General features: G+C 72.1%; 37 protein-coding genes and 11 pseudogenes (1 of these 48 running past the window's edge). 31 read left to right on the forward strand and 17 right to left on the reverse strand.

Annotated elements, in window-relative coordinates:
* From UK82_RS39755 to UK82_RS23550, 10 genes and pseudogenes are all read left to right on the forward strand, one after another.
* The coding region (locus tag UK82_RS39755; RefSeq protein WP_396230628.1) for a beta-ketoacyl synthase N-terminal-like domain-containing protein at positions 1-2215 on the forward strand (2215 nt) is incomplete at both ends.
* Position 2216: 1 nt separating this feature from the next.
* Positions 2217-2820: pseudogene (locus UK82_RS39760) on the forward strand (acyltransferase domain-containing protein); the annotation flags it as partial.
* A 1-nt stretch (position 2821) separates the two neighbouring features.
* Positions 2822-3185, forward strand: a pseudogene (locus tag UK82_RS39765) (acyltransferase domain-containing protein); the annotation flags it as partial.
* Between the two features lies 1 nt (position 3186).
* Positions 3187-5407: pseudogene (locus tag UK82_RS39770) on the forward strand (polyketide synthase dehydratase domain-containing protein); the annotation flags it as partial.
* Position 5408: 1 nt separating this feature from the next.
* A pseudogene (locus UK82_RS39775) lies at positions 5409-5530 on the forward strand (KR domain-containing protein); the annotation flags it as partial.
* A gap of 1 nt (position 5531) precedes the next feature.
* Positions 5532-5717 (forward strand): annotated as a pseudogene (locus UK82_RS39780) (ketoreductase domain-containing protein); the annotation flags it as partial.
* Positions 5718-5919: 202 nt separating this feature from the next.
* Entirely contained in the window at positions 5920-7227 is a 1308-nt protein-coding gene (locus UK82_RS39785) for a thioesterase domain-containing protein (RefSeq protein WP_255354347.1), read from the forward strand.
* A 319-nt stretch (positions 7228-7546) separates the two neighbouring features.
* Positions 7547-8323 (forward strand): SDR family NAD(P)-dependent oxidoreductase, encoded by a 777-nt coding sequence (locus UK82_RS23540; RefSeq protein WP_044888369.1) that lies wholly within the window; start codon positions 7547-7549, stop codon positions 8321-8323.
* A gap of 61 nt (positions 8324-8384) precedes the next feature.
* Positions 8385-8807 carry an ester cyclase gene (locus tag UK82_RS23545; protein WP_044888368.1) on the forward strand — a complete coding sequence of 141 codons (423 nt, stop codon included), beginning with the start codon at positions 8385-8387 and terminating at the stop codon, positions 8805-8807.
* A gap of 32 nt (positions 8808-8839) precedes the next feature.
* On the forward strand, positions 8840-9328 hold the full coding sequence (locus UK82_RS23550) for a nuclear transport factor 2 family protein (protein WP_044888367.1): 489 nt from the start codon (positions 8840-8842) through the stop codon (positions 9326-9328).
* Positions 9329-9406: 78 nt separating this feature from the next.
* On the opposite strand, the gene UK82_RS23555 is transcribed toward UK82_RS23550, so the two are convergent.
* Entirely contained in the window at positions 9407-10180 is a 774-nt protein-coding gene (locus UK82_RS23555) for a TetR/AcrR family transcriptional regulator (RefSeq protein ID WP_236706351.1), read from the reverse strand.
* 294 nt (positions 10181-10474) lie between these two features.
* Between UK82_RS23555 and UK82_RS23560 the strand changes: the two genes are divergently transcribed.
* The 8 genes and pseudogenes from UK82_RS23560 to UK82_RS23585 all read left to right on the forward strand — a co-directional run bounded on the left by UK82_RS23560 (position 10475) and on the right by UK82_RS23585 (position 21446).
* Positions 10475-11959, forward strand: coding sequence for an MFS transporter (locus UK82_RS23560; RefSeq protein WP_055409392.1), 1485 nt, complete (start codon positions 10475-10477; stop codon positions 11957-11959).
* A 275-nt stretch (positions 11960-12234) separates the two neighbouring features.
* Entirely contained in the window at positions 12235-12453 is a 219-nt protein-coding gene (locus tag UK82_RS43225) for a putative leader peptide (protein ID WP_370657190.1), read from the forward strand.
* Positions 12454-12810: 357 nt separating this feature from the next.
* The gene (locus UK82_RS23565; RefSeq protein ID WP_044888365.1) at positions 12811-14475 is read left to right on the forward strand and encodes an ABC transporter substrate-binding protein; all 1665 of its coding nucleotides are present in this window, start codon (positions 12811-12813) and stop codon (positions 14473-14475) included.
* A 2-nt stretch (positions 14476-14477) separates the two neighbouring features.
* A complete protein-coding gene (locus UK82_RS23570; RefSeq protein ID WP_052681566.1) occupies positions 14478-15566 on the forward strand; it encodes an ABC transporter permease in 1089 nt (362 codons plus the stop codon).
* The gene (locus tag UK82_RS23575; protein ID WP_044888364.1) at positions 15563-16429 is read left to right on the forward strand and encodes an ABC transporter permease; all 867 of its coding nucleotides are present in this window, start codon (positions 15563-15565) and stop codon (positions 16427-16429) included. The genes UK82_RS23570 and UK82_RS23575 overlap by 4 nt, the downstream gene beginning before the upstream one ends.
* Positions 16426-16737, forward strand: a pseudogene (locus UK82_RS39790) (hypothetical protein); the annotation flags it as partial. The gene UK82_RS23575 and the pseudogene UK82_RS39790, both read left to right, overlap by 4 nt.
* Position 16738: 1 nt before the next feature.
* Positions 16739-18483: pseudogene (locus UK82_RS23580) on the forward strand (dipeptide ABC transporter ATP-binding protein); the annotation flags it as partial.
* Positions 18480-21446: a LuxR family transcriptional regulator gene (locus tag UK82_RS23585; RefSeq protein WP_055409394.1), complete on the forward strand. Its 2967-nt coding sequence runs from the start codon at positions 18480-18482 to the stop codon at positions 21444-21446. The pseudogene UK82_RS23580 and the gene UK82_RS23585, both read left to right, overlap by 4 nt.
* 94 nt (positions 21447-21540) lie before the next feature.
* Here the strand turns inward: UK82_RS23585 and UK82_RS23590 are convergent.
* Positions 21541-22248: pseudogene (locus UK82_RS23590) on the reverse strand (BTAD domain-containing putative transcriptional regulator); the annotation flags it as partial.
* Positions 22249-22564: 316 nt separating this feature from the next.
* Positions 22565-23725: a lysylphosphatidylglycerol synthase transmembrane domain-containing protein gene (locus UK82_RS23595; RefSeq protein WP_236706352.1), complete on the reverse strand. Its 1161-nt coding sequence runs from the start codon at positions 23723-23725 to the stop codon at positions 22565-22567.
* 210 nt (positions 23726-23935) lie between these two features.
* Here UK82_RS23595 and UK82_RS23600 point away from each other — a divergent pair, with 210 nt between their 5' ends.
* Positions 23936-24526, forward strand: coding sequence for a TetR/AcrR family transcriptional regulator (locus UK82_RS23600; RefSeq protein ID WP_044888361.1), 591 nt, complete (start codon positions 23936-23938; stop codon positions 24524-24526).
* 85 nt (positions 24527-24611) lie between these two features.
* Here UK82_RS23600 and UK82_RS23605 read toward each other — a convergent pair.
* The 7 genes and pseudogenes from UK82_RS23605 to UK82_RS23625 all read right to left on the reverse strand — a co-directional run.
* Positions 24612-25811, reverse strand: a 1200-nt coding sequence (locus UK82_RS23605; protein WP_236706353.1) for an amidase, incomplete at its 5' end; no start/stop codon positions are given.
* 1 nt (position 25812) lies between these two features.
* Positions 25813-26030: pseudogene (locus UK82_RS39795) on the reverse strand (amidase); the annotation flags it as partial.
* Positions 26027-28906: an ABC transporter permease subunit gene (locus UK82_RS23610; RefSeq protein WP_055409400.1), complete on the reverse strand. Its 2880-nt coding sequence runs from the start codon at positions 28904-28906 to the stop codon at positions 26027-26029. The pseudogene UK82_RS39795 and the gene UK82_RS23610, both read right to left, overlap by 4 nt.
* A 16-nt stretch (positions 28907-28922) precedes the next feature.
* A partial coding sequence (locus tag UK82_RS23615; RefSeq protein ID WP_236706354.1) for an ABC transporter substrate-binding protein occupies positions 28923-29711 on the reverse strand: 789 nt, incomplete at its 5' end.
* 1 nt (position 29712) lies between these two features.
* Positions 29713-30161, reverse strand: a pseudogene (locus UK82_RS42090) (hypothetical protein); the annotation flags it as partial.
* A gap of 346 nt (positions 30162-30507) precedes the next feature.
* Complete coding sequence (locus UK82_RS23620) at positions 30508-31878, reverse strand: amidohydrolase family protein (RefSeq protein ID WP_055409402.1); 1371 nt, start codon at positions 31876-31878, stop codon at positions 30508-30510.
* 104 nt (positions 31879-31982) lie between these two features.
* Entirely contained in the window at positions 31983-32753 is a 771-nt protein-coding gene (locus UK82_RS23625) for an ABC transporter ATP-binding protein (protein ID WP_173667345.1), read from the reverse strand.
* A 228-nt stretch (positions 32754-32981) separates the two neighbouring features.
* On the opposite strand from UK82_RS23625, the gene UK82_RS23630 reads away from it, so the two are divergent.
* The gene (locus UK82_RS23630; RefSeq protein WP_055409406.1) at positions 32982-35060 is read left to right on the forward strand and encodes a tannase/feruloyl esterase family alpha/beta hydrolase; all 2079 of its coding nucleotides are present in this window, start codon (positions 32982-32984) and stop codon (positions 35058-35060) included.
* An 80-nt stretch (positions 35061-35140) separates the two neighbouring features.
* On the opposite strand, the gene UK82_RS23635 is transcribed toward UK82_RS23630, so the two are convergent.
* Both UK82_RS23635 and UK82_RS23640 read right to left on the reverse strand, forming a co-directional pair.
* Positions 35141-35971: an SDR family NAD(P)-dependent oxidoreductase gene (locus UK82_RS23635; RefSeq protein ID WP_044887191.1), complete on the reverse strand. Its 831-nt coding sequence runs from the start codon at positions 35969-35971 to the stop codon at positions 35141-35143.
* 92 nt (positions 35972-36063) lie between these two features.
* Entirely contained in the window at positions 36064-36840 is a 777-nt protein-coding gene (locus UK82_RS23640; protein ID WP_044887222.1) for an SDR family NAD(P)-dependent oxidoreductase, read from the reverse strand.
* A 449-nt stretch (positions 36841-37289) separates the two neighbouring features.
* On the opposite strand from UK82_RS23640, the gene UK82_RS23645 reads away from it, so the two are divergent.
* The 7 genes from UK82_RS23645 to UK82_RS23675 all read left to right on the forward strand — a co-directional run bounded on the left by UK82_RS23645 (position 37290) and on the right by UK82_RS23675 (position 46195).
* Complete coding sequence (locus UK82_RS23645; protein WP_044887192.1) at positions 37290-38888, forward strand: carboxylesterase/lipase family protein; 1599 nt, start codon at positions 37290-37292, stop codon at positions 38886-38888.
* A 42-nt stretch (positions 38889-38930) separates the two neighbouring features.
* Complete coding sequence (locus tag UK82_RS23650; RefSeq protein ID WP_052681350.1) at positions 38931-40550, forward strand: carboxylesterase/lipase family protein; 1620 nt, start codon at positions 38931-38933, stop codon at positions 40548-40550.
* Positions 40551-41211: 661 nt separating this feature from the next.
* Complete coding sequence (locus UK82_RS23655) at positions 41212-42204, forward strand: hypothetical protein (RefSeq protein ID WP_044887193.1); 993 nt, start codon at positions 41212-41214, stop codon at positions 42202-42204.
* Between the two features lie 73 nt (positions 42205-42277).
* Positions 42278-43999 (forward strand): AMP-binding protein, encoded by a 1722-nt coding sequence (locus UK82_RS23660; protein ID WP_044887194.1) that lies wholly within the window; start codon positions 42278-42280, stop codon positions 43997-43999.
* Complete coding sequence (locus UK82_RS23665; RefSeq protein ID WP_052681351.1) at positions 43996-44469, forward strand: nuclear transport factor 2 family protein; 474 nt, start codon at positions 43996-43998, stop codon at positions 44467-44469. The genes UK82_RS23660 and UK82_RS23665 overlap by 4 nt, the downstream gene beginning before the upstream one ends.
* A gap of 75 nt (positions 44470-44544) precedes the next feature.
* Complete coding sequence (locus UK82_RS23670; RefSeq protein ID WP_152989998.1) at positions 44545-45126, forward strand: hypothetical protein; 582 nt, start codon at positions 44545-44547, stop codon at positions 45124-45126.
* 547 nt (positions 45127-45673) lie between these two features.
* A complete protein-coding gene (locus UK82_RS23675) occupies positions 45674-46195 on the forward strand; it encodes a hypothetical protein (RefSeq protein WP_055409410.1) in 522 nt (173 codons plus the stop codon).
* Positions 46196-46327: 132 nt separating this feature from the next.
* Here the strand turns inward: UK82_RS23675 and UK82_RS23680 are convergent, their stop codons facing one another.
* Positions 46328-47836: an alpha/beta hydrolase domain-containing protein gene (locus UK82_RS23680; protein ID WP_083507329.1), complete on the reverse strand. Its 1509-nt coding sequence runs from the start codon at positions 47834-47836 to the stop codon at positions 46328-46330.
* 733 nt (positions 47837-48569) lie between these two features.
* Here UK82_RS23680 and UK82_RS23685 point away from each other — a divergent pair.
* Complete coding sequence (locus tag UK82_RS23685) at positions 48570-50186, forward strand: HNH endonuclease signature motif containing protein (protein WP_055409412.1); 1617 nt, start codon at positions 48570-48572, stop codon at positions 50184-50186.
* A 98-nt stretch (positions 50187-50284) separates the two neighbouring features.
* On the opposite strand, the gene UK82_RS23690 is transcribed toward UK82_RS23685, so the two are convergent.
* The 3 genes from UK82_RS23690 to UK82_RS23700 form a co-directional block, all read right to left on the reverse strand.
* Positions 50285-51151 (reverse strand): mycofactocin-coupled SDR family oxidoreductase, encoded by an 867-nt coding sequence (locus UK82_RS23690; protein ID WP_044887197.1) that lies wholly within the window; start codon positions 51149-51151, stop codon positions 50285-50287.
* A gap of 198 nt (positions 51152-51349) precedes the next feature.
* Positions 51350-52834: an aldehyde dehydrogenase family protein gene (locus tag UK82_RS23695; RefSeq protein ID WP_044887198.1), complete on the reverse strand. Its 1485-nt coding sequence runs from the start codon at positions 52832-52834 to the stop codon at positions 51350-51352.
* A 471-nt stretch (positions 52835-53305) separates the two neighbouring features.
* Positions 53306-53902: a TetR/AcrR family transcriptional regulator gene (locus tag UK82_RS23700; protein ID WP_055409414.1), complete on the reverse strand. Its 597-nt coding sequence runs from the start codon at positions 53900-53902 to the stop codon at positions 53306-53308.
* Positions 53903-55398: 1496 nt separating this feature from the next.
* On the opposite strand from UK82_RS23700, the gene UK82_RS41680 reads away from it, so the two are divergent.
* From UK82_RS41680 to UK82_RS23710, 3 genes and pseudogenes are all read left to right on the forward strand, one after another.
* Positions 55399-56126, forward strand: a 728-nt coding sequence (locus tag UK82_RS41680) for a cytochrome P450 (RefSeq protein WP_255354348.1), incomplete at its 3' end; no start/stop codon positions are given.
* 1 nt (position 56127) lies between these two features.
* A pseudogene (locus tag UK82_RS39810) lies at positions 56128-56355 on the forward strand (cytochrome P450); the annotation flags it as partial.
* 158 nt (positions 56356-56513) lie between these two features.
* A complete protein-coding gene (locus UK82_RS23710) occupies positions 56514-56735 on the forward strand; it encodes a ferredoxin (RefSeq protein WP_236706357.1) in 222 nt (73 codons plus the stop codon).
* A 115-nt stretch (positions 56736-56850) separates the two neighbouring features.
* On the opposite strand, the gene UK82_RS23715 is transcribed toward UK82_RS23710, so the two are convergent.
* Positions 56851-57671 carry the 3' portion of a helix-turn-helix domain-containing protein gene (locus UK82_RS23715; RefSeq protein WP_044887202.1) on the reverse strand. 280 nt of this gene lie beyond the right edge of the window, so only the last 821 of its 1101 coding nucleotides appear in the window; its start codon lies off the right edge, out of view; the stop codon is at positions 56851-56853.

Raw genomic sequence — 57671 nt, forward strand, 5'->3', positions numbered from 1 at the left:
AGCGGTCTGCGGTCGTTGGCGCCCGCCGACGGTCTCGCCCTGTTCGACGCCGCCGGCACCCTCCACCAGCCGCTGCTCGTCCCCGCCGCCCTCGACCTGGCCGCGATCCGCGCCCAGTCCGTCCAGCGCGGCGTGCCGCCGCTGCTGCGCGCCCTCGTCCCCCCGGTGCGGCGCGCCGCCGGTGTGGGCGTCGGAACGGCTGCCGCCGGCGGTTCGTCGCTCGCCCGCCGGCTCGCCGAGCTGGCGCCGGGCGACCGGCAGGCCGAGGCGCTCGCCGCGGTGCGCCGCGAGATCGCCGCGGTGCTCGGACACGCCAGCGCGGACGGCATCGCCGCCGACCGGGCGTTCAGCGCCCTCGGCCTGGACTCGCTGACCGCCGTCGAGCTGCGCAACCGGCTGAACACCGCCACCGGCCTGCGCCTGCCCGCCACCCTCACCTTCGATCATCCCACCCCGGACGCGCTGGCCGCCCATCTCGTGACGACCCTCGCGGCCGCCGACGACGCCCGCCCGGCCGGCACCGGTGCCGGCGCCGGCACCGCGCCCGCCGTGACGGACGAACCGATCGCCATCGTCGGGATGGCCTGCCGCCTGCCGGGCGGGGTCACCACACCGGAGGAGCTCTGGGAGCTGGTTGCCGAGGGCCGGGACGCGATCAGCGCCTTCCCGACGAACCGCGGCTGGGATCTGGAGCGGCTCTACGACCCCGATCCGGACGCGGCCGGCACGTCCTACGCCCGCCACGGTGGCTTCCTGCACGACGCCGCCGACTTCGACGCCGAGTTCTTCGGCATCTCCCCCCGCGAAGCCCTCGCCACCGACCCCCAGCAACGCCTCCTGCTCGAAACAAGCTGGGAAGCCATCGAACGCGCCGGCATCGACCCCACCACCCTGCGCGGCAGCACCACCGGCGTCTTCGCCGGCGTCATGTACCACGACTACGGCACCCGACTGCGCGAGGTACCGCCGGAGCTGGAGGGCTACCTCGGCACCGGGATCGCCGGCAGCGTGGCTTCGGGGCGGATCTCCTACACGTTCGGCTTCGAGGGACCGTCGGTCACCATCGACACCGCCTGCTCGTCGTCCCTGGTCGCCCTGCACCTCGCCGCCCAGGCGCTGCGCAGCGGCGAAGCCGACCTGGCGCTGGCCGGCGGCGTGGCCGTGATGGCGACGCCCACCGAGTTCATCGAGTTCTCCCGGCAGCGCGGCCTCGCCCGCGACGGGCGGTGCAAGGCCTTCGCCGCCGGCGCCGACGGCGTCGGCTGGGCCGAGGGCGCCACCATGCTCCTCGTCGAACGGCTCTCCGACGCCCAACGCCACGGCCATCCCGTGCTCGCCGTGGTCCGCGGCACCGCGGTCAACCAGGACGGCGCCTCCAACGGTCTGACCGCGCCGAACGGCCCGGCCCAGCAGCGGGTCATCCGCGCCGCCCTCGCCGCCGCCGGCCTCGCCCCGGCGGACGTCGACGCGGTCGAAGGCCACGGCACCGGCACGCCGCTCGGCGACCCCATCGAGGCCCAGGCCATCGTCGCCACCTACGGCCGCGAGCGGCCCGCCGACCGACCGCTGTGGCTCGGCAGCCTCAAGTCCAACATCGGCCACACCCAGGCCGCCGCCGGCGCCGCCGGCATCATCAAGACCGTCCTCGCGATCCGGCACGGCACCCTGCCCCGCACCCTGCACGTCGACGCCCCCAGCCCCCACGTCGACTGGACCGACGGGGACGTCGCGCTCCTCACCGAACCCACCCCCTGGCCCGACACCGACCGGCCGCGCCGCGCCGCCGTCTCCTCCTTCGGCATCAGCGGCACCAACGCCCACGTCATCATCGAACAGCCCCCCGCGGACGCGGACACCCTCGCCGCCGGTCCGGCCCAGGCCGACGCGGACCGGGCAGAGGCGGACCGGGCAGAGGCGGGCGGTCCCACGACCGGGCCAGGAGATCCGGGAGCCGATGGAGGCGCGGTCGAGGCGCTGCCGGTACTGGTGCCGTTGTCCGCGCGCAGCCCCGAGGCGCTACGCGACCAGGCCCGCCGCCTGGCCACCCACCTGCGCACCCGCGACACCCGCGACTCCGCCGACACCGTCGACATCCGCGACACCGGGCGGGTACCGCTTCCGGCGCTGGCCCGGGCGCTGGCGACGCGCACCGTGTTCCCACACCGCGCGATCACCCTCGCGACCAGCACCAAAAGCCTGCTCGCCAGCCTCGACCNCCTCGCCGACGGCCAACCCGACCCATCCGTCATCACCGGATTGGCCGGGACGGGCAAGCTCGCCTTCGCCTTCTCCGGCCAGGGCAGCCAGTACCCCCGCATGGGCCACGCGTTGTACACCACCCACCCCGTCTACCGCCAAGCCCTCCACGACGCCGCCGACGCCCTGGCTCCCCACCTCGACCAGCCCCTGCTCGACATCCTCCACGCCGACCCCGACAGCCCCCAGGCATCGACCATCCACCACACCGCCTGGACCCAACCCACCCTGTTCGCCCTCCAGACCGCCCTCTACCGCCTCATCACGTCTCACGGCATCACCCCCGACTACCTCATCGGCCACAGCCTCGGCGAAATCACCGCCGCCCACCTCGCCGGCATCCTCACCCTCGACGACGCCGCCCACCTCGTCACCACCCGCGCCCGCCTACTCGCCAGCCTCCCCCCCGGCGGCAGCATGCTCACCCTCCACACCGACGAACACACCACCCGCACCCTCATCGCCGACCAACCCACCCTCGACATCGCCGCCCTCAACAGCCCCACCAACACCGTCATCGCCGGCGACACCATCGCCCTCACCCACATCGCCGAACAAGCCACCNCCCAAGGCATCCGCAGCCGAACCCTCACCGTCAGCCACGCCTTCCACAGCCCCCTCACCGACCCCATCCTCGACACCTTCCACACCACCACCAGCACCATCACCTACCACCAGCCCTCGATCCCCCTCATCGCCGGCCTCACCGGCACCCTTCCCATCGACGGCGACCACACCACCCCCGACTACTGGACCCGCCACATCCGCCACACCGTCCGCTACGCCCACGGCATCACCACCCTGCTCGGCCAGGGCGTCACCACCTACCTCGAACTCGGACCCGACACCACCCTCACGGCACTGACCACCCAAACCCTCACCACCCTCGACAGCACCAGCGGCGACAGCACCAGCGACAGCAACGACCGNCCCCGCTTCACCGCCACCCCCACCCTCCACCGCACCAAGCCCCCCGCCACCACCCTCGCCACCGCCCTGGCCACCCTCCACACCGAAGGCCACACCCCCACACCCCCCACCACCACAAGCCCCACCACACCCACCACCGACCCCCAGAGCATCGGCAACACCGACGGCGCCACCGCCACCGGCGACCCCACCGGCGCCACGGGCACCAGTGACACCGTCGGCACCGGCAGCAACCCCGCTCACCTCGCGGCCACCCTCCCCACCTACCCCTTCCAGCGCCAGCGCTACTGGCTGCGGGAGGCGTCGACCGGTGGGCACAGCGTCGCCGGGCTTGGCCTCGCCAGCGCGGACCATCCGCTGCTCGGCGCGGCCATCGGACTGGCCGACCAGGACGGGGTGCTGTTCTCCGGCCGACTCTCGCTGGCGACCCATCCCTGGCTCGCCGACCACACGGTGCAGGGCAACGTGCTCGTGCCCGGCACCGCCTTCGTCGAGCTGGCGCTGCGGGCCGGCGACGATCTCGGTGCGGGAACGTTGGACGAGCTGCTCTTCGAGGCGCCGCTCATCCTGCCCGAGCGCGCCGCCGTCGCCATCCAGGTCACCGTCACCGCCCCCGACGACACCGGCCGCCGGCCCGTCGCCATCCACTCCCGGCCGCAGGACTCGCCCGACGCCGCGTGGACGCGGCACGCCAGCGGGGTCTTCGCCGCCGATGACGGCAGCGGCGCAGGCGGCGACGGCAACGACGGCGAAGGCGGCGGCGAGCCCGAAGCGCTGGCCGCGTGGCCGCCGCCGCGAGCGCTGGAGGTGCCCGTAGGAGACGTCTACCCCGCGCTGGCCGCGTCGGGGCTGGCCTACGGGCCGGCCTTCCAGGGCCTGCGCGCCGCCTGGCGCGCCGGCGACGACCTGTACGCCGAGGTCGCCCTCCCCGAGGCCGGGAGCGACCAGCACCAGGGCGCCGCCTTCGGGGTGCATCCCGCGCTGCTCGACGCGGCCGTGCACCTGTCGGTCTTCCACGGGCTCGCGGACGTGCCCGCGGGTCACAGCCGACTGCCGTTCGCCTGGAACGGCGTGCGCCTGCACGCCACCGGCGCGACCAGCCTGCGCGTCCACCTCGCCGTCCACGGCAGCGACGAGATCTCCCTGCACGCCACCGACCCCACCGGCGCCCCCGTCATCACCGTCGAGTCGCTGCTGGCCCGGGTGGTCTCCGCCGAGCAGCTCGCCGCGGCCCGACGCCGCCGTTCGGATTCGCTCTACGAGGTGACCTGGCCGCCCCTGCGGCTGGCCGCCACGGACCCACCGGCCACGACGGATTCAGCGGCCACCGGTTGGGCCGTCGTCGGCGCCGACGCCGGCGAGGCCGTGCCGGCCGAGCTCGGGGCGGGCGTCACCCGGACGGATCATCCCGACCTCGCGTCCCTCGGCGCGGCGATCGAGGCGGGCACCGCCGTTCCCGACCTCGTCGTCCTGCCCCTCGGCGCCGCGGACCTCGCGCGCCCCGCCGATGCCTCGGACATCGTGGACGTCCCCGCCGCGGCGCGGGCGGCCACGCAGCGGGCGTTGGAGCTGCTGCAGACCTACCTGTCCGACCGTCGGTTGGACACGACCCGGCTCGCGGTCCTCACCTCCGGCGCGGTCAGCGTCGCCGGGGAGGATGTCGACCTGACCACCGCGCCCCTGACCGGTCTGCTGCGCACCGCCCAGAGCGAGCAGCCCGACCGCATCCTGCTGATCGACCTCGACGGCGACCCCGACAGCCGCGCCGGCCTGCCCGCGGCCGTCGCCGCCGCACTGGCCAGCGGCGAGAACCAGCTCGCCCTGCGCCGGGGCACCGCCCACACCCCACGTCTCGTCCCGGCAGCCGCAGCCGCAGCGGCCGCCACGCCCGCCGTACCCGCTGCGGCGGACTCGGCCGACCCCGCCCAGCCGGCCGAGCCGGCCGACCAGGTGCATCCGGCGGGCTGGGATCTCGACCCCGACGGCACCGTCCTCATCACCGGCGGCCTCGGCACCCTCGCCCACCACCTCGCCCACCACCTCATCACCCACCACCACACCCGCCACCTCCACCTCACCAGCCGCACCGGCCCCGACCACCCCCACGCCCAGACAATCCGCACCGAACTCGAAAACCTCGGCGCCACCATCACCATCACCGCCACCGACACCACCAACCCCCACCAACTCCAACACCTCCTCGACACCCTCGACCCCCACCNCCCCCTCACCGCCGTCATCCACACCGCCGGCACCCTCGACGACACCACCCTCACCAACCTCACCGAAGACCGCCTCCACACCGTCCTCACCCCCAAAATCGACGGCGCCTGGCACCTCCACCNCCTCACCCGCCACCACCCCCTCAAAGCCTTCGTCCTCTACTCCTCCATCGCCGCCATCACCGGCAACCCCGGCCAAGCCAACTACGCCACCGCCAACACCTTCCTCGACGCCCTCGCCCACCACCGCCACGCCCACGGACTCCCCGCCACCAGCCTCGCCTGGGGACTCTGGAACGACACCAGCACNNTCACCGAGAACCTCACCGCCGCCGACCGGGCCCGCATCACGCAGAGCGGTCTGCGGTCGTTGGCGCCCGCCGACGGTCTCGCCCTGTTCGACGCCGCCGGCACCCTCCACCAGCCGCTGCTCGTCCCCGCCGCCCTCGATGTCGCCACGATCAGCCGGCGGGCGGCCACCGACGGGGTGCCCCCGCTGCTGCGCGGCCTCGTGCGCCCGGGCCGCCGGGGTGCCGCACAGGGTGCCGCGGCGTCGCGTGCGGACGCCGCTGCGCTGCGCGGCCGGCTGGCGGCGGCCCCCGACGAGCAGCGGGAGTCGATCCTGCTCGAGCACGTCCGTCAGGAGGTCGCGGCGGTGCTGGGCCACCGCGACGTCGGCACCGTCGAGGCCGAGCGGGACTTCGGCGAGCTGGGCCTGGACTCACTGACCGCCGTCGAGCTGCGCAACCGGCTGAACACCGCCACCGGCCTGCGCCTGCCCGCCACCCTCACCTTCGACCACCCGAGCGCGGCCGCGCTCGCCGCGTACCTCGCCGAGCAGCTCGCGAAAATCCTGGCCGCCGCGCCCGCCGGGGGCGGCGCGAGCACGGCGGCCGGCGGGCCGGCGGCGGGCCGGCCGACCGCCATCGGCCCCCAGGAGGGACCGCTGTCCGAGCTGTACCAGGCGCTGTGCGCCCGGGACAACTTCGCGGCCGCGGCCCAGCTCCTGGTCGTCGCCTCGGCCCTACGACCCGTCTTCGGCGCGGCCGACAGCGCGCGGCACGCCGTGCCGACGCTCCAGCTCGCCGAGGGGCCGAAGCTCACCGAGGGGCCGGAGCTCACCGAGGGGCCGGCGCGCCATCGGCTGATCTGCTTCCCGGCGATGAGCGCGATCTCCGGGCCGCACGAGTACGCCCGGCTCGGCACCCTGCTGCGCGGCGAACGGGACGTGTTCGTGCTGCCCTCGCCGGGCTACGACGAGAGCGACCACGTCCCGATCGACGAGCCCACCTACATCGAGATGCACGTGCGGGAGGTGACCAGGCTGGTCGGGGACGAGCCGTTCGTCCTCGTCGGCCGCTCGATGGGCGGGGTCGTCGCGCACGCGGTGGCGGCGGAGCTGGAGAACGCCGGAATCACCCCGTCCGGGCTGGTGCTCGTCGACAGCTACCCGCCCGAGAGCGCCACCCGCGAGGGGATGGCGGACTGGTGGCTGACCGCGATGATCACCGGGATGCTCGACCGGGTCGATCGGTACCAGATGGTCTGGAGCGACGCGAGCCTGACCACCATGGGCGCCTACGTACGGGTCTTCAACGGCTGGCAGGCGAAGCCGGTCGCCGCCCCGACGCTGCTCATCCGGGCGGCGGACCCGCTACGACGGACGATCATCGATCCGGCGGACCCGGACGGCTGGCAGGCGTACTGGACCACGCCGCACACGACGGTGGACGTGCCCGGCGAGCACTTCTCGATCCTCGAGGAGCACTCGCCGACGACGGTGGCGGCGATCCGCCAGTTCATCGACTCCCTCGCCTGACGGCGGACGGCCGGCGCGGCTACGTACTTCTACCTAGCCGCGCCGGACCATTCCCGGTTGGCTGTCCGTCGCCGTCCGGGCCAACCGTCCGGACCACGCAGTTCTTTGTTGTGCGGGACCGGAGAACAAGCAACCAGAAAGCAGCCCACCGCGTTTCCAAGCCCGGTAGGGTTGGGAAACATCAGCGACACACCGGCCGGCGCGAGCGTCGGCGGGAATAACACAGCCGATCAATCCGGGCCGGATGCTGCCCGATTACTACACGCATGTTGCGGGGCCGTTCGACGAACGACCGCGGGTGCGGGAGAGAAGAGTCGACATGGCCAGGGGAGCAGTCGTCGTCACCGGCGCCGCGGCCGGGATCGGCGAGGCAACCGTCGAGCTGTTCGCCGAACGCGGGTTCGGTGTCGTCGCCGTCGACGTGTCCGAGGAGGGCCTGGCCAAGCTCGGCACCCGCGAGGACGTGGTGACCCTCGTCGGTGACGTGGCGGACCCGGCGACGAACGACGCCATGGTCGCCCTGGCGGTCGAGCGCTTCGGCCGGCTCGACGCGGCGGTGCTCAACGCCGGTCTCGGGGGCGCGCCGCCGATCGAGGCGGCGGGCGCGGCCGAGAGCCTCGACACGATCTACGCCGTGAACGTCCGCGGGCTGGTGCTGGGGATCCGCGCGGCCGCGCCGGCGCTGCGGGCCACCGGGGGAGGGTCGATCGTCGTGACGTCGTCCGGCGCCGGGCTGCGGGGAGACCCCTACACCTGGGCCTACAACACCACGAAGGCCGCAGCGAACAACCTGGTGCGCTCCGCCGCGCTGGACTACGCCTTCGAGGGCATCCGGATCAACGCCGTCGCCCCCGGCCTCACCGAGACCCCCCGCACGGCCGGTCAGCGCGCCAACCCGGCCTTCGCCGCGGCGGTGACCCGGCGCGTCCCGCTGGGACGCTGGGCGCAGCCGGCGGAGCAGGCCGAGGTCATCTATTTCCTCGCGTCCCCGGCGGCGTCCTACATCACCGGCGCCGTCATACCGGTCGACGGCGGCCTGTCCGCCTCCAACGGAATTCTGCTGCCACCCACCTACCAGGGCGAGCCGCCGCAGTAATCCGTCTACGGACGAACAGATTTCAGATCATCTTGAAAGTCGAACTTGGAAAGGGATCGGCATGAGCATCGAGGCCAACAAGGAGATCGCGCGGCGGCTTTACGAGGAGGTGGTGAACTACGGCAAGGCGGAGCTGCTGGAGACGTTCGTCGCCGACGACGGGGACGACGCCACCCGCCAGCACGCCGGCTGGTCCATCGGCCGCGCCGGTTTCCGGGAGCATCTCGAGTGGCTGCGGTCAGCGGTCCCGGACGTGCGCACCACGGTGACCGATCTCGTCGCGGAGGACGACCGGGTGGTCGTGTACTGGCGGATCGAGGGCACCCATCAGGGCGAACTGTTCGGCGCGCCCGCGACCGGCAAGCCCATCGACGCCACCAGCATCAGCCTCATCACCTTCCGGGACGGCCAGATCGTCAACTACACCGTGCTGCCGGACCGGCTCACCATCCTGCGTCAGGTCGGCGCCATCGCCGCCGCCTGAGCGCGCCGGCCGCGACGGAGGGGACAACCGCGATGAGCGCGAAGCTGTCGGCCGCCGATCTCGCCGAGATCGGACAGACCCTGGCCCTGTTCTCGCACGTGTTCGACAACCGGCAGGCCGACGACCTCGGGCTGGTGTTCGCCGCGGACGTCGCGGTCGAGTTCCAGCGCAGCGGCAGGTCCCTGCGCGGGCTCGCCGAGGTGGCGGAGTTCCAGCGCGGGCTGCCACCCGACGCCGCCGACCATCAGACCGTGAGCACCGTGGTCCTGGCCGACCCGGACGGCACGGTGCGGGCGGTGAGCCGCTACCTCGCCGTGCTCGCCGACGGTTCGGTGACCAACGGCGAGTACCGGGACGTCCTGGTGCGGACCGACGGCGGGTGGCGAATCGCTGCCCGGCAGATCGTGCCCCGCTACCCCCTGGCCGCCAGCTCGCCGGACGCCCCACGGCCGGTCGTCCAGCAGCCGCTTCCCGAGCAGTGGCGGGCATCGGCCGACCGGCTGCCGAACCTCACGCCTTGACCGGGCCCGGCCCGGCCGGCCACCGGCCGGGCCGTCGGGCCGGGCAGGCCGTCGGGCCGGGCAGGCCGGTCAGGCCGGTCAGGCGGTCGGGGCGCCGCTCGGGGTGAGGTTGAGCAACTCGCACAGGTCGCGCAGCTCGTCACCGTACAGCCGGGCCGGGTCGTTCACCTGCGGCCGCAGGTGGCCGTACACCTCCAGCGCGACGAGGCCGTGCAGGCGGCCCCAGATCCGCAGGGACAGCGCGGCGGCGTCGGGCGGGAAGTCGGGGAACGAGGTGCGCGCCATCGCGGCGAAGTCGGGCCGAAAATCCGACCATGTGTACGAGCCGGCGGCGGCCGGGGCGGGCCGGGCCGGCCCGCCGGTGGTCACCTCGGCGGTGGCCTCGGCCGCGGCCCGGGTGGCCCCGATCCCGGGCCAGGCGGCGGCGACGATCCTGATCAGGACGCCGCAGGCCCGGTGCTCGGCCGCGAGTTCGGCGCCGTCGTCGCGCACCTTGTAGCCGGGGATCGGGTCGCCATAGACGAGCTGGAACTCCGGGGAGCGACCAATCGCCCACTCCCGGTAGGTCACCCCGACGGCCTCGAGCTGGCCGGCCGGGTCGTCGGGCCGGGAGCGGCGCGCGGCCTCCAGTGCCTGGGCGAGGGAGTCGTACACGTCGACGATCAGGGCGGTGATCAGATCGTCGCGGGTGTCGTAATAGCTGTACAGCGCGCCGGCGGTCATCCCCATCTCCCGCGCGATCGCCCGCAGCGACAGGCCCGCGGCGCCCTGCTCGGCCATGTGACGAAGCGCGATCTCCTTGATGTCCCGCACGGTCTCGACCCGCAGGCGCTCCCGCCGACTCAGTTTCACTCCGTCCACTCTTGACACCTTACAATGCCCAACTACTATACGGCGCTCAGAGATCGCGTCCCGTTCAGCAATCACTCGTGGAGCAGAAACAGAACGGTGTGTAGAATTTTTGACNCCCCGCCCCGATCGCGCCCACCGCCGAGGGCCGGGCGCGACCACCCCGGGGCCTGACCCGACACCCGGGGCCTGACCCGGCGCCCGGGGGCAGAACCCGACGCCCGGGGGCAGAACCCGACGCCCGGGGGCAGAACCCGACGTCCAGCGACAGAAAGAGCCACTCCAGTGGATGCATCCGTGTCCCGACCACGGCCAGGGCTCGGGCTGACGCTCGCACTCCTGGCGTTCGCCCAATTCATGATCGCTATTGACTACAACATCGTCTATGTCGCGCTGCCGGACATCGGCCGGGAGCTCGATTTCAGTTCCCAGTCCCTGCAGTGGGTCGTCAGCGCCTACGCGGTGACGTTCGGAGGGCTGCTGCTGCTGGGCGGCCGGGCGGCCGACCGGCTCGGGGCGCGGCGGGTGTTCCTCACCGCGGTGCTGCTCTACGGCCTGTCCTCGCTCGCCGGCGGCCTCGCGAGCGACCCGGGGCTGCTGATCGCCGCGCGGGCCGTGCAGGGGGTCGGCGGGGCGCTGCTGTTCCCGGCGATCCTCACGTTGATCAACACCACCTTCCAGCCGGGCGCCGAGCGCACCCGCGCGCTGGCCGCGTGGGGTGCCGCGGGTGGCGGTGGACTCGCCGCCGGCGCGCTGCTCGGCGGCGTCCTGACCAACTACCTCGGCTGGGAGTGGGTCTTCTTCGTCAACGTCCCGGTCGCGGCACTCATCGCCGCGGCGGCGCCGAGACTGCTGGCGGCGGACGGCACCCGGCCCGCGCGCACCGGGTTCGACCTTCCCGGTGGTCTGCTGGCCACCGCCGGGGTCGCCCTGGTGGTGTTCGGGTTGGTCAGCGGGCCGGACGCGGGCTGGTGGTCGGTGCGCGCGGCCGGCGCGATCGCGCTCGGCGTGGTGATCCTCGCCGGCTTCGCCGTCCTCGAGGGGCGGCTGCGCAACCCGCTGCTGCCGCCTCGGCTGCTGGGATACCGCAACCTGACCACGGCCGTGCTCGCCGTGTTCGTCTTCGCCGGCACGCTGGCCGGCGAGTACTTCCTGTTCACCACCTACCTGCAGAACGTCCTCGGCTACAGCCCGCTGAAGGCGGGGCTGGCCTTCCTCCCGCTGACGCTGATCTCCATGGCCGGCGCCGGCCCGCTGGCCACCACCAGCGTCGCCAAGCTGGGGTACGGCGCGACGATGGCCGTCGCGCTGCTGCTGTGCGGGATCGGCATCGGGCTGCTCGTCCCCGGCATGTCGGTGGGCGGCTCCTACCCGGCGCTGCTGCCCGGCATCGCGGTGTGGGGCATCGGTGGCGGCATCGCCTTCACGGTGTGCTTCTCCGCGGCCGGGCACGGGATCGCCGTCGAGGAGCAGGGCGTCGCCAACGCGGTGGCCTCCACCTCGCAACAGGTCGGCAGCGCGGTGGGGCTGGCGGCGATCGTGGCGGTGGCCAACTCCGGGCTCGACCTCGGCGCCGGCGGCGTCCCCACGCCGGACAGCGTGGTGGACGGGCTGCGGGTCGGCGGTCTGGTCTCCGCCGTCACCGCGGTAGTGATCAGCGTGGTCGTCGCCCTGCTCCTGCGCGACCGTCCGTCGGCGGCGGCCACCCAGGCGGCGCCGGAGGCATCCGGGGCGAGCGTGCCGGCGGTCGCCGGCGACGAGGACGTCCGGGCCTATTCCTGAACGGTTCGAGGACGGTTCGAGGACGGTTCGAGGAAGGCGGATTCGCCGGCACCGACCGGCGGTCGGGCTGGGCGGACAGTCATCCGTAACTATTCGGACCGGCGGCGGAACACCGACGGTCCTCGAACCCGGTCCTTGCGCCCGGGATCGAACCCACATAGCACGGACTGTGCGTCGGGTTGGACGTAACCACGACCGCAACCGAATCGCAGCCGATAACATCGGAAGTGGCATGAATCACAGTTTCCACCACAAAAGTGCCAGGTTTCTCTAAGATGAATTCCGTGGACGACCGGCAGCACCTTCCGACCTCGCGGACGCGCCGCCGGACATTGACTTCCATTCCGCGGGTGCCGTTCGGCCACACCTTCGTCCGACCGCCCCGTCAGATCGCCGGAACAGCAGCGCGCACCGTCCTCACCGCGCGCCGGCACATCGATCTGCTGCGGGTTTCGAGCGCTTCCTGTCCCGGCGGCGACCGGCATTCCCGCTAGGGCAGGACAGCCGAAAGACCACCATCGCCCGTCCTCACCTTGAGGTGTGATCGGCCGCCCGACCGGGCCCGGAGGATTCCGGGGCCGGTTCACGGGCCTGGCGATCCGCACGGCCCCGATGGCGGGACGCCGCAAGGGGAATCGACAATCTTGATCATGTAACGCCGCGCCCGGGCCCCCGGCGCGGCGGCTTGCCCTAACGTTCTCCGATAACGCCGTCTCTGCTGCGCCGAGACGCCGTCGATCGGCCATTTCTGGTCTCTTCCCAGCCCTTTTCGTGCACACTTCGACTGCCGCCATCGGGCCAGTCCCGGAAATTCCGCACCACGCCATCCTCCATACTCCCGGAGCACACGCATGCGTCTCGCCAAACCCGTCCACCTTCTTTTCGCCGCAGCGACAGCGGCGACCCTGGTTCTCACCTCCTGCGGCTCGGACTCGGGTTCCGGCTCCGACGCGGGAGGGTCCGGGGCTGGATCGGGCAAGCCCAAGGCCGGCGGGTCGCTGACCTACGCCCTCGACGTCGAACCGACCTGCTTCGATCTCCAGGTCAATCAGCAGGGAATCACCGGTGACATCGAACGCGGGGTAGTCGACTCCCTGGTGACCGTCGACGCCAAGGGCGTATTCCATCCGTGGCTGGCGACGTCGTGGGAGGTCGCCTCGGACCTGAAGACCTACACTTTCAAGCTGCGTGAGGGGGTGACGTTCACCGACGGCACGCCGTTCGACGCGGCCGCGGTGAAGGCGAACTTCGACCGCATCGTCGACAAGAAGACGAAGTCGCAGTACGCGGCCACCCTGCTCGGCCCCTACACCGGCACCGACGTCGTCGACGCGCACACAGTGAAGGTCAACTTCTCCAAGCCCTTCGCCCCGTTCCTGCAGGGAGCGAGCACCCCCAACCTGGGCTTCTACTCCACCCGTTCGCTCAGCCGCGGCCCCGATGCGCTGTGCGCCGGCGGCAGCGCGATCGTCGGCACCGGACCGTTCGTCTTCAGCAGCTACACCAAGGGCCAGAGCGTCGTCCTGACGAAGAACCCGAAGTACAACTGGGCGCCGCAGCAGGCCGCGCACACCGGCGCGGCCTACCTGGACAAGGTGACCTTCCGCTTCCTGACCGAGGACACGGTCCGGGTCGGCGCCGTGACCAGCGGCCAGGTCGACGTGGCCACGAGCATTCCGCCGTCGGACACCAAGACGGTCGAAGCGGACAAGGGTCTGCAGATCCGCAAGGTGGAGGACGCCGGCGGCGCCTACAACGTGTACCTCAACACCGCGCACGGACCCCTGGACGACGTGCGGGTCCGCCGGGCGATCCAGCTCGGCGCCGACGTCGACCAGGCCGTGAAGACGGTGTACTTCGGCCAGTACGCCCGGGCGTGGAGCCCGCTGACCCCGGCCACCCCGTCCTACGACAAGACGCTGACCAACGCCATCGCGTTCGATCCGACGGCCGCCGGGAAGCTGCTCGACGAGGCCGGTTGGACGGGCCGCGACGGCCAGGGCTACCGGACGAAGGACGGCAAGCGGCTGACCGTGAACTGGCCGTGGAACCCGCCGCACACCCGCGAGCAGCGGGAGGTCGTCGCCCAGGCGATCCAGGCGGACCTGAAGAAGATCGGCGTGGAGGTCACCCGACCCGCCCTCGACATCGGCGCCTACGTCTCCCTGGCCCTGAACGGCAACTACGACCTGTACGACTTCTCGTGGACGCGGTTCGAGCCGGACATCCTGCGCGGGTTCTTCAACTCGGCCAGCCTGCCGGCCACCGGCGGTCAGAACGCGGCGAACCTGAAGGACCCGCAGGTGGACACCTGGACCGAGGCCGGCGCGGCCACCCTCGACCGGGCCAAGCGGGACGACCTGTACGGCAAGGTGCAGCACCGGGTGGTCGTCGACGATGCGGTCGTGCTGCCGATCTACATCCCGACGAAGCTCGTCGCCATTGCGACCGACGTGTCGGGGCTGACCGTCGACCCCAACGGCAAGCCGCTGCTCTTCGACACCTGGCGTAGCTGACAATGACGGCCACCCCGGTGAGCAGCACGCCCCGGCCGGACGGGTCCGCGGGGCCCGCCCGGGCCCGGGTCCTGCGGGGGGTGGCCGCCGCCGTCGGCCGCCGGGTGGCCGCCGCGGCGGCGGTCATGCTGGGCGCGGCGACTACGGCGTTCATCGCCCTGCACCTGCTGCCCGGCGATCCGGTGGCCATCATCCTCGGGCCGTCGACCATGGCCTCGCCCGAGGTGCGGGCCCAGATCCGGCTCGATCTGGGCCTCGACCAGCCGTTGATCATGCAGTACCTGCGTTACCTGGGCCGGCTCCTGCAAGGCGATCTCGGCGACTCCTACCAGCTCCAGCAGCCGGTGTCGGCGCTGATCGGGGACCAGTTGCGCCCGACGGTGGAGCTCGCCCTGGCCGCGATCGTCGTGGCGGTGGTCCTCGCGGTGGCCTCGGCGGTGGCCACGGCGGGCCGCCGCCCCGGCCTGCGCGCGCTGGCCAACCTCTGGGAGCTCGTCGCGGTGTCCACGCCGTCGTTCTGGCTGGGCATCCTGCTGCTCACCGCGTTCTCGTTCCGCGTCGAGCTGTTCCCGGTCGCCGGGGCCGACGGGTTCTCCGCGCTGGTTCTTCCCGCGCTGACCCTCGGCCTGCCGGTGGCCGGGATCCTCGGCCAGGTGCTGCGGGAGGGGTTGGAGACCGCGCTCGAACAGCCCTTCGCCACCACCGCGCGGGCCCGGGGCCTGAGCCAGACCGCGGTCCGGCTGCGGCACGCGCTGCGGCACGCGGCGGTGCCGCTGGTCACGCTCTCGGGCTGGCTGACCGGCACCCTGCTGGGCGGTGCGGTGCTCGTCGAGAAGGTCTTCGCCCGACCCGGCATCGGCGCGCTGACCCTGCAGGCCGTCAGCAGCCGGGACATGCCCGTCGTGATGGGCGTGGTGCTGCTGTCCGCGCTGGTGTTCGTCGTGATCTCCACCGCCGTCGACCTGCTCTACCTCGCCATCGACCCGCGGCTGCGAGCCGAGGGCGGGGGTCGGGGAGCACAACCCGACCAGAACCACGAGGAGCCGGCGCCGGAGATGAACAAGGCGGGCATGAAGGGCGCGCAGGCATGACGGCGATCGACGTCGCCGCCGGGCTCGGCCGGCGCGGCCTGACCCGCGGGCGCCGGCCACCCCGGGTCGGGCTGGTGCTCGCGGCCGGCATCCTGCTGCTGATCATCCTCATCGCGGTGGCACCGGGGCTGTTCACCGACAGGTCCCCGACGGACACCGCGTCGGTCGACGCGCTGCACGGCCCGAGCGGGGCGCACTGGTTCGGCACCGACCAGCTCGGCCGGGACGTGTTCACCCGGGTGGTCGACGGGGCCGGCCGGTCGCTGCGGCTCGGCGTGGGCGCGACCCTGCTCGGCGTGCTGGCCGGCGCGGTGCTGGGCCTGGCCGCCGCGCTCGGCGGCCGGGCCGCGGACACGGTGCTGATGCGGCTGGCCGACGTCCTGCTCGCGTTGCCGCCGCTGCTGCTGGCCCTGCTGGCGATGACGGTGCTGGGCAGCGGCGCGTGGAACCTGACCCTCGCGGTGGCGATCTCCACCGTGCCCGGCTACGCCCGGATGGTACGGGCGGAGGCGCTGGTGGTGCGCCGCTCCGGCTACGTCGAGGCGGCCGTCGGGCTGGGCCTGCGCCGCTGGCTGCTGGTCGCGCGGCACATCCTGCCGAACACCCTGGGCCCGCTGCTGGTGCTGGCGACCGTCGGCTTCGGCACCACGCTCATCGCCGCCTCCAGCCTGAGCTTCCTCGGGTTCGGCGTCGGGCCGCCGACCCCGGAGTGGGGGCTGATGCTCTCGGAGGGCCGCAACTACCTGTCCACCGCCTGGTGGATCGGGGTGTTCCCGGGCGCCGCGATCGCCGTCACGGTGATCGCCGTGAACGTCGTGGGACGCCACGCCCAGGCGCGCTACACGAGGAGGACAAGCCGATGAGCGACCCCTCCGGGGCGCCCGCTCCGGCGGCCCTCGCCCCGGTGCCGCCGGCGTCCGTCCCGCCGGTCCACTCGTCGCAGGCGCCTGGCGCGGTCATCGCGACGGACGTGCCAAGCGCGGCATCCCCGCCGACGGACGTGCCGGGGGCGGCGTCCCTGCCGACGGACGTGCCAAGCGCGGCGTCCCTGCCGACGGACGGACCGAGCACGGCGGCCCGGCCCGACGTGCCGACCGATGACCCCCTGCTGGTCGTAGAGGGGCTCAGCGTGACCTTCGACGCCCGGTCCGCGCGTCCCGTCCAGGCTGTGNGGGACGTGTCGTTCACCCTGCGCCGGGGCGAGTGCCTCGCCATCGTCGGGGAGTCCGGTTCCGGCAAGAGCGTCACCGCCCGGACGCTCGTCGGGCTGACGGGTGCCCGCGCGACGGTCAGCGCGCGGCGGCTGGGCTTCGCCGGCCGCGACCTCATCAGGTTGCGCGAGGCGTCGTGGCGGCGCGTCCGCGGCCGGCACATCGGCCTGGTGCTCCAGGACGCCCTGGTCTCCCTCGACCCGCTGCGCACCGCCGGCGCGGAGATCGCCGAGGCGCTGCGCACCCACCGGGTCGTCGACCGGGCCGGGGTCCACTCCCGCGTGCTGAGCCTGCTCACCGACGTGGGCGTGCCCGAACCGGCCCAGCGGGCGGCGCAGTACCCGCACCAGCTCTCCGGCGGCCTGCGCCAGCGCGCGCTGATCGCCTCGGCGCTCGCCGCCGGCCCGGAACTGCTGGTGGCCGACGAGCCCACCACGGCCCTCGACGTCACCGTGCAGGCGCAGGTGCTCGACCTGCTGCGCGGCCTGACCGCGGCGGGCAGGTCGGTCCTGCTGATCAGCCACGATCTCGCCGTCGTCGCCGGGCTCGCCGACCAGGTAGCGGTCATGTACGGCGGGCTGGTCGTCGAGCAGGGGCCGACCGCCGCGGTGCTGGCCGACCCGCGTCACCCGTACACGCAGGCGCTGCTCGCGGCCGTGCCCGCGATGCACGCCAAGGGCACCCGACTGTCGATCACGCCGGTCGACCGCCCGCCGGCCACCGCCGGCTGCCCGTACGCGGCCCGCTGCCCGCACAGCGACGAGCGCTGCCGCGCCGAGCTGCCGCCGGCGGCGGGGGACGAGCCCGCCCACCGGACGCTGTGCTGGCATCCCGGTCCGCCCGCGGCCGTCACGGCCCCCGTCACGGCCCCCGTCGCCGCGGCGGTCGTACCGGTGGCCGGGACGGGGCGGCCGGGGCGGGGCGCCGACGCCGGTCCGCTCGTCGAGGTGACCGCGATCAACCAGCGGTTCCGCTCCCCCGACGGATCCTGGCGGCACGCCGTGCGGGACGTGTCGTTCGAGCTGTTCGCCGGCGAGACCCTCGGAGTGGTCGGCGAGTCCGGGTCCGGCAAGACGACCGTGGCCCGGATCGTGCTGGGGATGCAGGCCCCGGACTCCGGAACGGTGCGTTTCGCCGGCGCGCCCTGGAGCGGGCTGCGGGAACGCGAACGGCGCGCCCTGCGGCCGCGCATCCAGGCCGTCTACCAGGACCCGCTCGGATCGTTCGATCCGCGGTTCACCACCGAGAAGATCATCGGTGAGGCATTGGGCGCGGCCGGGGTACGGCGCGGGCAGCAACGCCGTGACCGGGTCGTCGACCTGCTCGAACGGGTGGGACTGGCACCCGGCCTGCGGCGGCGGCGGCCGCCGGAGCTCTCCGGTGGTCAGCGGCAGCGGGTGGCCATCGCGCGGGCCCTGGCCACGGAGCCCGAGCTGCTCGTCTGCGACGAGCCGGTCTCCGCGCTCGACGTCTCGGTCCAGGCCCAGATCCTCGACCTGCTCGCCGGGCTCCAGCACGATCTCGGAGTCGCCATGCTGTTCATCTCCCATGACCTCGGCGTCATCCACCACATCAGCGACCGACTGGTGGTAATGAAGGACGGCTTGGTCGTCGAGACCGGACCGGTCGGGCAGGTCTTCGCCCAGCCGGCGCAGGAGTACACCCGGACCCTGCTCGCCGCCGTGCCCCGGCCCGACCTCACTTGACCGGCTCACGTTCCGGCGCCGGCCGGCGGCCGCGCGCGGTCCGGCCCAAGGAACGTCGCCGCCTGCTGGCGGCACTCGAGGCGTTGGCAGCCGGTCAGGGGCGCATCGTCGAGATCCGCGGGGACCCCGGCATCGGCAAGACCCGGCTGCTCGGCGAGCTGACCCGGCAGGCGGCCCGGCGCGGCCTGCCGGTCGTCAGCGGCCGCTGCGCCGAGACCGACCAGGCGGTCCGCTTCGGGGTGTTCAGCCGGCTGCTGTCCATCCAACCGCCGCCCTCGGCGGAGGCCGACCGGTCCTCACCCGGACCGCTGCTGGCCGCCATGTTGTCGACGCCGGACGCCGAGGGCGCGCTGTTCGACGCCGCCCGGCTGTTGCTGGGTCGGGCGGCCGGCGACGGGCTCGTCCTGATCGTCGACGACGTCCACTGGGCGGACGAGGCGTCCAACGCACTCATCGACCACCTCGTCCGTTGGCCGGTCGACGCCCACCTGCTGCTCGTCCTGGCCCACCGGCCGCGCCAGAGCCCGCCCCGGCTGCTCAGCTCCCTCGCCCAGGGCGAGGAACTCGGCACCGTCGACCGCATCGACATCCCACCGCTCACCCTGGACCAGGCGGCGCAGCTCACCGGCCTGGCCGCGGACGACGCCCGGCTGCGGGAGCTCCACCAGGCGAGCGAGGGCAATCCGCACTACCTGCTCGGTCTGACCGCCCTCGCCCACGGACTCTCCCCCGGCTGGGCCGAGCTGACGTCCGACGCCGGCAGGGGGCACGACGTCAGCGATCTCGACCGGCCGCCGGGCGACCTGGTCAGCCCGGTGCTGGCCGAGCTCGCCGGACTCGACCCGGCGTGCCTGCATGTGGTCTGGGCGGCGGTGGTTCTCGACGAGGCGTTCGACGTCGACACCGCCGCCGCCGTCGCCGAGCTGGCGATCGACCCGGCCTGCACCGCCGTCGCCACGCTCGTCGCCCGGGACCTGCTGGTGGCGACCGGCGACGGGGAGGCCTACCGGCTGCGCCATCCGCTGCTGGCCCGCCTGCTCTATCCGACCGTCGACCCGGGCTGGCGGCGCGCGGCGCACCGCCGGGCGGCGCGGATCCTCGGCCTGTCCGGCGCGCCGCCGGCCGTCCTCGCGGCCCACCTCGAGCACTGTCCGCAGGACTCGGGTCTCGACGAGGTGGAGGTACTCGCCTGGGCGGCCGAGGAGAGGCTGGCCAGCGCGCCACCCGATGCCGTGCGCTGGCTGTGGCTGGCACTGCGCATCCTCGCGGGCGTCGACGGCGAGGATCCGGAGCGGGTCCAGGGCCTGCGCGGCGAGCTGTCCCTCGGCCTGGCCCGGGCGTTGGGCGCGGCCGGACAGCTCGCGGAGAGCCTGGCGCAGATCCGCCAGACCCTGCGGCTGGCCGCCACCCTCCCGGCGACGGCCCGCGCCGACCTCGCTTCCCTGTGCGCCATGCTGGCCTACTCCCTCGGGCAGCACGCGGACTCGCAGGCCATCCTCACCGACGAGATCGACGCGGCCATCGGCGAGCCGCCGGGGCAGCGCGCCCACCACCCGCCGACCGCCGCCGGCCGGCCGGTGCGCCCGCAGGCACGGCCGGCCGTCATCACCCTGCTGCTGACCCGGGGGGCGGTGGGGCTGCTCGACGGGACGCCGCCCAGCCCCGACGACCTGGGCCTGCTGCTGCGGCTCGCCCGCGAACAGCAGGATCACACCGCCGAGGTCGGCGCGCTGGCCCTACGCGGGGTCGTCGAGGCGTTCGGCGGGAACATCCCGGCGGCCGCGGCGACCGTGACCCGCTGCATCGCCATCGCCGACCGGTTGCCCGACGCCGATCTCGCCGACCATCCCGAACACCTGGCCCTGCTCGGTTGGGCGGACTCGGTGCTGGGCCGCCAGCTCGACGCCGAACGGCACTTCAGCCGCGGCGCCGCCCTCGCCCGCCGCACCGGCCGCGACGACACCCTGCCGCTGCTGCTCGGCGGGCTCGGCGCGGTCTACCACCGGGTCGGCCGGCTCGCCGACGCCCGCCAGACCGCTACCGAGGTGCAGCACCTCATCCGCAACACCCGGCGCGGCCACCACACGAACCTCGCCGACGCCATCGAGGCGCTGGCCGGGGTGTGGATCGACGGCCACGGCAGCCGGCGGGCGGCCACGCTCGCCGAGGAGGCCGCCATCGAGCGGTTCACCGCCCGGCCGACACCTCGGCGGTCCTGGTGGGGCGATGTGGCGGCCATCTGGACCGCGTACGCGGCCGAGACCGACAGCGGCGACCCGCACCGGACGATGGCGCTGATCCTCGACACCGGCGGCGGCGAGACGCTGGCGGAGCTGTCGCCCGTCCTGCGCCCGATGGCGTTCGAGGCGCTCACCGCCGCCTCCGAACGTCTCGGGGACGTCTCCGCCGCCCTGCGCTGGGCGGACGGCGCCGAACAGGCCGCCGAGGGCCTGAATCTGGGCTACCAGCGCGGGCATGCCCTCGCGGCCCGGGCGCACGCGGTGCGCCACGCCGAGCCGGCCGCGGCCGGCGCGCTCTACCAGCAGGCGGCGGACCTGTTCGCCGCTGCCGGCATGCTCTCGCTGCGCACCTACCTGCTGGTGCAGGGCGGGTTGTGCCTGGCGGCGGCGGGACGCACCAACCCGGCCGCCCGCCAGCTCGCCGTCGCCGTCGAGCTGGCCGGCCGGTGCGGGGCGCACCGGCTGGGCGCGCAGGCCCGCGCCGCCCTGCGCTCGCTGGACGAGCGGCGTTCGGCCGGCGTCGACGCGCTGGCCGACCTCACTCCCCGGGAACGCGAGATCGCCCTGGTCGCGGTCGGCGGCAAGACGAGCCGACAGATCGCCTACGACCTGCGGCTGAGCCCCCGGACGGTGGACGCGCACCTGACCCGCATCTACCGCAAGCTCGGCGTGTCCTCCCGGGTGACGCTGGTCCGCCTCGTCGACGGCAATGGCCCCCGCTGACCCGGCCCGCTGGTCCGGCCCGCTGGTCCGGTCAGCCCGTGGAGGGCAGCTCGAACCGGTCGTCGTCGCGCAGGATGGCACGCTGGATCTCCCNCAGGTGGCGGCCCGGCTCGACGCCGAGCTCCTCGGCGAGCAGCCCCCGTGCGCGCTGGTACACCCGTAGCGCGTCGGCCTGTCGCTCCGAGCGGTAGAGCGCGATCATGAGCTGGCGGTAGAAGGCCTCCCGCATCGGGTGTTCCAGGGTCAGCTCGAACAACTGGCCGACGAGTTCGCGGTGGCGACCGGCACTGAGCCCGGATTCCATCATCATCTCCAGGCACTCCAGCCGGGCCTCCTCCAGCCGGGTGGCGAAGGCGTCCACGATCGGCCCGTCGCGCAGATCGCTGAGTGCGGGACTGCGCCACAGCGCCAGCGCGGCCGTGAACTGCTCGACCGCCTGCGGGTGCCGGCCGGAGCGGGCATGGCGCCGGCCGGCCGCCACCCGCTGCTCGAACTGGTGCAGGTCGACCGCCTCCGGCTCGACGGCCAGCAGGTATCCCGGTGACCGGGTGATGATCGGGCACTGCGGGCGCCGCGGGCAGGTGAGCAGCTTACGTAGCTGGGAGACGTAGACGTGCAGCGCGGCGGTCGCCCGCCGCGGCGGATCCTCCGGCCAGATCTCGGCGACCAGCAGGTCGGCGGCGACCACCTGCCGGGCGCGGGCGAGCAGCACCGCCAGCAGCACCGTCAGTTTCGGGGCGCTCACGTGCACCTGCCGGTCGCCGTCGAGCACGCGCAGAGGTCCCAGAATCTCGTATCGCACGGCCTGCCCCACGGAAGAGTTGAGGTCGGTGACGCGCGCCGAACCCGACGGGCTGGGCGACCTGCGCTTCGGCCGCATCCGACGACCGAACGCCGCCGCGCCGCGCCCGGACTTCCAGGGCGGGCGGCGGGCACGTCACCCACCGTTTCACGCCTGCCGGGGCCTGCCTATTGGAGGAATCTCGTAGTACTCCGACTTCCTGCTCCCCCGAGACACACTCAGGTAACGGCAGCGGGAGCGGCACCGCGGCCACCGGTCACCAGCCCCGGCCACCAGCCAGCGGCCCACCGGCCACCAGCCCACCGGAAAGAGCGGGTCACCGGTACCGGACGCGGTAGGCGACCCAGGCAGGGGCGCCGGCGGCCAGCGGCAGCCAGAACGACACCAGCCGGTAGGCCAGCGTCGACACCGCGGCAGCCGCCGCCGGCACCCCGGCGAGCGCGAGGGTTCCGGTCAGGCCCGCCTCGACGAAGCCGAGACCACCGGGCGTGATGGGAATCATAGCGAGAACATTGGCGGCGACGTAAGCGAGTAGCACGAGGGAAACCCGCGGATGTTGGCCGGCCCCGGCCAGCGCCGCGAGCAGCGCGAGGTAGTCCAGCCCCCACTTACCGGCCGCGGTCAGCACGGCCCCGGGCCAGCGGCTCCCCAGCGAGCGGATCACGTCCGTGCGCCGGGCGACGAGCACGTCGGGAAGGTCCGCGGGCGCCGACCGCCGGGCCAGTCGGGCCAGCCGGGTGACCGCCCGAGCGAGCAGACGGACTGTCGCGTCCGACCGCGCGAGGATCACACCGACGATCACGAGCAGGGCGAACGCCAGCCCGCCGGTGGTGGCGATCGTGGTGAGGCCGGGCGGCGCCGGCTGGCCGAAGGCGATCACCGGCAGCACGACCAGGGGCAGCCCGAACACGATGCCCGTGGTCACCATGGAGGTCGCGGTCAGCGCGAATCCGGCGGCGGCGGGATCGCAGCCGCCCCGGTTCAGCATGCGGAACTGCACGGCGCCGCCGACCGCGATCCCGCCCGGCACGATCCGGCTGATGCTGTTCGAGACGAGCTGCGAGGTAACCGAGAGGAACCAGCTCAACCCGCTGATCGCGATCCGCTGGAGCTGCCAGACACAGGCGAAGCTGGCCGCCTCCAGCAGCACCATCGCCGGATACCACAGGGGCTGGAACGTCCGCAGCCGGGGAAACGCGGAGAACACCGCGAGGAGCTGCGGCATGAGCAGGTACAGCGCCGCGCCGGTCGCGGCGAGCGGGACGACCCTGCCGGCCACCCGGGCCCAGCCGAAGCCGCCCGGCACGACGTCGCCGGCGGAGAGCTCGGTCCCGGCCTCCGGCGGCTCCACCGGCGCGGTGGGACGTTCCGCCGAGGCATCGGGATGGTCACCTGCGGCCTCGTCCGGAACCGACGGGTGCGGTTCGTCCGGAACCGACGGGTGCGGTTCGTCCGCCTCGGGTCTGCCCGCCGACACGGCGGCCACCTCCCCTCGAACGCCACGCCGGCCCGTCCCCCGGAACCCGCCCAGCCCAGCCCAGCCGGTGACCATCACGCCACCAACGGCGTGACCATCTCGCAATGCCCCGTCACCTTACGCAGCCCGCCACCGGCGGCCGGCGTGGTGTTCCGCGCTACCGCGGGACACCATCCGATCCCACCCGGCCCACGGATCTAGGCTGTCCCCATGCATGCTGCCGCGACGGGGGGTAGCCGCGGCGGGCCGCGGCGCGGCGCGCTGCACGAGGCCGAGATCGTGGGCGAGGCCCTGGAGATCATCGGTGCGGACGGGGTGGAGGGCCTCACCATGCGCCGCCTCTCCGACCGCCTTGGCGTGGCGGTCGGCGCGACGTACAAGCACGTGCCGACGAAGGAACACCTCCTGCGCCTGGTCACGCTCGAGCTCTACGCCCGGGTCGGTCCGTGCGAGCCGACCGGCGCGGACTGGAGTGCCGGCATCCGGTCGTTCCTGCTGCGCTTCCGCGAGGTCGTCGGCGCCTACCCGGGGATGGCGGGCCACATCTCCGCGCACGTCGCCGACCCGATGCCACATGGGCTCTACGCGTCCCTGAACGGGACGCTGCGGGAGGTCGGTTTCACCCCGATCGGCGCGGACCGGGTGGTGCGGGTCCTGTTCTTCTACACCTCCGGGGCCATGCTGGCGCCCCTGACGCCGGACGAGCACGCGGACGCGGACGCGGAGTTCGTCGCCGGGCTCGACCTGGTGCTCGACGGCGTCCATCGGTCCCTCGAACGCGACCGCGCCGCCACCGCCTGATCCGGACCCGCCCGAGCCGGACCCGCCCGAGTCGGACCCGCCCGAGCCGAAACCAGCCGAGCCGTTATCAGCCGAGCCGCCGACGTCAGCTCACAGCCGGGTGTTCGTCGCGGGGGAACGCCTGCTGGAAGGCCTCGGCGACGCGGAGAACCAGGTCCTCGCGGCCGTGCCAGGCCGCGATCTGCAGCCCGACGGGCAGGCCGTCGACGAAGCCGCACGGCACCGTCACCGCGGGGAACCCCAGCCAGTTGAAGATCATCGTGTGGCTGCAGTACACCGGGGCGAAGCTGCCGCCCGGGAAGGTCGGGCCGTCCACGGTCCAGGCGCGCTCCCACTCCTCGACGGGCGCGGCGATCCGCTGCGCGGTGACCGACAGGATGACGTCGTAGCGCCGGAACAGGCGCTGGAAGCGTTCCCAGTTGCGCGCCCGAGACTCCGCCTGCTCGCGGTAGAGCAGCGGGTCCAGCGCCGGCAGCGGGGCCGAGTTGGTGCCGACCATGACCTCGTAGACGGACGGCTCCACCGTCCAGCGCACGGTGCCCCGCTCGGCGCGGTCCTCCCAGACCTCCGCGGTCGGGTCGACGGTGGCGCCGAGGGTGACGAGGCTGCGCGCGGCCGCCCGGGCGACATCGATGATCCGCGCGCTGTCGGCGGTGGCGTAGGTCGCGGCGAAGCCGAAGTCCTCGGTCCACGCCATCGACATCCCCTCGACACCCCGGTCGAGGGCGTCGACCGGATCGGGGGTGTCGTCCTGCAGGCACACGTAGTCCCGCCCGTCGCCGCCGCTCATCGCGCGGGTGAACAGCGCCGCGTCGCGGACGTACCGGGCCAGCGGCCCGTAGCTGGCGGTGAGCAGCATCGTCGGCTTGTCGTAGTTGACGTGCGGGATGAGCCCGCGGGAGGTGTGCAGGCCCACCACCCCGGAGTAGGCGGCCGGCAGCCGGGTCGAGCCCCCGCCGTCCGAGCCGATGGTCACCGGCAGCAGCCGGGCCGCCGCCGTCGCGGCGCCACCGGAGCTGGACCAGCCGGGAACCCGGGTGGTGTCCCACGGGCTGAGCGCCTCGGCGTCCCAGTTGAACGGGCTGAACACGCCGGGGCGGTCCCGGGCGAGCGTCAGGTCGGCGCCGGCGCCCATCATGGTGTTCGTACCGATGATGATCGCTCCGGCCCGGCGCAGGCGCTCGACGCAGATGTCGTCGAAACTCGACACCACGTCCGTGCCCGGCTGGACGTAGCGCAGCCCCTCGACGCGGATGTGCGACTTCACCGACGTCGGAATCCCGTGNAGCGGCCCGAGGGCCTCGCCGGCGGCCACCGCCCGGTCGGCGCGCCGGGCCTGCTCGCGGGCACCGGCGCGGTCGACCTGTTCGAAGGCGCGCAGGGTGGGGTTGAACTCCTCGATGCGGCCCAGGAAGTGCTCGGTGACCTCCACACAGGACACCTCGCGCTTGCCGATCAGTTCCCGGATGCGCCACGCGGGCAGCCAGGTGAGTTCCTCGCTCATGCCGATTGTCTCCTCATCGCCACGTCGGGGGTCATGTCCGTCGGCACGCCGTCGGGCACGCCGTCGGGCACGCCGGTGGGCACGCCGGTGGGCACGCCGTCGGCCCGGAATCGGGCGGTGCCCAGGTAGGCGTCGACGACGGCCGGCGTACCGCTGATCTCGGCCGGCGTGCCCGCGCCGATCAGCGCCCCGAAGTCGAGCGCGTAGACGCGGTCGCAGGTGCGCAACACCATGTCGACGTTGTGCTCGACGAGGAAGACGGCCATCCCGCGCTCGTCCGCGAGCCGGCGCAGGACCGTGCCGAGCTCGCGGGTCTGGGCATCACCGAGGCCGGCCGCCGGCTCGTCGAGCAGCAGGACGCTGTGGCCGCCAGCCACGGCACGGGCCACCGCGAGCATCCGCCGGTGGGCGTAGCCGAGATCCTGGACCGGCGTGTCGAGGAACGGCGCGAGCCCGAAGTCGGCGACCGCGGCCCAGCCGGCGGGGGTGAGCCGGCCGCGGTCCGGGACGACCAGGTTGGTGACGTAGGCGAGGCTGTCCCGGCGGTCGCAGGCACTCTGCAGGTTCTCCAGGACGGTGAGGTCCTCGAACAGTTCCAGTGACTGGAACGACCGGCCGAGCCCCGCGCGCGCCCGCCGTTCGCGGCTCCAGCCGTCGATGCGCGTCTCGCCGAGACGCACCTCGCCGCCGGCCAGGGTGGTGAAACCGGTGATCGCGTCGATCGTCGTGCTCTTGCCGGCGCCGTTCGGCCCGATCAGGCCCACGACCTCGCCGGGGCGCACGCGCAGGCTCAGCTCGCGCAGCGCGGCGACGCCGCCGAAGCGCACCGACACCCCGCGCAGCTCCAGCGCCAACGGCGGGACGCGATGCTGCTCGCGGCCCACCGCGCGCCCCGCCCCCCCGACCTCGGACGTCGGGGATGCGGACGTCGGGGATGCGGACGTCGGCGAATCGGGTGCAGGGGTGGTCGCCCGCCGCGCGCGTGGCCGGAGCCCGGGCAGCTGCCGGGGAAGGCGGTCGGCCAGCAGCGCGCGCAACCGGTCGTCGGCGCGGTGGCGCAGGAACACCAGGCCGTCGGGCGCGGAGGTCAGCATGAACAGCAGCCCGACCCCGCTCGCCAGCGCCAGGTAGAGCGCCACCTTCGCGCCGAGGAACCCGAAGATCTGCTGGCCGAGGGTCCCCGGGGCGAACGAGCTACCCACCAGCGGCCCCGTGGTGGCCCCGACGCCGCCGAGGACCGCGTTCTGCAGGGCCGTCACCGACTGCAGGCCCGCGAAGGCGCCGAAGCTCGGCACGGGATCGTGGAACGCCAGCAGGATGCCGCCGAGGGCGGCGATCATCCCGCCCAGGACGAAGGCGTAGAGCTTCGCGCCGACCACGGAGATGCCGAGCGCCGCGGCGGCGCGCTCGTTGGTCCGCACCGCGATCAGCCGCCGCCCGGCGCGGGACCGGCGCAGGTTGACGATCGCCAGGGCGACGACGACGAGGACGACGAGGACGAGGCTCGCGTATCGCTTCGGGAAGGACAGCGCGTCGACCGCCAGCCCGAAAACGCGGATCCCGCCGACCTGGTAACCCTCCGTCCCGCCGGTGTAGCGGGGGTTGCCGAACACGACGGCCTCCAGCGAGATCGCCAGTCCCAGGGTGAGGATCGCGAGGTGGACCCCGCGGGTGCGCAGCCCGCCGAGGCCCACCACGATCCCGACCGGCACCACGGCGAGGACGCCGGCGAGGGCGGCGAGCCAGAACGGCCAGCCGTGGTCGGCCACCAGCCAGGCCGTCATCAGCGCCCCGACCCCGGCGAAGCCGATCTGGACGAGGGAGACCTGACCGGCGTAGCCCGTGACCACCACGAAGGACATCAGGATGATCGCGACGATCATCTGGAGACCGAACGCGTTGACCCACGCGGCGGGCAGCAGCCACCAGATGCACACGACCGACGCGAGCACCGCGACTCCCGTCGCGAGCCGGTGGGGACGGCCGGCGCCCAGCCGCGGCATCCGGCCGAAACTGTCACCCTTCCCGGCGGTCGTCCGCCCGCGGGCGAGCAGCACCACCGCGACGAGGACGAACGGGATGGCGGTCGCCAGACCGGGCGCGGTGACATACCGCGTCACCTCGGACTGCCCTATCCCGATCACCAGGCCCGCGGCGAGGGTGATCGGGAACGACGCGAACCGTCCCACCACCGCCGCGGCCAGCACCGGGATGACGAGGTAGGTGAGGTTCGCGGGCCCGAGTCCGGTGATCGGCGCGAGCAGGATCGCCGCGAGCGCGCCGAGGGCCGCGCCGACCGCCCAGTTCGCCGCCCCGATGAGATCCGGCGAGACACCCAGGGCCGCGGCCGACCGGGAGTTCTCCGCCACCGCGCTCGTCGCCACGCCGAACCTGGTGAACCGGTAGACGGCCCACAGCGCGGCGGTGAGCACCACGACGATGGCGAGGATGTAGAGGCGGTCCCGGCCGATCTGCGCCCCGAACACACTGACCGGTCTGATCGGCAGCATGGACGGGATCACCTTCGGCAGGTCCCCGTAGCGCAGCACCGCCACCGACTGCAGGACCACCAGCAGGGCGAGGGTCGCCACGATCCGGGCGAGGCCGGACGCCCCCCGCATGCGGCGCAGGATCAGCAGGTGGAACGCCGCGCCGAGCACGGCGGCGGCGAGCAGCCCGAGCACCACCGAGACGGCGTCGGGCAGGTCGGCCCCGCGGCCCTCGAAGTACACGTAGGCGCCGACCATGCCCATCGCGCCCTGGGCGAAGTTGACCACACCCGACCCGCGGTGCACCAGGACGAGTCCGACGGCGGCCAGCGCGTACAGCGCGCCGGCACCCACGCCGAGCGCGGCGAATCTGAATACCTCGGTCATCTCGATCCCCCGTGGATCACTTGGTTCGCAGGATGGGGGCGATGTCGTAGAAGTCGCCCTTGCGAACCGCCTTGCCCCCGGAGATCTCGTAGTTGATCCCGTAGTGGTTGAACACCCGGCGGAAGGACGGGTTGTCCAGCGGCTGCGAGGTCCAGGGCGGAACGACGCCCGCGAGGTCCACGCCGCGCAGGCCGTTGAGCGCGGCGGTGAGGGAGGCGGGCGTGACCTCGCCGGTGGTGCTGCGCAGCGCGGATCCGACGAGCCGCGCGGCGATCCAGGCGACGACGGCCTGCTCGGTGAGCTTGGTCTTCGAGTCGACGGCCCGCGCGTCCGCCTGCACCTGCCCGATCCCGCCGGCGGCGGTGTCATGGGAGTTGAGCTGGCTGTCGACGACGATGAGGCCGTCGGCGAGGCTGCCCAGCGAACTGAGGAGATCCTCGTTGAAGATCGCCGAGATTCCACCGATCGTGAGGGTGCGGCCACTCTGCCTCAGGGCGGTGAGCGCCTGCGCCGCTCCGCTCGGGACCAGGCTGACCGCCACGCACGTGGCGCCGGCGCCGGTCAGCTTGGCGACCGCGGGCGACAGGTCCGCGGCGTTGGCCGCGACCGGGGCTCGCGCGACCTCCTTGCCGCCCCGGGACTCGAACCCCCGCTTGATGTAGTCGATGAGGAAGTCCGAGCCGTCGAGGTAGACGATGCCGAGCTTGGTGCAGCCCGTCTTGGCCAGGCCCACCCCCAGGGAGACGTAGAGCGCGAACGAGGAGCTGACCGGGAAGGAGTTGGGGCTCGTGTCGTCGCTGACCCCNACCACCGGAATGCCGGCCTTGGTCAGCGCCGTCTGGTCCTGGGCGGTGACGAAGCCCTGGATCACCCCGGCGACCTTCTCGTTGATCGCCTGCCGGGCGCAGATCTGATAGCCGCCGGACGTTCCCTTCGCGTCACAGGTCTCGATCCGCACGTTGGGAAAACCGCGGAGCACCCCGCGCGCCACCGGCACGACCTCCGGCACCTTGAAAGGAATGGTGCTGGTCAGGTCGCCGATCACCATGATCTTGGCGCTGACGTTCGACGTAATAGCCGCCGGCGCGCTCGGCGAGCCACCCCTGCCGTCACTCGACGACGATCCTCCGCATGCCGCCAGTACTAGCGCGAGACATAATCCGACGACAATCGTCGCCGTGCGTAAATTCCTGCTCCCGACCATGTGCTCCCCACGGGTCCCGAACCTTACCAGAAGAGGTGTGAGCTGTTTCATACCGGGGCTACCGATTGCTTTCTACCAGCTCGCATCCCGGTCCGCAAGTATTGGCGAAGCGTCTCGTAATCATTCCTGAATGCAGGCAGCAGAAGGCGTAACAGGGTCGGCGTCCCGATCCGCGCCGGATATTCCACGGATCGATTTCTCGGCGGCATTCGGCGCCGTCGGGTGAAGGCCGGCACGGGGGCGCGGGGGCACGGATGGCGGCCGGCGGTGAAGGCGGGGCAGGGCGGGGGCAGACAGGGTGGGGGCAGGCGGGGCAGGGGCTGGGGCGACTGAAAGCGGCTGAAGCGGCTGGAGACGGCTGGGGGCGGTCGGGGGCGGCTGAAGCGGCTGGGGGTGGTCAGTCGCCGTGAGCGAGGGCGACGAGGTCGTCGTCCCAGGCGTGGTCCACGGCGGCCAGGTCGACGTCCTCGGCCGGGCGGGCGTACCCGGAGCGCTTGTGGAAGTGCGCGAGCAGACGCGGGTCGACCTCGTGCTCGCCGAGCACCTCCTCGGGCCGCGGGCCGATGCGGGCGGCCGCGCGGGCCAGCGCCGCCCGGTCGAGACCGAAGACGTCGACGGCGTTCTCGCCGAGGATCGCCCGGGCCTCCCCCTCGGGCACGCCGGCGAAGGCGGCGCGGATCCAGTCGCGGGTGTTGGGCCAGGTCCCCTCCGGATGCGGGAAGTCCACGCCGAACAGCAGCCGCCCCACGCCGATCTCGTGCCGCATCTCGATCTCGGCGCGGTGGGGCGAGGAGGGAATCGCCACGCAGTGCAGCCGGAAGTACTCGCTCGGCGTCCGCTTCAGGGCGCCGCCCAGGCGGGCGGCGCGTTCGTCGAGGCGCCGCAGGGTCGCCGGCAGCCAGTCGGCCCGCACCTCGGTCAGGGCCAGGCGCAGGTCCGGGAAGCGGTCGAACACCCCACCCAGCATGAGCTGCCACATGGCCCGCCGCGGCCCCAGGTCGAGCTGCAGGGGCGAGTCGGCGCGGGCGTCCATCTGCTCCCGCAGCCGCTGCTGCAGGTTCAGGTCGATCTCGCCGGTCCCGCCCATCGCCTCGTGCACCTGCCGCAGGAACGCCTGGAACTGGCCCTGGACCCCGCCCCAGCCGGCGTGCACGGTCACCACCAGCCCGAGGCGGGCGCAGGCCGCCCAGAACGGGTCGTAGTACGGGTCGTGCAGCGGCGGCAGCGCGGGGTCGGCGACCATGCCGGGCAACAGGACACCGACGAATCCGTGCTCGGCCACCCAGGCCAGCTCGGCGACGGTCGCCGCCAGGTCCAGGCACGGCCCCGCCTCCGCGATGCCGTAGAACCGGCCGGGCGCGGTGGTCATCGCGTCCGCCAGCCAGCGGTGGTAGGCCCGGGTGCCGGCCGCGCGCAGCCGCGGCGGGTAGGGGTTGTTCACGACGCCGAAGAACGGCAGCGTGCACATCTGGTGGCCCGACAGCAGCAGCTCGCCGGCGATGCCCTCGGCGTCGAGCTCACGTACCCGCCGGTCCAGGTCGAACGCGCCGAGCTCGCCGCCGGTGCGGATCGCCTGCCGGCCGTCGATCACCTCGAGGGTCTCGTCGGACGAGCCGCCGGCGGTGATCACGACGGCCAGCCACTCGTCGTTCTCCGCCGTCAGGCGGTCGAGATCGCCGAGGAACTCCGGCTCGATGTAGTCGCGGTAGGCCTGCGGGGGAGCTCCGGTGTGACCGTCGGCGGAGACGAGGACCAATCGCTGTCCCATGTGACTCACCTCATAGATCGAGTCCGCTCACCCTGCCCTCACCCCGCCGCGCTGTCAACAGTGTTCACCTCACCAAAGTGCCAGGCCCGCCGCCGGACGAGGGCTCAGTCGGTCGCCAGCTCGGCGCTCGACAGGTAGGTCCGCTCGATCTCGCCGATGCGGCCGCGCAGCTCACGGGCCTCGCCCTCCAGCACCACCCGCCCATGGCTGAGCACGTACGCGCGGTCCGCGACCTCGAGGGCGTCCCGGACATGCTGCTCGACCAGGAGCACCGCGCCGCCCCGGTCCGCCGCCGCGCGCACGGCCAGCAGCAGGCGCTCGAGGACCAGCGGCGCGAGCCCGAGCGAAAGCTCGTCGGCGAGCAGCACCCGGGGGTCGGCCGCGAGCGCGCGCGCCAGGGTGAGCATCTGCTGCTCGCCGCCGGAGAGCAGGCCCGCCCGGCGGGGCAGCAGCGGCGCCAGCTCCGGGAACAGCTCCAGGCACCGATCGCGCTCGCCCCCGCCCAGGCGCAGGTTGTCGGCCGCGGACAGCTCCATGAACACCGACCGTTCCTCGGTGATGTAGCGCAACCCGCCGCGGGCGCGCCGGTGCAGCGGCGCGGTCGTGCGGCGCCCGTCGAGCAGCACCTCCCCGCGCAGCGGCCGCAGCTCCCCCGCCAGCGCCCGGACCGTGGTCGTCTTGCCCGCGCCGTTGACCCCGAGCAGCGCCACGACCTCCCCGGGCCGCAGGACCAGATTCAGGTCGTGCACCACCGGGGTGGACCCGTAGCCGACCGACAGGTCGCGGGTTTCCAACCGCGGCGGCGAGGGGCGTTCGGACGATAAGCCGACGTTGCCGTTGGGCTGGGGAGCCGGGATACCCGAAGTGGTCGTCATGCGAGGACGGTACCGCCCGGATGGCTGATGTCCATGGCCCTTCCGGAGGTCGCACCGCGCTTTCCTGAGGCACTCGTCGGTGCCCGTCCGACCCGCCTACCCGAGCAGGTGAACGTCGTTGACTTGGCGGTCACCGCGGACGTACGCTGCGCCCGCACCGGTCGCCCGGCGACGGCTGCGGCCGGCATTCCCAGTGCCCCACNAAACGCGTGGAGGATGACTGCTGTCATGGACGTGGACGGAAAGATCGAGGTAGCCTCCTACATTCCCGCAGACTCATTCTTCGGCTCGCCCTACATCGACTCGGACGTCTGGCGCGAGAGCCCCTTACCCCATCGCCACGTGCACGGTGGTTTTCAGGACACCGACACCCGCTTCACCTTCTACTTCCCCACCGAGGACTCCTACGACGGCCGCCTGTTCCACCCGCTCGAGGGGGCCCACGCGGGCCACGAGGACGCCTTCGGTGGCCCGATGGGCGACGTGATCGGCGGGCTGGTCCTCATCTCCCGGCTCGGCGGCTACATGGTCGAGTCGAACTCCGGCCACATCGGCGACGACATCGACCCCCGCGGCGGCGACGACCCCACCCTCTACGGCCACCGCGCCAGCGTCGAGACCGCCCGGTTCTCCAAGCACGTCGCCGCCCAGATCTACGGCGCCCCGCCCCACCACGCCTACGTCTGGGGCGGCAGCGGCGGCGGGCGGCGCTCGCCGCTGTGCCTGGAGTACGGCACCGGCGTCTACGACGGCGCGCTGCCGTTCATGGGCGGCGGCGAGATCGCCGCGCACGGCGTCACCACGCTCATGAAGGGCGCGCAGGTGATGGCCTTCGCGTCCATGTTCAACGTGCAGCGCCTGCTGCGCCGCCAGGCCGCCGGGGTCGTCGACGCGATGCGGCCGGGCGGCAGCGGCGACCCCTACGCCGGGCTGACCACGCACCAGCGCGAGGAGCTCGCCAACCTCTACCAGCTCGGCTACCCCCGCGGCGACGAGTTCATGATCTTCTCGCCGATGGGGCAGATCTGGCTGTGGTCGTCCATCGCCGACCGGCTCGCCAGCGAGGACGCCGACTACTTCACGTCCTTCTGGACGAAGCCCGGCTACATCGGCCACGACGCGCCGGACGCCGTCGCCGACGACCTCCTCGACGTGACCACGACGGTGAGCCGGGTCGTCACCGGAGGCGAGCTACTGACCGACCCCGCCTACGCCGGACCGGAATACGGCGGTCTGCGGGTGATGGCGTCGCTGATGAGCGCGGGGCCCGATCTGCCCATGGCGATCGAGGTCGAGGGTCTCGGCGACGGCTACCGCCTCGGCGCGGGCCTGCAACTGCTCAGCGGAAAGGCCAAGGGGCGCCAGCTCTACTGCATGGGCCACGCCGGCGACCTGCTCAGCGCCGACGGCGTCGCCGAGGCCAACCTGCTGCGCTTCCGCGACGTCGAGGTCGGCGACGAGATCCACGTGGACAACCGCCGGTTCCTGGCGTTCTGCTACTACTACCGCCACCACCTGATGGACGAGCCGGCGTTCGACTTCCTGCGCCCCGACGGCCGCCCGATCTACCCGCAGAACCGGGTGCCCACGATGTCGCCGCTGATGGGCGTGGCCTACTCGGGCCAGTACGAGGGGAAGCTGCTGTGGGTGCACCACACCCACGACGCCTCGCTGTGGCCGCCGCAGGGGCTGGTCTACGAGGCGGCGGTGCGCGCCGTGCGGGGCCCCGAGGCGGCCGGCGAGCGGTTCCGCCTGCGCTGGACCGAGAACGCCGAGCACATCCCGCCGGCGTACCTGCCCTCGGCGCCCGACCGGGCCACCTCGACCTGGCTCATCGACTACCTGCCCGTCATCGAGCAGAGCCTGCTCGACCTGGTCGCCTGGGTGGAGCAGGGGGTCGAGCCGGCCGGATCGCACTACGAGTTCCGCGACGGGCGGGTCGTGCTGCCGGCGAGGGCGGCCGAGCGCGGCGGCATCCAGCCGGTGGTCTCGGCGACGGTGGACGGCGGCGAGCGGGCCGAGGTGCCGGCCGGCACGGCGGTGACCCTGCGGGTGGACGCCGAGGTGCCGCCGGGGGCCGGCACGATCGTCGCGGTCGAGTGGGACCTCGACGGCTCGGGTTCGTTCGCCGACCCGGCCGACGTCGTCGGCACCCCCACGGCCGTGAGTCTGACCAGGACGCACACCTACCCGACGCCGGGCACCCGGTTCGCGACCGCCCGGGTGTGGTCGCACCGCGACGGCGACCGCGACGCCGTGCACCGCCGCATTCCGAACGTCGCCTCCGTGCGGATCGTCGTGACCTGACCCGCATCACCCCAGCCCGCCGCGGGGCCGGCTGCGCACCGGCGCGCAGCCGGCCCCGTGACGCGCCCGTGAGGGCTGCCTCAGCGGCCGCCGAAGTCCGCCCGGACGGCGGTGGTGATCTCGGAGTAGCGCCCCAGGCTCACCGCGTCGGCGCCGCCGTCGACCGGCAGGATCACCCCGTTGACGAACCGGGACAGGTCGCTGGCCAGGAACACCACGGCTGCGGCGATGTCCTCGGGCTGCCCGACCCGGCCGGCCGGCTGCTCGTCGCGCAGCGCCTCGGCGAGGTGTTCCATGAAGGCTGGCCGGCGGTCCCGGGCGATGCCCATGCCCATCACGGGCGTCATCGTGATGCCGGGGCAGATCGCGTTGGAGCGGATGCCGTGCCGGCCGAGCTCGGCTGCGGCATGGCGCACCACGCCGATGACGGCATGCTTGCCGATCGTGTAGCTCGGCTGGCCCAGGCCCCCACGCAGCCCCGAACCGCTGCTCGTGGTGATGATCGAGCCGCCACGGCCCTGCTCGATGAACACGCGGGCGGCGTGGCGGTGCCCGGAGACGGCCGAGCCGACGATGAGGCGCAGCGACCGGTCGAGCCCGTCCGGCTCGAGGTCGACGAACCCGGCCTGATCGCCGGCGCCGCTGGCGTTGTTGAACATGATGTCCAGGCCGCCGAAGTGCCGCACCGCGGTGTCGACCAGGTTGGCGACCTGATCGTCGTCGGAGACGTCCGCGTGGACGTAGAGCGCGGCGTCGCCGAGCCGCTCGGCGGCGGCCCGGCCGCGCTCGTCCTGAATGTCGCCGATGACCACGTGCGCGCCCTCGGCGACGAACGCCTCGACGCTGGCCAGGCCGATGCCACTGCTACCGCCGGTCACGATCGCCGTCTTGCCCACCAGGTTGTCCGGCATCGCCGTCTCCTTCCGGTCCGTACTGGCCAGGGGCGTCGCAATCCTTCTCGCGCGCCGCGACCGGCCGTTACCGCGGAATGTTCGTGGTCGGTTCAGCGCAGCAGGACCTGGCCGCCGTCGAGCATGAGCGTCGCCCCGGTCAGGTACTGCATGTCGTCGCTGACCAGGCCGACGATCGCTCGGCCGATGTCGGCGTAGGGGTCGCCGAGCCGACGCAGCGGAGTCTGGCGGCGCTGCAGCTCCCAGCGCTCGGGGCTCTGCTTCATGTACTCCTCAGCCGCCGGCGACCAGGCGGCCGGGCAGACCTGGTTCACCCGGATCCCGTAGCGGCCCCACTCGATGGCGGTGACCTTCGTCAGGCCGCCGATGGCCTCCTTCGCCATCGCGTATCCGAGCAGGCCGGGCGCGCCGCGCACCCCGATCCCGGACCCGAAGTTGACGACGGCGCCGTGGCCGGAGTCCCGCAACGCCGCGAAGCAGGCCTGCATCATGTGCACGCTGCCCAGCGGGCCGGTCTCGAAGGATTCGAGGAGCTGGGCATCGGTGGCGTCGACCGTGGGGATGCGGACGGTGTTGTTCCCGCCCTGGGCGTTGTTGATGAGGATGTCGACCCCGCCGAACGCGGCCAGCGTCGCCGCGACCGCGGCCTGCGCGTCGGCCCGGTCGGCCACGTCGCAGCGCACCGCCAGCACCCGGGCACCCTTGCCCGACAGCTCCTCGGCCGCCGCGACCACCTTCGACTCGGTGCGGCCGAGCAGGGCCACCGCGGCGCCCTCGTCGGCCAGCGCCTCGGCGATCCCCCGGCCCAAGCCCTGGCCCGCACCGGTGACGACGGCGACCCGCCCGGCAAGCCGGCCGGCCTGGCCCAGACCAGGGGCCGCCGTGGACCACTCGGATGCCGTGAACGGCTCGGATGCCGTGGATGGAACGGATGCCGTGGATGGAACGGATGCCGTGGATGGAACGGATGCAGCGATGGGCTCGGCCATCCCCGTCAGGCCCCCGCCGCCGCGCAGCGGGCTAACGGTGCGGAATCGACGTTCCCGGACAGCTCGCTCGCGCCCATCAGACAGCTCCGTCCTCTGTTGCCCTCGGGCCAGCCCAGCCCAGCCCCGCGCCGACGCCCACGGCCCCGCCCGGTACCCGCGGCCCGCGTGCGGGTACCGGGCAGCGTTTCAGAGTGGCCTCGACCACGTCAACCGGTCGCTACCGGACTCGGTGAACAGTGTTGACACGCCTTCGGTCGGCGCCTAATTTCCGGTGCATCGAGCTACCTCACTCGCGCCCGGGAGCGGGCCCACGCGAGAAAGGACCGATCATGCCGGATATCGTCATCGAAACGTCGAGCGGCCGGATTCGCGGCACGACGACACCAGCGGGCGTGCACGTTTTCAAGGGAATTCCGTACGGCGGATCCGTCGCCGGCGCGAACCGGTTCCAACCGGCCCGCCCGCCCGAGCCGTGGACGGGCGTTCGCGACGCTTTATCCTACGGTCCGACCGCGCCGCAGGCACGCCCGGCCGAGGCGGGCGGCGGCGGCGCGGCCGATCCCGCCGCGACCGCACGGATGGCGCCGTTCCTGACGTTCCTGCACGGCCTGGCCGGGGACGAACCGGCCCAGGACGAGGACTGCCTGGTGCTCAACGTCTGGACCGGCGGCGTCGACCAGCAGCGCGCCCGCGCCGTGCTCGTGTGGCTGCACGGCGGCGCCTTCAGCACGGGCTCGGGCTCCTGGCCGCTCTACGACGGCACCGCCCTGGCCGCCCGGGGCGACGCCGTGGTCGTCACGATCAACCACCGGCTGGGGCCGCTCGGCTTCCTGCACCTCGGCGAGCTGGCCGGGGACCGCTACCGCGACGCGGGCAACGCCGGCATGCTCGACATCGTGCTCGCCCTGCGGTGGGTGCGCGAGAACATCGCCGGCTTCGGTGGCGACCCGAACCGGGTACTGGTGTTCGGCGACTCGGGCGGCGCGTCGAAGACCTCCATCCTGCTGGGCATGCCGGCGGCGAAGGGTCTGTTCCACCGGGCGGCGGTGATGAGCGGCCCGCTGATCCGCTCCTGCCCGGCGGACGTGGCGACCGCGAACGCCGAGGAGCTGCTCGGCCGGCTCGGGATCGCCCCCGCCGACGTGGCGAAGCTGCACGACGTGCCGGCCGAGCTGCTGATCAAGGAGGCGGAGTCGATCGGGGTACCGATCGACTCCGGGCTCGCCGGGGCCGCCGGCAGCGAGCAGTTCATGCCCTTCCAGGCGGTTGTCGACGGCCACGTCCTGCCCGCCCACCCGATGGATCCGCAGGCCTCGCCGCTGGGCGCCGACGTCCCCGTCCTCGTCGGGTCGACCCGGGACGACATGAAGATGATCATGTTGGGGATGCCGTGGTTCGGCTCCCTCGACGACGCCGGCCTGGCCACGCTGGCCGGCGGCATGTTCGGCGCCGCGGGGCCGGAGTTCGTGCGCGCCTACCGGGCGGAGCGGCCGGACGCGACGCCGAGCGAGCTGGCGTGTGCCTTCGTGACCGACCGGGTGATGTGGTGGGGCGGGATCGACTGGGCCCAACGGAAGATCGCCGCGGCCGGCGCCCCCGTTTACGTCTACCGTTTCGATTTCGCCACACCCGCCCTCGGCGGGATTCTCGGGGCCACCCACGGCGGTGAAATCCCGTTCGTGTTCGACAACTACCCGCTCACCCCGATGGCCGGTGAGCGGCCCGAGAACGCGAATGTGGCCCGCGCGATCAGCGAGGCGTTCGTGCGTTTCGCCCAGGAGGGCGTTCCGGACCACCCCGGGCTGCCCACCTGGTCGCCATACACGCTCGACGGGCGCGCCACCATGATCTTCGACGCCGTGTCCCGGGTGGACGACGATCCCCGCCGGGCGATCCGCGAGCTCCACGCCCGGGTGTCCGCGGGCTAGCTCGCCCGAGCGCCGGCGCATCCGCCCGGATACGGTCCGGAAATGGACGACGCGGTCGAGGTGGATGACACGGTGGGGTCGGACCAGACGGGCAGGGCGGACTACGCGGCGGGGGCGCACGGCGCGGCGGGGGCGGGCGACCCTGGGCCGATCGTCGCGACCTCGGCGGGACGCCTGCGCGGCCGGCGTGTCGACGCGGGTGTGCTGGCCTTTCTCGGCATCCCGTACGGCGCGCCGACCGGCGGCGAGCGCCGGTTCCGGCCGCCGGCGCCCATGCGGCCGTGGACCGGCGTCCGCGACGCGCTGGCCGTCGGCCCCTCCAGCCCCCAGCCCACGGTGCCCGCGGCGGCGGCCGGGGCGTTGGCGGTCTTCGGCGGCATCCCCGAGCCCTCGATGTCCGAGGACTGCCTGGTGCTGAACGTGTGGACCCCGGCGGCCGACGGCGCCCGCCGGCCGGTGATCGTCTACTTCCACGGCGGGGGGCACGCGACCGGTTCGGCGTCCTGGCCCGTCTATGACGGCGCGGCCCTCGCCCGCCGGGACGCCGTCGTGGTCACGGTCAACCACCGGCTCGGCATCCTGGGCTACCTGTACCTGGCCGACCTGCTGGGCGAACAGTTCGCGGCATCGGGTGCCGCCGGAGCACTCGACCTGGTGCAGGCGCTGGAGTGGGTCCGGAACAACATCGCGGCTTTCGGTGGGGATCCCGGCAACGTCACGATCTCCGGCGAGTCCGGGGGCGGCTCCAAGGTCGCGACCCTGCTGGCGATGCCGTCCGCCCACGGCCTGTTCCACCGTGCCGTGATCATGAGTGGGTGGTTCGGCCTGCGGGGCACCGACCCCGCCCACGCCCGGTCCGTCACCGCGCGGGCGCTCGACCTGCTGGGCCTGCGTCCCGACCAGGCCGCGCAGGTGCTGACGCTGCCGGCGCAGCGGCTGGTGGACGCCGCCGCCGCGATGGGCGGCATCGACAACGGCCTCTACCCCGTCCCCGACGGGAAGATCATCACTGCTCAGCCGCTCGCGGCGGTCCGTGCGGGCCTGGCCCCCGACGTCCCGCTGCTCATCGGGACGACCCGCGACGAGTACAGCATGTTCCTGCCGTTGGCCACGATGGGCCGCCCCGGTCCCCGGGCGGAGGCGGAGCTCGCCCACCTGGTCAACGCCTTCGGATCCGACATCGTCAGGGTGGTCGAGGCCTACCAGTCCGCCCGGCCGGAGCTGAGCGCGGACCGAGTGCGGGTGGCGGTGGCGACGGACGGTCACGTGCGGCTGCCCGCCATCCGGCTGGCGCAGGCCCGTCTGGCCGCGGGTCGGGCGGCGGTGTACATGTACCGGTTCGACTGGGAGACCCCGCTCGACCCGTCGCTGCGGGCGTCGCACGGTCTCGACGTCCCGTTCTTCTTCGACACGGTGGACACCGCCACGGCCGCCGCCCTCGGCGCGGACGCCGAGGACTCCGACGGCCGCCGCGCGCTCGCGGCGCGGATGGGCGACGCCTGGGTCGCCTTCGCCCGCGACGGCCGGCCCGCCGCCGGGCCGGACCTCCCCTGGCCGCCGTACTCCCTGCCCGAACGCGCCACCATGTTGTTCGACGTCCCCACGCGCATCGAGGACGACCCCGCCGGCGCCGAACGCGCCGCGTGGGACCGCCTCGGCTGAGAGCGAGACCCCATCCTCGGATGGCCGAACCGCCCATCCCCACTGGCGCTGGGGGATGGGCGGTTCGGCGGTCGGCGGTGCTCAGGTGCGGCGGGCGCCCATCAACGCGACGGGTTCACCGGGAACACCTCGCACTGGGGAGCGCAGGCACAACGGGATCGCCTCGCGTGCTCCTTCGGTGCGGCGGGCATGGCACCTCGGGACGATCAGGATGGCAGAGAAACCTTCATGATCGCCTGGGGGTCGTACCCGTCTTGTTTCGGGGTCCAATCCGCAACCCACCACGACCCAGTCTCACCGGAAACCCCCGGCACGGCCCATGAGCCGCTACCCAGCAAGCTTGCCGGGACCCTGAACAAACCCTGGACGGGGTCATCCGCGCCGACGGCTCAGGGCCTACGGGATGGATCCAGACGAGCCAGGCTGCGTCCGCGTTCCAGCCCTCACAATTTCTCATCAATTCNTTGCCTTCGTTGGCATACAGGCTGTTATGCTCAGCGACTCCGGACGGTACTCATCCGACTACACCCCTCCATGGTCGGGCAACCCCCGTAGGGTCGCCCGAACTTTACCGGCGGTTCATCCGGACATGTCCATGTGCGGTCTGCCTGACAGTAGATGTTGTTCGTGTCCTGCTGCCTGTCCGATGGGTCGGAGGGTCATGCTCGCTGAAAAGGATTTCGCAGCCTTCGTCGCCCGCCATGCGGGAGTCGACGCCGAACAGGCTGATTCCGGCGCCCGCCTCGGCGCGGACCTGGGACTCGACTCGTTCGCGCTGCTCGAGCTGCACGCCGCGATATCCGGGCTGGGCGTCGACCTGTCGGAACGGGCCTGGTTGCGCATCGGTACGGTCGGCGAGCTCTATGACCAGTGCCTAGCCGGATCGCACCGGCCCGAGCCGGTGACACCCGAGACGCAACCCCCGTTCCCCGATATGTTGGCGCCGTCGACCGCATCGCGGATACGCTTCCCGAACGGGCCGTTCACCGTGCAGTCACCGGACACGGGTTCCGGAGCCCCAAATGGTGGAGAGGTCACGGACCCGGCCGGTTTGCGCATTGATCAGCGCGTTCCGCCGCCGACCGCCGCGATGCAGGGCGGCCGGGGCCTCGCGGACCCGACGCCGCCTCGGCCGCCGCAACGTAGCGGACGGTACTTCAGGCTCGCGCCGCTTCTCCCAGCGTCAACCCCGTTCCTCTACGAACTCGCGATCTCGCCGGAGACCGGGTTCCGGTGGCGGTATCGAGGTTCGGTCCCCAGCTACGCACAGTTCGAGCAGGAACTTTGGCAAGGAATGCTCTCCCAGTTCCTGGTGGAGTCAGTTGAGACTGGCGAACCTGTCGGCAATGTAATTTGCTACAACCCGGACTTTGCACTTGGACACGCCTACGTGGGCGCCGCGGTCAGCGGCCGCTACACAGGATCAGGAATAGCGATCGAGCCGGTCCGTTTGTTCATCCGATACGTCTTCGATGTCTGGCCTTTTCGTAAACTTTACTTTGAGCTCCCGGAATTTAACCTGCCACAGTTCGCAAGCGCTCTGGGAAACGGGCTGCGGACGGAGGGCAGATTGGTCGATCATGAGTACTACCAAGGCCGTTACTGGGATCGGCTGATCCTCGCCGTGTACCGGGACCGGGCCGGCTCACGGTAGGCCGGCCGGCAAAGAACCCTCGCAAACGACCCCCGGCCGGATCTCCGGCTGGCCCGGCGGATCGGGACGATAGTTGACATATCTAATCGAGGCGATCGAACGAGCCGCCAACCAGTCCGGCTCGGTGACGTTTCTCGACGGCACGGATGTGCAGCGGGTCGAATGGTCGAAGTTGTACGACGACGCCCTACGACTGTCCGCAGCGCTGCAGGAGATCGGCGCCGGCTCAGGCCATCCCCTGGGCATTCTGGCGCCGACGTCGCGGCCCGCGGTCGTGGCTGCCCTCGCAGGCTGGCTTGCCGGCACCAGTGTCACCTTTCTGCCGTCGCCGGCCCGTGCCACGACCCCGGCCGGCTACCTTGCGGCTACCCGCGCCCGGCTGGACTACCTCGGCGAGCCAGTTGTCCTCGTCGGCGACCCGTGGACCGGCGCGATCGATGGGCTGACCCGCCCCGGACGCGTTGTTACCGACCTGCCCGGGGTGCTGTCCACAGCGCTGGCCGGACCCGAACCCATCACCATGGTCCCCGCCGGCTCCGACGACGACCCGGCTATCCTCCAACTGACGAGCGGGACGACCGGCGCCGCGAAGATTGTGCAGATCAGCTATGCAAATCTTGCCGCCAACATCGACGCGATCAAGCGGGCCACCGGGCACGAGTCCATCCATGGCCGAATGCTGTCCTGGCTGCCGCTATCCCACGACATGGGGCTGGTTGGGAGCCTTCTGATGCCTCTGACCTGCGGACGATGTGACGTCATTCTGTCCAGCCCGGCCGACTTCCTGGCCAGACCCGCCGAGTGGATGCGACGGGTGGACCGCCATCGGGCCACCGCGACCGTCGGTCCAAACGCCGCATACGCTCTCGCAGCCCGCTTGCTCGCCACCGGCCCCACACTCGACCTGTCGTCACTGCGCTGCGCGCTGTCCGGTGGGGAACTCATAGACCCCGACGTTGTGGACGCCTTCACCGCGGCAGGGAGCAGACACGGACTCGACCCCGCGACGTTCGTACCCGCCTATGGGATGGCCGAGGCGACGGTCGCCGTGGCAATCTCTCCTGTTGGCCACGGACTGCGCTGCGACGTGGTGGGCGCGGAGGATCTCGAACGGCACGGAATAGCGGTACCGATGCCTGATGGCGCCGCACCGGGAGCCCCCGCCAGGCCGGGGATCAGCGTCAGCAACGAGGGCAGGACGCCGCCGCCGGCCGGCCGCGTCCGACGCATACCTCTGCTCGGCAGTCCGGTCCAAGGGCTCGAAGCAAGGATTGTCGATCAAACGACCGGTCGCCCGATACCCGAACGCCAGGTCGGCGAAATTCAAGTCCGTGGGACTTCGGTGACGGCCGGCTACCGTGGTGACGCCGAGACGACCTCGGCGCGATTCCTCCCCGAGGGTTGGCTCCGCACCGGAGATCTGGGTTACCAGGCCGGCGGCGAACTCGCGGTCACGGGCCGCATGAAGGACGTTGTCATCCTCGCTGGACGCAACATCTACCCGGACGAAGTCGAGCGAGCGGCAGCCCGGGTGCCGGGAGTGCGGCCGGGCAACGCGGTCGCCTTCGGCTTCGCGCGCCGGGGGCCGTTGGGAGACGGCGAAGGTCTCGCCATTGCAGTCGAAAGCCGAACGGACGATCCCGAACGCGTTCGCACCTTGGTTCTCGATGAGGTCCAGGCCGCGCTGGGAATTATGCCACACGCGGTGGTCGTCCTCTCGCCAGGATCCATCCCGAAAACCCCGTCTGGCAAACTGCAACGGGCCGAGGCCGCGCGGAGGTTCACGCCTCGATGATCCCTCCCGTACCCGCCCACGATGGGGACCGTCCAGGCGACCTCCCCGACCTGACCAGGACTCCCCGGTCCGGGGTCGATCTCGTCGGCACCCTACTTTCGGCCTGGACTGAAACAAATCCGCTACGCCGGGAAGCGGCGCTGACGGCCAGCTGCACCCCGGACGTACGCTATACCAACCCGATCGGACAGGCGCAGGGCAGACCTGCGGTCGCCGAGCTCCTCGGCCGGATCGCCCGCAGTTACCCGACCCTGCGGCCAGTTCGGATCAGTGCGATCGATCTCCATCACGGTTACGGACGTTTCGAGTGGGCCATGTGTCTTCCCAACGGCCATCGCGTGCTTGAGGGACTCGACGTGATCACCCTCTCGGCAGATGAAAGCCGCATTGCCGAGGTCGTGGCGTTCTTCGGCCCGACCGACCGCACCACCACCTATACCTACGGCGCGTCAGCTCACGGCGAACCATGACGCGCCGACGCGCATCACATTGCGCTTCCTTTCACTTCACACTTCACGTATTCACAAACATTCCGAAGGAGAAAGATGCGTAGCTTCCCGAGCCCCTCGCGCCGCGCGGTGGGGACAGTCGGCGCGCTCGGTGTGAGGATCGGCACCGCGCTGGGCGCCGCGCCCGTCCAGGCCGCCCAGCCCGCCCCTCCTCCCGTCGGCTTCGATCTGCGGGCTGCCGGTACCCACTCCTACCGGGCGGGAGGTCCGGTCGCGGGCACAACCGCATCGGGCACAACCGCATCAGGCGCAACCGCATCAGGCGCATCCACCCAGGCGATCGAATGGACCTGCACCATCTACCCCAGCGATCCGACCTATGCCGGTGGAACGATCTACGGATACGGCGAACAGAAGTGCTCCGGCCCGATCGCGGCCCAGGGCATCACCGTCTATGTCAAGCACTGGAACGATTCCAGCAATGTCTGGGAACGAGTGGGCCTGGTCGGCACCGCACGTGGCGGTGTCGGAGTGATCAGCGCCGAGGCGAGCCGGCTGTGCATCGGGTCAAGCAGCCCCCAGCAGTGGCGCACCGAGGTCGCAGGCTTCGGTTCCGGTGATTCTGGAAGCTCCTCGGCCACGGACTACTCGAACACCGTCAGCATCTACTGCCGTTGACCGACAAAGCGCAAACAGGCGCCGGCCGGGCTCCGGCGTTCCCCGACCCCCAGGTCATTCCCGGTGGCATCCACGTCTATGAGCGGCTGATCGAGACGCTGGATCTTGTGGTCGTGCTGCATGGGGTGCAGGCGCAGGCAGCCGGGTTCATGGCCGGGTTCTTCGCGGTGGGTCCGGCAATCACCCGGTTCCTGAGCGCCGACGAGGAGCCCGCAGCGCGAGCGGGGCGGGAAGACGCCACGCCGGGTGCTCCGGTCTGGTCCACCCGCGGACCGGCGGCCGTTCTGGTGCAATGCGCGCTTCGGCCAACAGAGCCGGATCTCACTCTCGATCTGTCGCCCTTCAGTGGCATCTACACCACAGACCGGCGAAGATCGCACGGTTGGGTCTGGGCCGCGCCAATTCCGCGCTCCGGCGATGTACTCTGCACCGTTCGCGCCGCCGGGCAGACCGGCCGGACCGTCCTCGACGGTTCGGCGCTGCGCACTGCGGCTCGGGCNGCACGCCGGATTCGGGGAACCGGCGAAGCCGATGGAGAGGGTCGGCGATGAGCGAGTCACCGGGCAAGCTGCCAGCGGTGCCGGTCCCGATCGGCGTCGACTGCTACGCGGTTCTTCTGGAGACCGCACGGCTCGCGGTCGTGGTCGACGGGGTACTCGCCGACCACGACGGCGTCGAAATTCACCTGACCGCGGTGGGAGCGGACCTGCTGTTCGCCACGACCTCGGAGCACACGCGGCCAGAGGGCGACGCGTTGCTGAAGCTGTCCCGATGGATGCGGCAGGAGACAAGCAGCGGGCCCCCCGAGCCGGAGGTGACCCTCGACATCACCAGCCCGGCCATGCCCGGACCACCCTCGGCGACAGTCACCCGGTCCGGGTCCTGGCTCGGGCGCGCATATGCGGTACTGCGGGTGGAACCGATACCCGCCCGTGGGGACCTCCACTGCGCCGCCGCCCTCGCCGGGGACGCCGCCGAGATGGTGATCAGCGGCGACGACCTGCGCCGCGCCGCGGATGCGGCGCAGTCCTTCACCCGGCGTGGCCGGGACCCCGCCGGCGGCAGCTGACTGCCACCCGGCTTCCGTCCGGCGGGATCACAGGTCGCCCGCGCCGACCGCCCATCCCCACGCGCCGGGGATGGGCGGTCGGCGGTCTGCGGCGGTCAGGTGCAGTCGGCAACCGTCACGCGGGAACGACCGTCACTCGGGCACGGTGGATGACGCCGCCGCCGCCACGAGCGGCTTCGCGTCGGCCGGCAGGATGAAGCCGGCGTTCACGGCGCTGGTCGTAGCCTTCGTCCAGGCGGCGACGAAGGCGCCGTGCGACGGGTACAGGGCGTGCAGCTGCGCCGGGGTGAACGGGACGGTGGTGCCGAACAGGGCGCAGAACGAGGAGGAACCGGTGTCCTGACCGAGCCCGGAGAGCTTCGCCACCGGAGCGTCGACCGCGGGGGTGCGGATGCCGCCCTTCACGTTACCGTTGGCGTCGAGAACGTAGGCGTTGTTCGCGATCTGCAGCCGCGGTGCCTTCGACGGCGCCTGCCCGGTGGTGACCCAGCGGTTGAGCTGCGAGAACGCGGCCTGCAGGACGTACTGCTGCTCGCCGGCGTTGATCGGCTTGGCGCAGGAGAAGCCGGCGGCCCCGGTCGGCGGGTTGCGCAGCGCGTTGAACGCGGCGACGCTGCCCTGTCCGTCGCCGACGTCCGTGGCCCCGATGCCGATGGTGTACGCGTCGGCGTGGGCGGTCCCCGCGACCTCCCACAGGCGGAACCGGTTGGTGTCGTCCTGGCGGGCGTCGACGTAGCCGAGCAGGCCGGTCGGCAGGTCCGTCTCGGTCTGGAAGGTCAGGACCGGGACGGCGAGGTCAGGTCGGATCCGGACGACCGCCGGCGCGGCGATGTCGGGGCGCTCCGGGGCCTGGGACAGCGCACTCGCGGTGCCGGCGCGGCTGTGCAGCAGATACCCGTCATAAACGTTTACGAGCGGGTGGATGGCGTTGACGTAGGTCGTCAGCCGGAAGGCCGACTGCGACTCGCCGTCGCCGAGCACCTTCTTCGGCGCCAGCCCGCCGAGGACCGTGCCGGCCGACTTCCGCACCGCCTGGCCGACCTGGGAGAAGATGTCGTACGAATAGCTGTCACCGGGGTGGGACAGCGCCTGGTAGCGGTCCGGGTCGGCGTTCTTCGTCGCGTTGAGCCCGACCGCCTGCGCGGACACCCCGACCCAGGCGTAGCCGTCCCGGATGAGCTGGTTGTGGGCGGCGGTCCAGTCCGGGGCTCCGTCGTAGCCGGCGGAGACGTTGAGCCATTCGACGACGACGGTGCCGTTGAACTTCTTCGCGTCGACCGGGCGGTTGACCACGATCCGGGTCGTGTAGGGCGCCGTGGCGGCCGGGGTCACGGTCCACTTGCCGTCCGATCCCAGCGTGCCCGACGCCTGGTAGGCCTTCGCGGAGCCGGCGAGGAAGTACTCGGACTGCCGGTACCCGACCTTCCCTAAGTCGAAGGCGGTGGCGCCCAGCACGGGAACGCCCTTACCGCCGGTGACGGGCCCGGTCACTGTGGGACTGGCGGCCGAGGGGGTGGCGGCCTCGGCGGCCGAGCTGGTCGCGATCTGGGCCACCCCGGCGGCGGTCACGGTCAGCAGCGCGGCCACCGTTGTCGTCGCGATCCGTCGGCGGCGGGTCCGCCACCTGGCCATCACTGTCATGGTCACGTCCTTTACGGCGAGGGACGCCGCGACCCGACCTGCCTCCACCGAGCCGCGACACGTCAGCATCGGTGGCTTCGCGAGCGATCGCCACGCGCGGCCCCGGTCGGGGAAACGACCTGGGCTGCCGCCGGAACGCCCCCGGAAAGGCTGGGTATTTCGCCGGAACCCGTTTCGGGGCTTTCCTGGAATCACTCATTCACGATGCTGTGTGCCCGACATTACGGGACTTCGACCGTGGACGGCACCCCACCATGGGGTAACGCTCTTCTTGACAGGCACGCTCCTTTTGGTCGGAGTCGGGATGGCGTGCGTTGTCACCCTCCCAACCCCGACGATTATCCGCCGGATGTCGGAAATCCGTATCCACATTACCGACGATCGCGCGGAACCCGGCGCACCCCGGACCGAACGCTTCGCCGCCGGCGCGGCCCCACCTCACCCTCAGCCGCCGCCCCACCGTCAGCCGCCGCCCCACCCGCAATCGCCGTCCCGGCCCGCGATCTGCACCGGCCCCTCGCCGCCCGGCGCCACTGTTCACTGGCAGTCGCAGCGGCCGTACCCGGCGACGAGTGCGCTGGGGATCTTCTCGTCGCCCGCCCCACTCTCCGCAGGCAGTCGCAGCCTTGGGGACATGGACGGGCCGGCGGCATGCGGCGGGCCGCTTCCCCACATCGCTCACGGATACGAACATACGTTCGACTTTCAAGCGTCCGGGATCTACCGTTGACTCATGAACACGCACGGCCCCAGCCCCGGCCGCGAAGCTCCCAGCCCGGTTCCCGACCCCTACGCCGACTCCCACCCCGACCCCGACCCCATCGCCGACCCCGACCCCATCGCCGACGCAGACTCCACCCCCGGTCCCGATTCCGACCTCGCCGCCACCCCCGACCCCGGCCCCGACGCCGTCCCGGCTTCCGCCTTCGGCACTGACCGGACGGGTTGTCCACGGCTGCTTGCCGCGCTGTCCGGGCTCGACGAGCTGGCCGGGCAGGCGGTGGACATGCCCGGCTGGTCCCTGTCCGATGGCGACCTGGACAGCGCGGTGCTGGACTGCTCGGCTTTGCTGGCCCGGCTCGCCGCGCTGCGTCTGGGGTTGATCCGTGAGCTGCACGGCCGCGGCAGCGCTCAACGCGAGGGTGCCACCAGCACCGCTGCGCTCCTGCGCGCCCGGCTGCGGATCCGCCCCGCCGAGGCCCAGCGGCTACTCGGTCTCGCCCTGGCAGTCGACGGCGACCTCACCGCTACCGGCCCTGCCCTGACCGCCGGCACCATCAGCGTCGACCAGGCCTTCGCGATCCACGCGGCGCTGCGCGCCCTACCCCGCGGAGTGGACGTCGGCACACGACGTGAAGCCGAAGCGCTCCTGCTCCGGTGCGCGGACACCTTCAACCCCGCCGATCTCGCCCTCCTCGGCCGCCACATCCGCGAACGGCTTACCGACGTCGACACCAGCCCTGGCGGCGACAGCCCCGACCCCGCCGACAACAACAGCGGTAGTAGTGGCGACGGCGACGGCGACGGCGACGGCGACGGCGGAAATGATCATAATCCCGACGGCGGCAACGTCGGCGGTGGTGCCGATGGAGACGATCCGGCGTCGCGCCGCCACCTGTCGATCACCGACCTGTCCGACGGGATGACCCGGATCAGCGGTGAACTTGATGCCGAGGGCGCCGCTCTCCTGCGCACCGCCCTCGACAGCCTGGCCGCCCCCAGCCCCGCCGTCGATGGCACGCCCGACCCTCGCAGCCCCGCCCGCCGCCGAGCCGACGCGCTCGTCGAGCTTCTGCACCGCGCCCTCGACGCCTCATCGGTACCCGTCTCCGGCGGTGTGCGCCCCCACCTGACCGTCACCGTCCCCTGGGCGACACTGGTCGGCCGCGGCGGGCCGGCCGCGTCCACGAGCTGGGGCCAGCCGCTACCCCGCTCCGTGCTACGCCGCCTGGCCTGCGACGCCGAGGTCAGCCGCATCGTCCTCAACCCGGACAGCGTCCCCCTCGACGTCGGCCGCACACAACGCACCGTCCCGGCCGACCTGCGCCGCGCCCTGGTCGCCCGCGACCGCTGCTGCGCGTTCCCCGGTTGCACCAGGCCGCCGAGCTGGTGCCAGGCGCACCACATTCGGCATTGGACCGACAACGGCGCCACCTGCCTGGACAACCTCGTGCTCGTCTGCGGCTGGCACCACCGCTTCCTCCACCACCACGGCTGGACCGTCCGACTCGGCGCCGACCGCCGACCCGAGTTCCTCGCACCTCTCTGGGTCGACCCGACCCAAAGACCCCGCCGAAACCCCTACACCCAGCCCCTCGAAACCCTCCTCGGCCCCCCGGCAGACCAGTGAGCGGCCCCGGAGTCGAACGTTGGAACCTCGTGGGAGGCGGTGCTCGGCGAGCACTTCGACGCGGCCCGAGCACTGCCTTCCACGAGGCNCGGCGAAGATCAGCCTGTGGGACCGTTCGGGAACTTGAGCAGGGAGCCGGCATCGACCCGGATCTGCTGGCCGGTGATGTACCGGGACTCGTCCGAGGCGAGGAACAGCACCAGGTTGGAGATGTCAACCGGCTCGACGTAGGGGATCGGCATCGCCTGGAACGCGACGAACGCGGGCTCGACGTCCTCCCGGGTCGGGTTCTCCAGGTCCGGCCGGAACTGCGCGTACAGCCCATCGTTGTGGAGCAGGTGGGTGTTGACGTTGGTCGGGTGGATGGCGTTGACCCGGATGAACTTCGAGGCCAGGTGGAGCGCCATCTCCTCGACGTAGCCGATGAGGATCTTCTTCGACCAGCCGTAGCCGGCGCTGCCTGGGCCCATCGCGGGGTTGTCGGTGGTGTTGGGCAACATGGCCGCGGTCGAGCCGGTGACGATGATGGAGCTGCGGTCCGGCAGGTGCGGGACGCTGACCGCGACGGCGTTCAGCACGCCGATGAGGTCGACGTCGACGGCGTCGATGAAGTCGGTGGCCTGGGGGTCGCCCATCGCCATCGGCAGGATGCCGGCGTTCGCGACGACGATGTCGAGGCGGCCGAGCTCGGCGACGCCCTTGTTGACCGCCTCGCGGAGCTGGTCGCGCTCACGGACGTCGGCCTTGGTGGCGATGATGCGCCGACCGAGCTTCTCGACCAGGGTGACGGTTTCGGCGAGGTCCTCCGGGGTGGACAGCGGGTAGGGGTTCGACTCGATCTGCTCGACGATGTCGATGGCGATGATGTCGGCGCCCTCCTGCGCCAGGCGAACCGCGTGGCTGCGGCCCTGCCCGCGCGCCGCACCCGTGATGAAGGCGACCTTGCCCTCGAGGCGACCTGGCATTGTCCTGCTCCTCTGTTCGTGCGTGCGATCAGGTGGTGGGCTGTCCGGATAACGGTGGTCCGGGCATGAGCGGTCCGGGCATGAGCGGTCCGGGCAATCGCCGGACCGGCGAACAGCGGCCCGGGTGTGGGCGGCCCAGACGAACTGCGGCCCGTACAGCCGGCGGCCCGGAGGATCAGCAGCCCGGATGTGGGCAGCTCAGCCGGCGTAGCCGACGGACTTGCTCTCCAGGTGCTGCTCGAAGCCCTCGATGCCGCCCTGGCGGCCGTTGCCCGACAGCTTGTAGCCGCCGTAGGGGCCGTTCGAGCCGTAGAAGTTGCCCCCGTTGACGTTGATGCTTCCCGTGCGGATCCGGCGGGCGACGGCCAGGCCGCGGTCAAGCGAGGCGGAGAACACTCCGCCGGACAGGCCGTACGGGCTGTCGTTGGCGATCCGCACGGCGTCCACCTCGTCGTCGAAGGGGATCACGGCGGCCACCGGGCCGAAGATCTCCTCGCGAGCCACCCGCATGCCGTTGTCCACGTCCGCGAGCAGCGTCGGCTCGACGTAGTAGCCGGTCGGCAGGTGCGCCGGACGGCCGCCGCCGGCGACGACCCGCGCGCCCTCGGCCTTGCCGATCTCGATGTAGTCCAGCACCCGGTCGCGCTGGCGGGCGTTGATCTGCGGGCCGGAGAGGTTCGCCGGGTCGTTGGGGTCGCCGTAGGGAAGCTGGCGGAACACCTCGGTGAGGATCTCGAGGCCCTGGTCGTAGACGGAGCGGGGCAGCAGGATCCGCGTCGTCATCGCGCAGCCCTGCCCGGCGTGCAGGCACGCCCCGAGCCCGGCCCCGGGCAGCACCGAGGGGAGGTCGGCGTCGTCGAGCACGATCATCGCGGACTTGCCGCCGAGCTCCAACAGCGTCCGCTTCATCGTCCCGGCGGACAGTTCGACGATGCGCCGGCCGACCCCGGTCGACCCGGTGAACGACACCATGTCCACCCGGGGATCGGTCACCAGCAGCTCGGCCACCGCGTTGTCCGAGGTCGGGACCACGTTCACGACGCCCGCCGGGATGTCCGTCCGCTCCGCGACGAGGCGGCCGATCCGGGTGGCGTTCCAGGGCGTGTCCGGCGCGGGCTTGAGCACCACCGTGTTGCCGGTCGCCAGGATCGGGCCGAGCTTGTTGATCGTCACCTCGAACGGGTAGTTCCACGGCACGATCGCCGCGACCACCCCCACCGGCTCCTTCCAGACCGCGCGGTGGCTGGGTCCGAACAGGTTCGTGTCGGGCAGCGTGCGCTCCCACGGGAAGGTGTCGATCAGCTCCAGCGGCCCGCGCAGGCCGTCCGCCAGCGGCCAGTCGAGCTGCGCGAAGTGCGTCACCGCGACCGGGGCGCCCGCCTCGGCGATGAGCTCCGCGCGCAGCGCCTCCTTCTCGTCCTCCAGCGCGGCCTGCAACTGGGCCAGGCACCGCTTGCGCAGCTCCCGGTCCGTCGACCACGACGACTCGTCGAACGCGCGGCGCGCCGCCGCGATGGCCCGGTCCATGTCCGCCGCCGTGGCGTCGGTCGTCTGACCGAGGACCTCCTCGGTGGCCGGGTTGATGTTGTCGTAGCGGCCGCCCGCCACCGACTCGCCGAGTTTCCCGTCGATCAGAAAGCGAAGCTCGCCCTGCACGGACACCGCCTCAGACACCGTCGTCATCGCCGATCAGACTCCCTCGCCATCGAAGACCCGTCCTGACGGGGCGGGTGCGTCGAGGAAAGTTACAGCGCATCTGACACTATGTCTACGTGTAGGCCCGGATTCGCACACGAGGACGATCGGCCTCTTTGTACGAAAGTCCGTCGCGCGCCGGAGCGATCGATCGCCCCCGGCGGATATTTCGGGCATGCCGAACCGCAATCCCGCTTTGGTCACCGCGGGATCGGCGGGACGGCTATTTGAACAGTCGCCACTTCCGGCCAAGGCGGGACGTCGTCTGCTGGCCGGGTCCACCGGCCGGGCCCGGGAGTTGGAAGGCAGGCACGCAGGAACTGCCGAACCCCGGCGGTGAAGGATTTCGGTGCTCGCAGCCTCGTCCGACCGAGACTGCGCCCTGGAGTATCCGTCTGGTGACATCACCCCTCTCCGAGCCGCCGAGACATTCCCTGGATGGAGAACCTCCGAGTCAGGTCAGGCGTCGTCTTCCGGGCCGGGATCGCCGACCTTCGCGGGCGCGGCGACAGAAGCCCACAGGGTCACGACCGCGTCGGTCATCTCGTCGGGGTTGGGGGACGGGATCAGATACAGCGAGCTCGTGGCTCGCAGCAGAAGCTCCGCCAGGACCTCCCGTCTCACCGTGCCTTCCTGGACGATGCCAAGATCGTCGAACACGGGCTCGAGGAGTTCCGTCACCTGGGCCACGAAGGTCGGGAAGATGCCGCGGATGAACTCCAGCGCGAAGGCGGGCTCCGCTTCGATGACTCGGGAAACCTCGGGATGGTCGTCTCCGTAGTGCATGATGGCGTCGGCGATCGCGCGGAGGCGACCGGAGGCGACCGGCTGCCCGGCGACCGCTTCGTCGAGCGCGGCGCCGACCCCCCGCCGGACGTGGTCGCTGATGGCGGTGAGCAGCTCACCCTTGGTCTTGAAGTACCGGTAGAGCGTGCCACGGGAGACCTCCGCAGCCGCGGAAACATCGCGCAGGGACATCTTGGCCGGGCCGCGAGCCGCTATGCACCCCAACGCTGCATCGAGGATCTTCGCGGGCGTCTCGAACCTGTTCCCCACTGCGTGCCTCCAGTCCGACTGCGTTCGTCCAGTCTGACGGCGTGCCTCCAGTCCGACTGCGTTCGTCCAGTCCGACGGCGTGCCTCCAGCCTGACGGCGTGCCTCCAGTCCGACTGCGTTCGTCCAGTCCGACAGCGCGCCTCCAGCGTGACGGCGGGACGACCCGCTCCCGGCCTCGTCCACACGAGCGTGCCCCTGGTGGCCCCTAATGGCCGATGGTGGGAGGACTCCCAGGATCAAGATGTTGTGCGCCGGGGCCGTCGAGGAGCCGCCGATGCCTACCAGGGTTCCCGAAGTCACTCAATGCGATCGATCGGATACTCAATCCTTTCAAGGAAGATCGAATAGAACTTTATTGACTCTATTGACTCAATAAGGCTAGCCTACCAGCGTGTCGCAGACCACAGTCTCGCATCGTCGAGCACAGCCACCACCGAGTCGTCGGGCCGCCGTGCGGATGCGGGCGCGGCATGCCGGGCAGTGGTCGGCGTGCCCCAGTCCAGGAGAAAGGGTGGAGCCCCCCGTCGTCTGACCAGATCAGGGCCGCGCGTCGCCCCGATCCAGGCCTCCCCGGCGGCCAGGCCGCGGTCGCGCTGGGTAACCAGTGACACACAGGCACGGTGGCGTTGCATCACGACGGAGAACGCCCACCCTGACGATCGTCCGCCTTGCCCCAGAGGGCACCGTCCGGTCGCGTCGAGAACAGGCGCCCGCAGCCGATACCCGACGGCTCCCGAGCCGGCCCGCCGGCCGCGCCGCCAGCCGGTCCGCTCCCGACGATGATCTGGTCGCGGCCGTCAGCGCGAACCGTTCTGTAGACATGGTCGCCGCACATCGCCTTTGTCGCGCGCGACGAGGTGCCCGACCAGAAGTGTTTCACCGACCTCGCCATCCCCCCAAGAAACCCGGCAGCCGTTTCCCGAGCCGGGTCGAGAGCCGGCGCGGCGGGACGCAACGTTCTCGTGTACGCACTCTAGGGATAAGTCGGTGCCACTGAACATCGGACGGCGCTCGGTGACTGCGGCGGCAGCTATCCGGAACGCCGGCGACTTTCCCGTCATTCCCACTGCGCTCATCACGCTTGACTGCGTCCCACCGCAGGCTGGCGGAACAGGCCGACAGGCTTGCCGTTACTACCGATCACCGACACGCTGAAACAGCGCCGGAAATGCGGTAGATCGGCCCGGCCGTCATATCATAATCACGAAACGAGAGGCCGACCCGTGACCACCGTAGACGAAGCAGGATTTAGCGACACCGACCTGGACCATCACAGCGCAAGATTCCGGGAACACAACTACGAGATTATGACGGATCTCCAGAACCGTTGCCCCGTGGCCAAGTCATCGGCCTGGGGCGGCTACTGGCTCGTCACCTCGTATGCGGCCGTGTTCGACGCCTGTCGAGACTCGGATCTCTTCAGCAACCATATGAGCAAAGCTATTCCGGCCCTGCCGATCGAGACGTCTTTCATTCCGATCGACATCGACCCGCCAATGCTGCAGAAGTACCGGAAGTTACTGCTTCCCTACCTCTCGCCCAAGGAGGCGGAACAACGGGAGCCGGCCCTGCGGCGCACGGCCACCGAGTTGATCGACGCCTTCATCGAGAGCGGCGAAGCCGACCTCGCCGAGCAGCTCTTCACCCCGCTTCCGGCCCGGTGGACGCTGCAGCTCCTCGACTTCGACGAGAGCCGCTGGCCGGACTGGATCGACTGGCTGCACTCTCTCATCCATGACCGTGCCTATGCCCCGGAGCGGTCCGCCCAGTCCGCGGCCAACATCTACGGCACGATCGCCCAGGAGATCGCCCAGCGCCGGCTCCACCGGGGCAAGGGCGTGCTCAGCGATCTCATGGAGGCGGAGATCGACGGGGCGAAGCTTTCCGACGAGGAGCTTGCCGGCATCGTCGTGCTGCTCCTGCTCGGCGGCATGGACACCACGGCAGGCCTCACCGGCAATGCCTTCCTGCGCATCGACGCCGATCCTGCACTGCGCCGCCGGCTCCTCGAGGACCCGGCCGTCCTGGAGAGCGCGACGGAGGAGTTCCTGCGCCATGACACCCCGGTGCAGGGCCTCACCCGAGTCGTCACCCGGGACGCGGAGTTCCACGGCCGCCAGCTCAAGAAGGGCGACCGGGTCATGTTGATGTTCGCGGCGGCCAACCGCGATCCCAGCGCCTTCGAATGCCCGCACGAAATCGATCTTGATCGCGGCACGAATCGNCACATGGCCTTCGCGCTGGGTGTCCACCGCTGCCTGGGATCGAACTTCGCGCGGGCCATGTTCCGCGTGATGATTACCGAACTGTTGCGTCGGCTGCCGGACGTGCATGTCGCGGCTCCCATCGAGCGCCTTGCGGACGCGGGCGACGTCTACGCGGTAAAGCACCTTCCGGTTCGCTTCACTCCCGGGCCGCGCGAAGGCGTGGGTATGCCTGCCTACCGTGACTGAGCCAGCGGCCGCGGTCCCGTGGCGCCTTACGCGACGCCTGGAACGCCGCAGGATCTCGAACCCGTTCCGGATCTGGTAGGCGGTCGCACCGGGATGAGCTGCGCGGTCGGATACAGCTTCCCAGCACCACGTCCGGCTTTCTCATCGCGCACTGCGTGATGACCATCGAGCTGAGAGGGACTCAGATGAAGGTGTCGGTCAGCAACGAGTTCTGCCAGGGCCACGCGCAATGTCATGCGAAGGCCCCGGAGGTCTATGCGCTCGACGACGAGGGTTTCATCGGCGCGGTGGCACAGCTGGACGTGCCACCTGGCCTGGAGGAGGCTGCCCGGCTCGGTGCCGCGGCCTGCCCGGAGCGAGTGCTCTCGCCGGTCGAGTAGGTGTAGTCCGCGCGAGCGGGGACCTGTAAGCCGAAGGGGGTCCGGTCGGGCCCAGTCCAGTCCGGTCGGGCCCCGTCCGGTCGGGCCCCGTCCGGTCGGGCCCGGTCCGGTCGGCTCAGGTCGGAAGGTCGTCGAGATCGGCGCAGAGGGCCCGGATGATCAGTGCGGCCGTCAGCCGGGTCCGGCCCGCCGGGGTGTCGATGGAGAAACCCAGGACGCGCTCGGCCTTGGTCAGGCGCGCGATCAGGGTGCTGTGGTGCACGTACAGCACGGCCGCGGCCTGCCGCAGCGAGGCGGTGGCGCCGACGGCGACGAGCATGGCCAGCGTCTGCGGGCCCTGCGGCTCGGCGCCGAGCCGCCGCAGCGCCGCCACGTCCGGCGAGGCGGCGAGCCGTTCCCCGGGCACCTGCTCGGCGATGGCCCGCCAGACGCCGAGGCTCTCCTCGGTGACCAGCGCCGACCCCCCGGCGAGCGTGGTCAGCCCGGCCGGCAGCCCCGAGCCGGTGAACCGCAACGCCGTGCGGGCGCCGCGCCACGCCCGCTGCGCCGCCGAAGCCGGCACCGGCGCGGACCGGCCCACCTGCACGCCGGTCGGGATCGTCGGCTCGTCGGCGGGTGCCTCCCGACCGACCACCGCGCGCACGTCGCCGATCCGCACGGCGCGCACCCATGGATGCAGCCCGGCCAGGAACTCGGCGCCGGCCGCGGGATCGGGCGAGCGGACGGCGTAGACCGTGACCGGGCAGGTCGGCTCGATGCCGAGCAGCCGCAGGGCACGCGCCCGGCCGGCATCATCAGCGCCCGCGCCGAGCACCAGTTCCAGCAGCGCCGGATCTCCGGTCCCGGGATGGTCGAGCCGCGGCCGAGGGGACAGCGCCCGAACCGCGTGCGCCAGCCGGTCCAGGAGCATCCGATCCTGCGCGAGCGGCTGTCCCG

Origin of the sequence: Frankia sp. ACN1ag, from assembly GCF_001414035.1 — a bacterium.
GTDB classification, from domain to species: domain Bacteria; phylum Actinomycetota; class Actinomycetes; order Frankiales; family Frankiaceae; genus Frankia; species Frankia torreyi.

Bases quoted from the DNA above. Each gene is read 5' to 3' on its own strand.
- UK82_RS23540 (WP_044888369.1), top strand. From the start codon at position 7,547: ATGGCCAGGGGAGCAGTCGTCGTCACCGGCGCCGCGGCCGGGATCGGC.
- UK82_RS23545 (WP_044888368.1), top strand. From the start codon at position 8,385: ATGAGCATCGAGGCCAACAAGGAGATCGCGCGGCGGCTTTACGAGGAG.
- UK82_RS23550 (WP_044888367.1), top strand. From the start codon at position 8,840: ATGAGCGCGAAGCTGTCGGCCGCCGATCTCGCCGAGATCGGACAGACC.
- UK82_RS43225 (WP_370657190.1), top strand. From the start codon at position 12,235: ATGAATTCCGTGGACGACCGGCAGCACCTTCCGACCTCGCGGACGCGC.
- UK82_RS23565 (WP_044888365.1), top strand. From the start codon at position 12,811: ATGCGTCTCGCCAAACCCGTCCACCTTCTTTTCGCCGCAGCGACAGCG.
- UK82_RS23570 (WP_052681566.1), top strand. From the start codon at position 14,478: ATGACGGCCACCCCGGTGAGCAGCACGCCCCGGCCGGACGGGTCCGCG.
- UK82_RS23575 (WP_044888364.1), top strand. From the start codon at position 15,563: ATGACGGCGATCGACGTCGCCGCCGGGCTCGGCCGGCGCGGCCTGACC.
- UK82_RS23600 (WP_044888361.1), top strand. From the start codon at position 23,936: ATGCATGCTGCCGCGACGGGGGGTAGCCGCGGCGGGCCGCGGCGCGGC.
- UK82_RS23610 (WP_055409400.1), bottom strand. From the start codon at position 28,906: ATGACCGAGGTATTCAGATTCGCCGCGCTCGGCGTGGGTGCCGGCGCG.
- UK82_RS23620 (WP_055409402.1), bottom strand. From the start codon at position 31,878: ATGGGACAGCGATTGGTCCTCGTCTCCGCCGACGGTCACACCGGAGCT.
- UK82_RS23625 (WP_173667345.1), bottom strand. From the start codon at position 32,753: ATGACGACCACTTCGGGTATCCCGGCTCCCCAGCCCAACGGCAACGTC.
- UK82_RS23630 (WP_055409406.1), top strand. From the start codon at position 32,982: ATGGACGTGGACGGAAAGATCGAGGTAGCCTCCTACATTCCCGCAGAC.
- UK82_RS23635 (WP_044887191.1), bottom strand. From the start codon at position 35,971: ATGCCGGACAACCTGGTGGGCAAGACGGCGATCGTGACCGGCGGTAGC.
- UK82_RS23645 (WP_044887192.1), top strand. From the start codon at position 37,290: ATGCCGGATATCGTCATCGAAACGTCGAGCGGCCGGATTCGCGGCACG.
- UK82_RS23650 (WP_052681350.1), top strand. From the start codon at position 38,931: ATGGACGACGCGGTCGAGGTGGATGACACGGTGGGGTCGGACCAGACG.
- UK82_RS23655 (WP_044887193.1), top strand. From the start codon at position 41,212: ATGCTCGCTGAAAAGGATTTCGCAGCCTTCGTCGCCCGCCATGCGGGA.
- UK82_RS23665 (WP_052681351.1), top strand. From the start codon at position 43,996: ATGATCCCTCCCGTACCCGCCCACGATGGGGACCGTCCAGGCGACCTC.
- UK82_RS23670 (WP_152989998.1), top strand. From the start codon at position 44,545: ATGCGTAGCTTCCCGAGCCCCTCGCGCCGCGCGGTGGGGACAGTCGGC.
- UK82_RS23675 (WP_055409410.1), top strand. From the start codon at position 45,674: ATGAGCGAGTCACCGGGCAAGCTGCCAGCGGTGCCGGTCCCGATCGGC.
- UK82_RS23680 (WP_083507329.1), bottom strand. From the start codon at position 47,836: ATGACAGTGATGGCCAGGTGGCGGACCCGCCGCCGACGGATCGCGACG.
- UK82_RS23685 (WP_055409412.1), top strand. From the start codon at position 48,570: ATGAACACGCACGGCCCCAGCCCCGGCCGCGAAGCTCCCAGCCCGGTT.
- UK82_RS23690 (WP_044887197.1), bottom strand. From the start codon at position 51,151: ATGCCAGGTCGCCTCGAGGGCAAGGTCGCCTTCATCACGGGTGCGGCG.
- UK82_RS23695 (WP_044887198.1), bottom strand. From the start codon at position 52,834: ATGACGACGGTGTCTGAGGCGGTGTCCGTGCAGGGCGAGCTTCGCTTT.
- UK82_RS23710 (WP_236706357.1), top strand. From the start codon at position 56,514: ATGACCATCGAGCTGAGAGGGACTCAGATGAAGGTGTCGGTCAGCAAC.